This window comes from Halomonas sp. AOP43-A1-21, from assembly GCF_052376775.1.
Classification (GTDB): Bacteria; Pseudomonadota; Gammaproteobacteria; order Pseudomonadales; family Halomonadaceae; genus Vreelandella; species Vreelandella colorata.
Genome location: NZ_JBQSWC010000035.1, coordinates 1 through 56,701 on the forward strand (window position 1 = coordinate 1; position 56,701 = coordinate 56,701).

Below are 56,701 nucleotides of genomic sequence, written 5' to 3' on the forward strand. Positions count from 1 at the left end.
CTTATACCGCAGAAAACCCAGCCATCGGCTGGGTTTTTTGTTTGCGTGGAAGAAAAGGGTGGGGTCTCCCCAGGCGAGAGCACCGGAGCGCCGGCCCCCGGCAGCCCGGCGCGATCATCGTCAGGCACTTATTGTGAAAAATCCCCCGGGGCTCGCGCCTCGGGGGATTTTTTTGCATGCGGGAAAAAGGCGGTAAGGCACTCCTCAGCGTGTCGGATCAGCCGCCCACCCCAGCAGCGCTTTGCGCTGCATCGCCGGCTGAAGCCAGTTCCCACAACGCAGGGACAGGTCAATCCATAATCTACGATGTTATGGAACGCCTTCGTTCTAATGTGGGAGCTGGCTTCAGCCGGCGAAGGCACCGTCAGGTGCCCGGGATGGAAGAGGCCACCGTACCTGCTTGCTCCCACCCCAGCGGGGCGGGGCACCACATCACTGGCTAAAGCCGTCTCCTACAAAAAAGCCCTACCATACGTGTGCGATAGGGCTTTGTAGCTTTATGGCGAGAGGGCTAGCCGCAGAGCACTTCAAGTGCTTCCATCATGCTATCCATCTCATCATCGGTGCCAATAGTGATGCGCAAGAAGTTATTAAGCTCCTGCGTATTAAAGTGGCGCACCAGGATTCCACGTTCCCGCAGTCCAGCGAACAGCTGTGCCCCAGCAATCGTTGCGTGTTGTGTAAGGATGAAGTTGGCACTCGACGGCAGTACTTCAAAGCCGAGCGTTTCAAGGCGTTGGCGGGTGCGCTCGCGCGTGGCAATCACTTTTTCGCGGCATGCATCAAAGTGAGCCTGATCTTCAAGCGCGGCAATACCTACCAGGCTTGCCAAACTATCCACCGGGTAAGAGTTAAAAGAGTCCTTGACCCGCTGCAGGCCATCAATCAGCTCGGCTGAGCCTACGGCATAGCCCAAGCGCAAACCGGCCAGGCTACGCGATTTAGAAAAAGTACCGGTGACCAGCAAATTCGGGTAGCGGTCGATTAACGCAATGGCACTCTCTGCGCCAAAGTCAACATATGCTTCATCGACCAGCACAACGCGGTCCGTCACCCGCTTGAGCAACGCTTCTATGCTTTCTAGTGAGTGGGCATGCCCGGTAGGTGCGTTGGGGTTGGCAAAGATTACGCCACTGCGCTCTGACGCCGCCCCTAACGCTTCTATATCCACTTCCCACTGTGTATTCAGAGGGTGGGCGCGCAGCGCCACGTTATAGAGGTTGGCGTACACCGGGTAAAAACTATAGGTAATAGACGGGGTATCAAGCGGTGTGTCATGGCAAAAAAACGCTTGAAACGCCAGGGCCAGTACTTCATCTGAACCGTTGCCCACGAACACCTGCTGGCTTTCTACGCTAAACGTTTTGGCAAGCGAGGCGCGAAGTGCCGCCGATGTGGGGTCGGGATAGAGACGCAGATGGTCCGTTGCATAGTCGCGCAATGCCCGACCAACGCCCGGTGCCGGGGGGTAAGGATTTTCATTGGTATTGAGCTTGATAACACGCTCACGCGGCTGCTCCCCGGGTATATAAGGGGTTAACGCCTTAACAGCGGGACTCCAGTATTGGCTCATGCGGGTAACCTGATTATCCTAGGTATAATAGGCCATGGTCGCTTGATGCTCGCTCAAGCGCAAGCATTCAACTATGTTATTCAACTGCGTATTCAAATACGCATTCAGGTACGCATTCAACGATGACTAGGGGTGGGCGTCGCACCTTGTAACGGTTATGCTGTCATAATCGCGCGAAAGAAATGTATGACCAACACGATAAGGAGACACCCAATGCAATTCAGGAGTTTGCTAGCCGGTTCGGCTATGTTGGCATTGTTGGCAGGCTGTGCAACCGGCGGGCCTTCGGGCCAAGACGCTGATGCAGGCGTTAGCGCGTCCCAAGAGCAGTACAAGGGAACGCTGCCTTGCCGCAACTGCGATGGTATTGATCTAGACGTTACCATGGTAGGTCAAGAGATGAGTCCGGCTGAAGAGCGTACCTTTACACTGGACGCGACTTACCGTAACCATCCTCAAACACCGCCCCCAGAAAACTATGCCGGTAACTGGGAAGTATTAAACGGTACTCCGTCTGACCCGGACGCGACTGTTTATGAGCTTACCCCGAATGGTGATGGTCAGGTTTACTACTTCCAGCGTATCAATGAGCGCACGTTAGAGTTAATCGACCCAGAGCGTCGTCGCTTTGAAAATGGCGAAATGTTGCAGCTACAGCGTCAATAAGCTAGCAGTAACATCCTGAGGCGGCCATTGGCCGCCTTTTGCATTTTAGGGCCAGACAGCATTAACGATGATCTAACAGTAACGGGAGTATTAGCGCGGTGGCTAAAGCCAAAAGTGCCTTTGTATGTACCGAGTGCGGCGCGGAGTATCGCAAGTGGCAGGGCCAGTGCTCCAGTTGCAATGAATGGAATACGCTTAGTGAAATTCGTCTGGCTAGTGCGCGCCCCGGCAGCGGCAGTGCTGGATCTGGCCGAGCGGGCTACGCAGGTGACCTTTCCAAGGATGTGGTCGACCTAAGCAATGTCGATTTAAGTGAAGTGCCCCGGTTAAGCTCGACCTTCAACGAGTTCGATCGCGTATTAGGCGGCGGCTTGGTGCCCGGTTCAGCCGTGCTCTTGGGGGGTAACCCAGGGGCGGGTAAATCAACGCTGTTACTGCAAACCGCCTGTAAGCTTGCTCAAGAGCGGCGCATTATCTACGTCACGGGGGAAGAGTCACTGTCTCAGGTAGCCATGCGCGCTCACCGCTTGCAGCTGCCTACCAGCGGCTTAAAAATGCTTGCAGAAACCAGTGTAGAAACAATTCTTGCCGTAGCAGAACGTGAGAAGCCCGAAATACTGGTCATTGACTCTATTCAGACCATGCACCTTGAAGATATCAGCTCAGCGCCGGGTGGAGTCGCTCAGGTGCGCGAGTCCGCCGCCGCGCTTACCCGCTTTGCCAAGCAAACCAATACGGTACTGCTATTGGTTGGGCACGTAACCAAAGACGGCACGCTGGCAGGCCCCAAGGTGCTTGAGCACATGATCGATGCCTCGCTGTTATTGGAAGGCGGCGCGGATTCGCGATTCAGAACGCTGCGAGGCCAGAAAAACCGCTTTGGCGCAGTCAATGAACTGGGCGTTTTTGCGATGCTCGAACAAGGCCTGAAAGAGGTTAAAAACCCCAGCGCCATTTTCCTCTCGCGTCAGGAAGAGCAGGCGCCGGGTAGCTTGGTGATGGTGGTGTGGGAAGGCACCCGGCCCATTCTTGTGGAAGTGCAGGCCCTGGTGGATGAATCTGCCTTGGGCAACCCACGCCGTGTGGCAGTCGGGGTGGACCAAAACCGGCTTGCCATGCTGTTGGCCGTATTAAATCGCCATGGCGGTCTGTTTACCGGCGACCAGGATGTGTTTCTCAACGTAGTAGGCGGCGTGAAGGTTCTAGAAACCAGTGCGGATCTGGCGGTGCTGCTGGCCGTGGTCTCTAGCCTGCAAAACAAGGCATTGCCTAAGGAGCTGGTGGTATTTGGCGAAGTGGGGCTTTCCGGCGAGATACGCCCTGTACCCAGCGGGCAGGAGCGCATCGCTGAAGCGGCCAAACATGGCTTTCTGCGCGCTATCGTACCGCGGGCCAACGCACCGAAGCAGTCACCCAAGGGAATGGAAGTCATTGCGGTGGATAAGCTTAGCGACGCGCTAGAGGCGCTTTAAGTAGGCTACGCTATAAAGATTGTTATAAAAACATCGAGTGCCAAGGAGAGACACTATGAGTTCGATTCGCTTAACCCAATACAGTCACGGTGCTGGCTGTGGCTGCAAAATAGCCCCTGATGTACTTGACGGTATTCTCGCCAAGGCGGGGCCTGCGGCAGGGCATAAGCAGCTTATTGTGGGTAACCAGGGGCGAGAAGATGCCGCCGTTTACGATCTGGGCGATGGGCGGGGTATGATTGCCACTACTGACTTCTTTATGCCGATTGTCGATGACCCGTTTGATTTTGGGCGTATCGCCGCCACGAACGCCATCAGTGATATTTACGCCATGGGCGGTACGCCCGTTATGGCACTTAGCATTCTTGGCTGGCCGTTGGATAAGCTAAGCGCCGAAATTGCCGGTGATGTGGTTGCCGGTGCTCAGGGCGTTTGCCGTGAGCTGGGTGTGGCCTTGGCGGGCGGCCATTCGATCGATGCGCCAGAGCCTATCTTTGGCCTCGCGGTTAACGGGTTGATCGATCTGGACAAGCTCAAGCTCAATAGCCGTGCCAAGCCAGGGGACCTGCTGTTTCTGACCAAGCCGCTCGGCATTGGCTTGCTGACCACGGCTGAAAAGCAGGGGCTGCTGGAGGCAGGACATCACGGCTTAGCTCGGGAAACCATGCTTAAATCCAACCGTATCGGCATTAAGCTTGCCGATGTGAAAGGCCTCAACGCCATGACGGATGTCACCGGGTTTGGCTTGGCAGGACATTTGTCGGAAATATGCAGCGCCAGCAATGTCATGGCCCAGATCGACTTTCGCCGCTTGCCTCGCCTGGCCCAGGCAGAAGCCTACCGTCGTCAAGGTGCTGTTCCTGGCGGCACACGGCGCAATCGTGATGCATTGGGTAAAAGCTTACCTCATATGGATGAAGCCCACTGGCAGTGGCTTTGCGACCCTCAGACCTCAGGCGGCTTACTACTGAGTGTCGACCCCGCCTGGCAGGATGATATCGAGCGGATTGGCCGCGAGTTCGGCCTATCGCTTCAGTCGTTTGGCGTTATGAAAGCCCGCGAGGGCGAGGCCCTGATTGAGGTCGTGGGATAGTGCCTAAAATAGCACCTGAAACAGTTCTTAAGACGGTTCTTGAGACAGCGCTCGAAACAATACCTGCTTCACTACGTTTGATCAGCGAAGCGCGGCCTTTGATCGATGTGCGTGCCCCGGTAGAGTTTGCTCAAGGGGCACTGCCGGGCGCGGTAAATCTTCCCTTAATGGTCGATGAAGAGCGCCGCCAGGTGGGCATCGCTTATAAGCAGCAAGGCCAGAGTGCGGCCATTGCCCTGGGCGAGCAGTTGGTCAGTGGCGATATCAAACAGGCGCGTATCGCCGCCTGGCAGGCATATCTGACAGAGCGCCCGGACGCAGTCATTTATTGTTTTCGCGGCGGGCTACGCTCGCAAATTGCCCAGCAGTGGTTGAATGATGCGGGAATTGTCAGGCCGCGAATTGCCGGTGGCTGGAAAGCCATGCGTCAGGCACTTTGCCAGCGCGTAGACGCCGCCGCTGAGCAGCCCATGCTTGTGGTCGCAGGGTTAACCGGGTGTGCTAAAACCACGCTGATTAATCGCCTGGATAACGGCGTTGATCTTGAAGCCTATGCCAATCATAAAGGCTCTGCGTTTGGTCGCCAGCCTGAAGCACCTGCCACGCAGATAGATTTTGAGCATGCGCTCGCCGCACGGCTGTTAGCTCTGCCGGGTAATTTGATCATGGAAGATGAATCTCGCCTAATCGGCAACGCCAACATACCGCTCACCTTTTGGCATGCTATGCAGAAGGCGCCTCGTGTACGCATAGAAATGCCGCTTGATTGGCGCCTTGACCAGCTCCAACACGACTATATTATTCAGCTGGAAAAGGACTATGTCGCGCACTTTGGGCCTGCGCAAGGCTGGGAACTGATGCAGCGTCAGTTGGGCAATGCGTTAATTCGTTTGGGGAAACGCCTAGGCAATGCCCGCCTTCAGCGTTTACAACGCTTACAGGTTATGGCCTTTAAAGCCCATGAAGAAGGCAATCCGCAGGCTCACGAAGCGTGGCTTGCGCCACTGCTCACCGAATACTACGACCCGCTTTATCGCTATCACCTTGAAAAACAGCGTGCGACAGCGGCGCCGGATCTGCATATAGGGGATTGGGACAGCTGTTTGGAGGCCGCTAAGCAGTGGAGCGCCTAGCGGCTACGTTAGGATGTCATTAGAAAGCTTTGAGCCATTGCATCATGACGCGATCAAGCAGTGGTGCCAACTGGTGAAAGCGGGCTGTATCCTCAAGAATTTGGCTGTCTTCCTGGATAAAACGCTGGCCGGCAGGCGTCGTGGTAGTGCCCGATGATTCGCTGTCACCCAGCAGCTGGGTCACGCTGGCAAGCGTGACTTCCAAGTGGCACAGTAAGCCAATAACGCGACCGCTATCCCAGCTGAAACCCTGCAGCGGCGCCGCCGGGCTACCGCCCAACGGCAGGGCGCTTTCAGGCAGGCTAAACACATGGCGATGCCACATGAACGCCTCAAACTGCTCGGGTAAATCAAACGGGCTTTCCGGGGCCAGGGAGACAGTATGCCAGCCTCTTTCGGGATAGGTGCCTGGGGCCACGACCGCATCAAGCGCCTGAGCTACCCAAAGGGCGCCCAGGCCAATGCCCAGAAGCGGTTTCTGGCCATCCAGGTAGCGGTTAATCAGTTTATTCTCGGCTTTAAACCAGGCGGGCGGTTCGTTAAGAAACGCCTCCGGGCCATCTAATATAATCAGCGCATCGCTTTCTGCCGGACGTGGCGTCAGTTCGCCTGCGTAAAGATGAAAAACGCTGTAACTATGCCCCATACTGCTCAACCAGTCGGTTAAGCGGGCGGGGTCATGATCAGCGCTGTGCTGTAGCAGATGTATATGCATGGTAATCTCCTCGCCGACCGTCCACAGTAAAGGCTGTCTGTGTTTATAACAGCGCTGTTGCGACCATAACGTATTGCCCCCATTTCACCAATATCGCGCGTTAGGAAATCAGTATGGAGTCTAAACCCTTAGGTTTTTATCAGCAGTTACAGGTGCTTCCGCTAGCGGCCCAGCAAGCATTTATGGCTGCGCTGTGTGAGCGCTTACTGCCTAACTATGCCCTATATGAACAGACGACCGGTCAGGGCGATGGTCACACGCTGCGTACCGTACTTAACTTGGTGTGGGAGCGGTTGAGCGTACCCAATGCGAGCATTGATTTTGCCCGCCAGGCTGAAAAACTGGCCGAGTGCGAGCCGCCCGCAGAGGATGAAAGTTTTGGCGCCCGCCGTGCGCTGGATGCCGTCGTTTCCATCTCGGCGCTGCTGGACACCTTGCAGGGAGACTCGCCTGAGGCAGTGCTGGATGTCAGCCGTACCTCACGCGCCGGGGTGCGCGCTTTTATTGAGCTGACGGAAGGTGAAGAGGATGCCCAAAAACTTGCGCTGCTGATCCGTGATCATCCGTTAATGGAAGACGAAAACGATTTTCAAGACGCGGTATTGGAAGCGGTAAGTGAGCCGCTCAGCAAAGCCGCGCTTAAAGAGATTCGTCAGTTAGGGCGCAATAACGGCATCAGCAATCTGGGGCTAAGTCTGGACGAAGACGACGAGTAAAGCATGGCCTGCCTAAAAGCGCAGGCCTGCGGTTACCATCATGCCGGCAGTGCCGAATATGATTAAATCGGATTCAAACCGCTCCCACTGCACTCCAATACTCGGCAGCAGCACCGGGGCAGTTTCAAAGTGGTTGAGCGGGATTTTGTCCCGGTACTCGCCTTTGTAGCCATGCAGTAAGCCCCCGGTTAGCTTGGCTCTGATGTTAACCTCTTCCGAGAACTGCCACAGAGGAAATTCACGCCCTGCATACACGTACCAGGTGGGCTGCTCATAGGAGTTCTTAAACCGTCCTATTCCCGTCAGCCAGCGATCGGGATTATGTAGCTCAACGCTGATTAAATTCTGGTGATTGTTATGTTCGGGGTCCGGATTAAAATGGCGGGTATAGAGGCTGGTTTGGACAAGCGTATGGTCAAGCTCAAGGGTAGGCGGCCAGTCGGGTAGGGAGAAGGCTGAGGCAGAAGCGCTCAGCCAAAAACCGATTAGCCCTCCCAGGTATGGGAAGCAACGAGACATTTAAAACTCCTGAGAAGAGGGCTATGCAGTGAAAGCGGCCGCTATAGCCGCATTTCGATGCCGCGTTCCGCCATGTACCGCTTTGCTTCAGGAATCGTGTATTCACCGAAGTGAAAAATACTGGCCGCAAGAACCGCATCCGCGCCGCCTTTAAGCACGCCATCTACCAAGTGGTCCAGATTGCCCACGCCGCCGGAGGCAATGACCGGAACGCTTACCGCTTCTGAAATCGCGTGGGTCACGCCGAGATCAAAACCGATCTTGGTACCGTCGCGGTCCATGCTGGTTAACAGCAGTTCGCCCGCTCCCAGCTCGACCATTTTCTTGGCCCACTCCACCGCATCAAGCCCGGTTGCACGACGGCCGCCATGGGTGAAAATCTCCCAGCGCGGCGGCTCGCCTTCACCGGATACCCGCTTGGCATCAATCGCCACCACAATACACTGGCTGCCAAAGCGCTCCGCTGCTTCACGCACGAACTCAGGGTTAGTAACCGCTGCCGTGTTGATCGAGACTTTATCGGCCCCGGCATTGAGCATGGTGCGAATATCGTCACAGGTACGAATACCGCCACCTACGGTTAACGGAATAAACACTTCGCCGGCAATGCGTTCGACCATTTCCACTGTTGTGTCACGGTCTTCATGGCTTGCGGTAATATCCAGAAAGGTAATCTCATCGGCACCCTGCTGGTTATACCGCTGGGCAATTTCCACCGGGTCGCCTGCATCGCGAATGCCGACAAAGTTGACGCCTTTCACCACCCGCCCAGCGTCTACATCCAGGCAGGGGATAATACGCTTGGATAAACTCACGCGCCGCCTCCTGTTAGCTGATCGCTAAGGCGTTGTGCTTCAGCCACATCCAGGCTGCCTTCATAGATCGCCCGACCGGTAATCGCGCCTAAGATGCCGCTATCCGCAACACCGCACAGCGCTTTAATATCGTCTAGGTTAGTGACGCCGCCAGAGGCAATCACCGGCAGACCGCCTTCACGCGCCAGTTGAGCCGTCGCTTCGACGTTAACCCCTTGCATCATGCCGTCGCGAGCGATATCGGTGTACACGATGCTGGAAACGCCGTCATCGGCAAAGCGCTTGGCCAGATCCACTGCCTTCACGGTAGAGACTTCCGCCCAGCCGTCGGTGGCCACAAAGCCGTCTTTAGCGTCCAGCCCGACAATCACATGGCCGGGGAAGGCGCGGCACATCTCGCCCACAAACGCGGGTTCTTTAACGGCCTTGGTGCCAATGATCACGTAAGACACGCCTGCATTCAGGTAATGCTCGATGGTCTCGGCATTGCGGATGCCGCCGCCAATTTGAATAGGCAGGTTGGGATAGGCACGTGCTATAGCCGTGACGGCATCGCCATTCACCGGCTTGCCTTCAAAAGCGCCGTTCAGGTCGACCAGGTGAAGGCGGCGTGCACCGGCTTCTACCCAGCGGGCGGCCATTGCAACCGGGTCATCGCCGTAAGAGGTCGCATCGTCCATACGCCCTTGTTTCAACCGCACACATTGGCCGTCTTTGAGATCGATCGCAGGAATTACCAACATAAATAAACCTCTTAGGGCGTCCAGGTGACAAAGTTTTCGAGTAAGCGCAGGCCTGCTCGGGAGCTTTTTTCCGGGTGAAACTGTACGGCAAAGGTGGCATCACGGCCAATCGCCACGTGGGCGCCTACCTTGCCATAATGTGTGGTGCCAAATACCTGGGCATCGTCGGCAGCATTCACGTAGTAGCTGTGTACGAAGTAGAAGTGCTCGTTATTATCGATACCGGCCCACAGCGGGTGATCATGGTGCTGCTCAACCAGATTCCAGCCCATGTGGGGTACTTTCAGGCGCTGCTCGTGTTCGTCGCGCATGTCGGTGGGGAACTTATCAACGCTGCCTTTGAAAAAGCCCAGACAATCAACGCCGCCGTTCTCTTCACTGCGCTCCAGGAGCATTTGCTGGCCTACACAAATTCCCAGTAGAGGCTTTGCCTGACGCGTCAGCATATCATCAACCAGGCCTCGCAAATCGGTGCGTTCAAGCTCGCCTACGCAGTCGCGGATGGCGCCCTGGCCTGGCAATACCAAACGCGTGGCGCCTAAAATGCGCCGCGGATCGCGGGTAATAATGACGTTTTCATGGGTAACGTGTTCGAGCGCCTTCGCGACAGAATGTAGGTTTCCCATCCCGTAGTCGATTACAGCAATGGTCATGAAGCGCTCCTTAATCGAGTGAACGAACAGTTGCTTGCACTGTTGCCTATCCTACAGCGCGCCATTATAGGCTCCCTTTGGTGGAAGGCATCTGCCCCGCCATACGTGGGTCTTCGGCGACAGCCATACGCAGAGCACGCCCAAAGGCTTTAAAAATTGTTTCGGCCTGATGGTGAGCATTAAAGCCTTTAACGTTGTCGATATGCAGCGTTACGCGGGCATGGTTGACGAAGCCCTGGAAGAACTCCCAAAACAGCTGGGTATCCATGCGGCCTATCGTATCGCGAGTGAAGTCGACATTCATATAAAGACCGGGCCGACCTGAGAAATCAATCACCACGCGCGAGAGCGCTTCATCAAGCGGTACATATGCATGCCCATAACGATAAATGCCGCGCTTATCGCCAATCGCTTCGTTAAATGCCTGGCCTAATGTAATTCCCAGGTCTTCAACGGTATGGTGGTCATCAATATGCAAGTCGCCCGTCGCCTGGATATCAAGGTCTATCATCCCATGGCGCGCAACTTGATCAAGCATATGATCTAGAAAGGGAACGCCAGTTTCGCAGCGAAGATGGCCTTCGCCATCCAGATTGACGCTGACAGTAATCTGGGTTTCATTCGTATCACGGCTAACCGTGGCAATACGCGCTGCCATGTTGTATCTCCTGCGCTCTAGCGCATTCTGAGGGTAAGGCGATGGGCTACATTGTCTCACCACCGTATAATCAGGACGTAAATCTGTGGCAAAGCGACCATTATAGAGAATCGGTGCACTCATCCGCTACAATGCGCGAAAGGTAGCCGCCGTTTAGGGCATTAAAAACTGCAGCCTGTCTGCTTTGGCGAAGAGGAATTCACCATGCCGGTGACACTAGAGCACGTCGACTTGGCTCGTTGGGACGCCGATGAGCAAGTGCGCCTCGACCTGATACGCATTTATGAAGATGCGCCCAAAGAGCGGGTGCCTGCCCAAGACGTCCTGCCGTTTATTGAGCAGCATCTGAATGCTCACCATTTTTTTGCCTGTGCCCACTTTAATGATCATTTATTGGGGGCGGCGGCTATTCAAGAGGGTCCCGACCGGGCCTGGTGGCTCTCTGAGCTATGCGTTCGCAAAATCACCCGCCGCCGGGGCGTAGGCTCGCGGTTGATGGCACTGCTCGGAGAGCAGGCCAAGCAGGAAGAGCGTAAGCTGCGCATTGAAACCACGCACCTACCGCTGGCCGATCAGGTTCTGCTTTCCAAGCTTGGCTACCGCCCTGGCACCAATGCCGAAGGGCCAACATCAGGCAAGCCGCTAATTAGCAATTTTGTTGAGCTAGACCCACAAGGGAAAGGGTAATGAAACAGTTATTACGTATTTTGCTGGCTGCTGTCGGTATTCTCGGCATTGTGGCAGTGGCGGCGGTGGTCTATGTCACCACCTTTCTGGATCCCGAGGACTTCAAGCCGCGCCTGACATCGGTGGTGGAAGAACACACCGGGCTGCATCTGGCGCCTGAAGGGCCGATCACCTGGTCATTCTACCCGCGTATTGGGGTGAGCGTGGAGCAAGCCCGCGCTTGGCTGCCGGAGCAGTCTGAAGAGGACACCTCGTTTGCTGCCATCAATCGTGCTGAAGTCAGCGTTGCCTTTGCACCTCTGCTGCGCGGGGAAATTGCCATTGATGGCTTAACGCTGGATGGTATGCGCTTGAACCTGGAGCGAGACGCCGAAGGAGAAGGTAACTGGGAGCCCTTGCTTGAGCGTCTGGCTGAAAGCGGCGACGAAACGGCGGAAACGGTCCTGGCCCCGGCTAGTGCCGGGCCGCATGCCGATGCGGGCAGCCTATCGGTGGTGCTGAATATTGCCAGTGTCGAAGTCAGAAACGCCGATATCCGCTTCCGTGATGTCCAAAGCCAAGCGCTGTGGCGCCTTCAGTCGCTTAATGTTTCAGGCAGCAACGTCAATCCGGTAAGTCCTTTCCCGTTAAAGACCATGTTTACCTTAACCAAGCATAACCGCCTGGATGCCGAAGCGCTGGAGCGCCCACCTGAGCTAACCAGTGATATTGATCTTGAAACACGCATGCGTCTCCAGCTTGCTGAAGACCGCGTAGTGCTGGAAAACACCCGGCTAAACACCCAAACGCGTATGGGAGCAGAGGGTGAACCACAGCGGCTTAGCTTAAAAGCCGCTGAAATGATCGCCCGCATGGATGAGAAGCAGCTAAGTATTAGCGAAGGCGTTTTAGAGGCGGGTCTGCAGAATGCAGAAAAATGGCAAGGTAGCCTGGCGCTAGCGCTCGCCTTTGGCCTGGAAAGCAACTGGCAGGCGCAAACGGCGCAGCTGAAAGATTTTCAGCTCACCGGGCCTGACGGACTGCGCATGAGCGGCCACCTTAATGTTGAGCAGATGTTCGATGCGCCCGAGTACCGTGGGCAGATTACGGCCGCGCCCTTTACGCTACGTCCCTGGCTAACGCGTACAGGCATTGAGCTTAATACCACCAGCGAAGCCGCCCTTAGCGATATTGCCATGACCAGCCCCATTGAGGGCAATGCAGAGCAAGTGTCGTTATCCAGCCTGTCGTTGGTTGTCGACGACAGTACCTTTACGGGGCAGGTGTCGGCCGCTCTGGATGGCTCGCAGGTAGCGTTTGACCTGGAAGGTGATCAGCTTGACATCGACCGTTATCTTCCTGGTCCCACGACCGCCCAGCAGGCCAGCTCGGGCTTGCTACGCAAAGCGTTTGCTCAGAGCTCGAATACCTTGCTGCCTCAGGTTTGGTTGAGTGAACTGTCACTTAACGGCGATTTAAGCGTTGAATCCTTTTTAATGGGCGGCCTGACCTTTAACAATACCCGCCTGCAGCTGCGTGGTGAGGACGGTCTTCAAGAGCTAACGGCGTTTGAGTCCCAGTTCTATGGTGGAGAGCTTAATGCCACGGGGCAGCTGGATGCCCGTGAGCGAGTGATGGAGTGGGCGCTTGCCCCCACCGTTAACAACGTACAAATGGCGTCACTCATCGAAGCCATCAGCAACGATGAGGATCCTTCACCGCTAAGAGGGCGCCTGCATTTGGATGGTGAGCTGACCTCACGGGGTAACAGCCGTGAAGCGTTAACCAGCAACCTTAATGGGCAGCTCAATGCCCGCCTTAATGAGGGCGCTATTTTAGATATCAATATTTCTCAGCAGATGTGTGAGCTGGTCGCCCAGTTGGAAGGCGAAGGCACGCTGCGTGATTGGCATACCGACACGCGTTTTGAGCGCTTCGACGCGACGTTCCAGGTACGCAATGGCGTGGTAACCAGTGATAACCTGTTGATTAAGCTTCCGGGAATTGATGTGAACGGTGAGGGCGAGCTCGATTTCAACAGCCTGAACTTCGATACCCGTGCTAACGCGCGCTTGGTGGATACCGCTGACGCCGCATGTAAGGTGAATCCACGTTTGGAGCAGTTGCCGCTACCGGTACGCTGCGAAGGCCATCTTGGCGGTGCCACCAATGAGTGGTGCCGTTTCGACCGCTCTGCCTTTCAAACCGCTGTGGTTGACCTGCTGCGTAATGAAGCCGGTAATCGCGTAGCAGACGAGCTGGAAGAGCGTGTAGAAGGCTCTTTGGACAAAATAGATGAGCGCCTTGGCGAAGGTGCCGGTCAGGAACTTCGTGAAGGCATCCGTCGTCTATTTAACTGAGCATTCATGCAAGACACTCTGCGCCGGCCTCAATGCCGGCGCTTTTTTATTGCCCCATGATTAATTGGCACGCTGCGCCAAGTATTTTACGAACGCTCTATCGAAGGAAACCGCATGGCTGATATGCCCACTCCCAGGCTTACGGCAGAAGAGTTCTATCGTCGCCTGATCGCCTGGTTCGACGAGTATGGCCGTCATGATCTGCCCTGGCAGTCGCCCCGCAGCGCTTACCGCGTGTGGGTGTCAGAAATCATGCTCCAGCAAACCCAGGTAACGACGGTTATCCCTTATTTCGAACGCTTTATGGCGCGCTTCCCTACGCTTGAGTCGCTAGCGCTGGCCCCTCAGGACGAAGTGCTGCACTTATGGACAGGGCTTGGCTATTACGCTCGAGCTCGCAACCTACACAAGGCCGCTCAGTTGGCGCTGGAAGAGCACAGCGGCGAGCTGCCAACTACAAGTGTTGAAGCGCTCACCGCGTTGCCGGGCATTGGCCGCTCAACGGCGGGTGCGATAATTGCCCAAAGTACCGGCCAGCGAGCGGCGATTCTGGACGGCAACGTCAAACGCTCGCTAACGCGACTGCACGCTATCCCTGGCTGGCCTGGTAAGCCAGAGGTAGAGCGTAAGCTATGGACGCTTGCCGAATACTACACGCCGTCTAACCGCCTGGCGGACTTCACTCAGGCGATGATGGATTTTGGCGCCACGCTATGTAAGCGTAGCAAGCCTGACTGCAAGGTCTGCCCGTTTAATGATGTTTGTCTGGCATATGCCCAGGGCGAACCTCAGCGCTACCCGGAGTCCAAGCCTAAAAAAGCCCTGCCTACCCGCAGCACTATCATGCTGCTGCTACAGGATAGCCAAGGGCGGGTCTGGTTAGAGCAGCGCCCGCCTAGCGGATTATGGGGCGGCTTATGGAGCCTGCCGCAATTTGAAAAACACAGCGAGCTCAATGACTGGCTGGAGATGCATGCCGTATCGCCCAAGCGCCAACCCACCATGCCCAGTTTTCACCATACCTTTAGCCATTTTCGCCTTGAAATTACCCCTCAGCCGGTTTCGTGCGATAGGCTGAGCGAGGTACGTGAAAGCGGCGTATGGTATGACGTTGAAAATCCGCGTGAGCTGGGCTTGGCAGCCCCTGTAAAAGCGCTGCTTAGCCAACTAACGCCCTTTACGCTTAACTTAACGCCAGGACGCGTATAGGTGCCTGGGCCTGTAGATCACAACTCGATCAAGACCAATCCAATAAGGAGCATCCATGAGTAACACGGTTTTTTGCCGCAAGTACCAAAAAGAGCTGCCGGCTCTCCCGTTCCCGCCGCTACCCGGCAAGCAGGGCCAGGAGATTCAAGCAACCGTTTCCAAACAGGCCTGGGAAGAATGGCAGGCACTGCAGACTCGGCTGATCAATGAAAAGCATCTTAATATGCTCGACCCGGAAGCCCGTGCGTACCTGATGGAGCAAATGCAGCGCTTTCTGGATAACGAAACAACCGATCAGGCGGAAGGTTATGTGCCGCCTACGCAAGCGTAAACGAACACTCAGGCTGGCAGAAAACGCAGGAATTACGGGCGTTTCAGCCCTGCGCCGTTAGTCGTAAAGTTAGCCTAAGCGACGGTTAGAAAAGAAAGTTTCACAAAGGTGTTGACGAAAAGCTGAATTTTTAGTTTAATACGCACCGTTGGCAAGGGCCAGATAGCTCAGTTGGTAGAGCAGGGGATTGAAAATCCCCGTGTCGGCGGTTCGATTCCGTCTCTGGCCACCAAACGTTGGGGTATCGCCAAGTGGTAAGGCACCGCTTTTTGGTAGCGGTATTCCCAGGTTCGAATCCTGGTACCCCAGCCATTGCCAACAAGATTTCTTGTTGACTGATTAGCTTAACCGCAACCCAGTCATTTTCTCAAGAAAATGTGAAGCGCCGACATAGCTCAGTTGGTAGAGCAACTGACTTGTAATCAGTAGGTCCCGGGTTCGACTCCTGGTGTCGGCACCATCAAAAGATGGTTAAAAGCAACATATTAGAGAATCCGAAAAAGCCGTCCGAAAGGGCGGCTTTTTTGTGCGCGTTTGAAAAGTGCTCATAGCCAATTAAGCTGCCGACTTTTCTATCAGAAGACGAATTGAGTTATATCCTAGGTAATCGCCGTTAGCTTTTTATACGTACTAGAGGATAGCGCTCAACCAACGAAATAGTTGCTAGGTAGTATGCTTCAGGAAGGTTGCTATCGGCTTGTGCTGCTGGCGGTGGATACAACGCTACAAGTGATAGCCCGATAAAATTAACGGATAGATAGGGGCTGTTTGTTAGCCTGGGTAGAAGTGGTGGGGCCCTCCTTGGCCTATCGCGCTTCCTTGATCCTTTCGCATATTGCCTTCCATTGCCCTTCCCTGGGCTAGCGCGACTCAAGTGGGCTACTGCGATTAGTAGCCCTTAGAAGTGTAGCTACTTTGATAGAAAATAATGTAGTCAATCGACGACAATATTTGTAAGCATTTTCTTACATGGAAACAATAATCTTATAAATTTCAAGGATTTTTGCTATGCCACATTAAATTTTCTTACGATTGCCATCGCGACGGTGCCAACACGTTAGGAGGTCGCGATACAGCTAGGATGATCCGAGCCTTTGCAAGGTCAGCACGTGGTGGGTAAAGGCGAGATGTAAAGACAGGTAATACAGAAGGTAAAAACAGCAACGCCTCTATACAACAACGCCCCTATGAAGGGGCGTTTGGTGTACTCATGCCTTCCTGGCATTTGGTCACTCATCCTGAGTGGAAATTCCTTTTCGTTGGTAGCTTCCTGCCGCCGACAACTTTATACTAGACCATGTATAATATGTGCACAATAGATGAGTAAGAAAAAATTATACCAAAATTTATACCATTCCTTTCTAAGCTTAATTTTTCCTTTTCTATACATCACCAGTTTCCAATCTGTGACCGCAAAGCCGCTGCAACACTCTCCGATACGGGTTAGATACATTACCGAATGCCCTGACTGCCAATGCTCTACCCATCAGCCTTTGACCCTTGGCGGGCGAAGCCAGTTTTATCTGTTATCCATGTGCTGGCGATGAGAGGGCAGAGTCAAACAAACAAGCTGCTCCCTTTGGTTTGCTTAAGCAATCGCCACCGGCTGGAAGTCCCTCTTGAAGCGTTTGGTAATAAAGCCTCTATAAATTTAATGTTATTAAACTTTTACAGATGTCTTTATCATTAATTTAAAGTTTCTATTTATTTAAATTAATTGGATTGTTGACATGAAATAAAAGCTTGTTAATTACAAAGATTAAAAAGCTTTCTTATTGACTATATCGCTTGAAACAACTTATGAGTTGGCTACTCTCAAATTACTCGATTAACTAATCGAGTTCCACGGAATGATTTGGTTTTACCGAATGCATGAAAGGAGATGAATCATGGCTAACAATCGCAACGACAATGGAATGAGTCGCGAAGAAGCAGGCAAGAAAGGTGGCGAAGCTACCTCAAAGAATCACGATAAAGAATTTTACGAAGATATCGGCCATAAAGGCGGCCAAAAGAGTGGTGGTAACTTCGCGAATGACCCAGAGCGCGCTTCCGAAGCTGGTAAGAAAGGCGGAGAAAACAGCCAAGGAGGCCGTAATTCCTGATCACAGCCGAATGAGATTGGCCATTAGGTTTTACGCAAACGCTTAAATGGTAACCCTTTATAAAACGTAGTAGTGGCATATATGTGTTACTGATTTTTAAAGGGTTGTTATGCAGAAGATTGAGTTTCTTAACCAGAATTAACTAAGTGTTAGTATTTTTAAGGGGCAAGGAAGCTTTTGTTAAACCTTTATGGAAAAAGGTGGTTGAGTAATTAGATCGTACTGCATAGCGTTTAAGTTTTCTGCCAGGGAGTTTTCTCCCTGGCAGTTACTGTCGGAGAGGTCACCATGTTTCACCATTCAGCAAAACTTCAATATCCGGTTAAAGTCGATAAGCCTAATCCTGAATTTGCCATGCTGCTTCAGCAGGCTATTGGTGGTATCGAAGGAGAAATTCGGGTAGCCATGCAATATTTTTTCCAGGCAATGGGCGCGCGTGGTGATGATCGCATTCGCGACCTGCTGATGTCGACGGCGACCGAAGAACTTGCCCATATTGAAATGCTCGGCCATGCGGTTGCGCTTAATTTGGAAGGGGCGCCGGTCTCTTATCAAGAGGCTACCGCAAAAGATCCCGTCATGAATGCCATTCTTGGCGGTGCAAACCCTCGCCATCTACTGTCATCGGGGCTTTCGGCCATGCCTGTAAATGCTAACGGGGTGCCGTTTGATATGAGCCACATTTATGCCACCGGCAACGTGGCTGCCGATATGTTGGCGAACGTAACGGCTGAGGCCAGTGGTCGGGTGTTGGCCTCGCGCCTTTATAACTGGACTGACGATCACGGCATGAAAGATTTTCTTTCTTTCCTGATTGCTCGAGATACCTACCATCAGCAGCAGTGGTTGGCTGTGATCGAAGAGCTAGGTGGACTGGGCGCAAATCTTCCCATCCCCAACTCAACGCCTGAAGACCACGAAGCCATGCAACACTCGTATTACTACCTCAATACGTTGCTTGATAAAGAAGCACCTAAAGGACGTTGGGGTGAAGGTCCTTCCTTTGATGGCCGTAGCCAGTTCTCGGTTCGCAACCAGCCAGCACCTGAAGGTCAGGAAGCGACGCTTGGTATGGCTAAGGAAAAATCAGGCGCTCAGAAGGACCAGATTGATCCGTCTAAGTAAACAGCTATGAATTGCTCAGTTTCTTAAAGGAGAATGCACGATGGAAACCAAGTATCTAGAGAACTGGTTGCGTGATGCACATGCTATGGAGCAGCAAGCTGAGAAAATGCTGAGATCCCAAGCAGAACGCTTGGAGGATTATCCAGAGCTTAAAGCGCGAATTGAGCAGCATTTAAATGAAACCCGTCACCAGTCTGAGCGATTAGAGCAGGCTATGGCCGGAATAAATATTGATACTTCCGCGCTAAAAGATCTGGGCGGCAAGTTAACCGCGTTCGGTCAGGCGCTCGGCGGCATGATGGCAGGCGACGAAGTCATGAAAGGTAGTATTGCCAGCTACGCCTTTGAGCATTTTGAAATTGCCAACTACAAGGCATTAATCCAGGCGGCTGAAAGTGCAGGCCAGACTGGAGTGGCCCAGGTATGCAGAGAGATCCTCAAAGAAGAAGAGGATATGGCTGCTTGGCTTGCCGATCATATTGAATCTACTACTACCGAGTTTTTGCACCGTGCGGATAATGACGATCTGCGCGCCAAGCGGTAAGTGCTTTCGCCGCATACCCTACTAATTAGGCCCTTTCCTCGGTAATTATTTGCCGAGGTTTTTTTCTGGCTAGCTGTGCCTTATGCGTTAACGTATATCGCTCTACAACAAAGCCGCCCACGCGTTGGGCGGCTTTGTTGATTTTAAGGCGAGCTAACCTCTGTAAGGCGCGGCTTACAGAAGATCCCGGGGAATAGTTGACTCCCAATTTTTTGAGAATACCCGGTACTGCCCTTCATAAGCATCCATCTCGGCATGAATGATAAAATTAGTTTCGGTGCAGGTAAGCACGGTGCGCGTGTAAACCTGCGTATGCCAATCATCGCGCTTGAATGAGCTTTCTGTGACGGTTTCCCCGCGTGCAGAGGTAAAGTCATTACCTACCGTAGTGTAATACTCACGGGCACACCGATGAATTTCGGTACCTATATCGTTAATTCGAAAGCACCCCTGATCGTTAACGACTTCCAGCGTAGAGCTTTTAGTCGCCAAGTCTTGATGCAATAACCAATTATGCTTGCTGGGTGCAAGATTGGTGATCTCAAGAGGAGGGGCAGACTGCGGAGCGTCAAAGTGCGTTAAGCCATCCTCTTCATGACCTGCGCAACGCACGGGTAGCTTGAGCACGCAATGATTAAACGAAATATCTACCTGAGCAGGTTTTGGGGGCAACCAGGCAAGCGGCCAGTAGGAGGTTGATACAGAAACCCGTAATTGATGCCCCGCCGGAAACTGTTGCGCAATACCGTTCATATCAATGGTGACCCGATAAGTCCGGTGCGGCTCAAGCGGCGTTGGTTCCGCATTGCTATCGCGGTGGGTAAGGTTGAGTAAACCGTACGTTACCCGGGTGGCTTTACCATCTGGCGCTACATCAGAAAGACGCACTGCCAGCATTGCCTGTGGCTGATTGCTTGAAACTTCCAGCTCTAATGAAGGCGTACCAAAAATATGTAACGGCTCAGCTAAAGCATCGGTACTAAAAATAAGCGAGCCGCCGTCTTCCTCGCGCTGATCACCGGGTAGATCCGGCGTGGCGGCATATGAGCACCATTTGCCTGCCGCCAAGCCTACGCTTAACGGTGACTGTAGCCCCATGGTGGTAGGCTCAGTGCTGCGTTCAGGTTCGCTAGCCGAAGACAGAGGCGTTAACCGATAAGGGGACAATAAATAGTGTTGCTCCTGAATATTATTGGATGGCCATAAAGGCTCTGCAATCCAGCGGCCAGGTCTGTCTTCGTAGGAGTTATCTGGAGGGACGCTGTCTTGCTCCCAGGCGCGCAGCATGGGTTCATCCATAATGCCGTTGTCTTTGCCTTTCAGCCAGTAGTCCCACCAGCGCAGTGCCTCTTGAAGAAAGCCAATGGCAGGTCCCGGAATACCTTGATGAGGATACTTATGCCCCCAGGGGCCAATAAGCCCTTTGCGTGGGACCTCTAAATGCTCCATTAATCTGAAAACGGTATTGGTAAAGCCATCCGCCCAGCCCCCAACAGCATATACCGGGCAGCGTATAGCGTCGTAGTATTCGCAAACGGAGCTTGCCGACCAATATTCACTGCGCCGCTGATGGCGCAGCCACTTATCAATCCATAGGCCGCTTTCTTCCATGCGTTCGTGCCACATATCTCGCCAGCGGTCGCCGACAATCAGCGGGTCGGGCGGTAAGGCGTTAAAGGCGAGCATGACGGTGGCTTCAGATAAATTATCCCCGAGAAGGCAGCCACCCATATAGTGCATGTTGTCGGCATAAAGATCGTCGCTTGAACATAAGCTGATAATCGCTTTTAGCGCCGGCGGCTGCTTGGCGGCAACTTGTAGGCTGTTAAAACCACCCCACGAAATACCCATCATGCCGACGCTACCGTCACACCAGGCTTGGCGGGCAATCCACTCGATGGCATCCACCGCATCTAACTGCTCTTGCTGGGTATATTCATCAGTGAGCACTCCATCGGAGTCACCGCTGCCACGCATATCCACTCGCACACATACGTAGCCATGGCCCGCCAGATAAGGATGATTGGTAGCATCGCGGCCACGCGTGATATCGCGCTTGCGATAAGGGATATACTCCATAATGGCGGGCAGAGGGGTATCCTGGGTAGCTTCAGGCAACCAAATGCGCGCCGCTAAATGTTGGCCATCGCGCATGGGGATAAAGACGTTTTCTATCTCGCGGACGTTATAAGGAAAGTCGTTGATAACTTCCATTTTACCTCCTTCAAAGATCCACTTTTTCGATTTCAAAATCTAAAAAGTCTAAACAGAATTTATAGCGTTCCTCGATCTCCTCATGGTTGTTACCGGTGATATACAGCGTACCTAACCGATAGCAAAAACTATCCTGATGAAGCAAATCGCTAAGGCGCTGACCTGGGGAAACGTCCAGGCATACGTCGGTATGAGGTAGTTGCTGTTGCAGTGCCTGGATGTTTTCTTGGCTAGGCACCCGCGTAACGATGCCATCTTCATGGGCGTAAGGGATAAAGCATTTTGCCGCCACAGGTGCCACGCCCTGGCGGCTTAATAAAGAAGGGCGCTGACCCAAGGCGATGTCGATCGCCACCTCATGGTTGGACATGCCATCCACCAGAACGAATATCTCGCTATGTGACTGTGAAATACGCGTATTGACTTCTATCAGCCAAAGTTTGTCAGTTGCTTCGTCCCACATGAATTCAGCATTAAAGCAGCCATTATCGTAGCCAATATGGGTAAGAAACGTTTTAGCGGCTTCCACCATTTTATGGTGTACATGCTCGGGTAGATTGCTGGGGTATTCCAGGCGGTCATAAAGGGTTAATGAGTCATCAGCTCTGGGCTGTGAAATAATTCCATGCACATTGAATTCGCCCTGAAAAACCGTGCCCTCAGGAGCCGCCTGTACCCCTTTTATGATCTCTTCAACAATGCAGGAATTACCATCCAGTTCTTTGATCTCTTCCGGTAAGTCGGCGTACTCAAGCGCTTCATTGAACGGGTCGCCAAGCTGGCGAATACCCTGACGAATTTCCTCAATAGCCTGATCAAATTGCGCTTGGTTCTCTACTTTGAAGCCCAAATGAGACGAGAATGCTTTTACCGGCTTTATCCAGAAAGGAAAATCAAGGGTGACCTGATCAATCGGGTTCTCTTTGAAGGGATCTACGCCGCAGAAGTCAGGTACGACGTCAGGAATAACCTTCTGCTGCTCAATACGGCTCCAGAGTTTATGCTCACAGGTTAAAACGCTGGTAATAGACGGCGAAGGGATATCATATTGCTGACAAAGTAAGGGGACTAATACGCTAGTTGGAAAGTCCCACTGAGCGATGATGCCATCGACAGTGCCAGCGAAATTCTCTAATTGAGCCTTCGCCACATTTAAAAGCTGATTAAACGACAGACTTTCAGCCTCAACTGCTGTATTAACACTAAGTAGCTCATGAATATCCAAAGCTTTAGCTTCTCTTAGCGTTTCCATCGCGCGACGCTGTTTATCTTCTAAAGCAATAACAAAGATATTACGTTTCATCATTCTCTCCTTGAATTAGAAAGCCTACTCCTGATGCTTCAGATTAAGTGTAAGATAACTATCCAGTAACATCCTTGATATATGTAATTTTTAAAAGTTCCTTAAGCACTGGCTGAGTTTAATTTTTAACAGGTTTTAAAGTGAGGTTTATGCGGTTTTTAAAGGACATAGCGTTTTCATTGTGTTTATAAATGTAACGCTTTTTATCAGATGCGATACTTCACAAAAAAACCGTCAGGTAAGTAAAGTGAGGTTTTAGAAGGAATCATTTTAAAATTTAATAATTGTTAAAATTCTCCATCGATAACACGTTAGAGCTGTACTCTTAATCAGATTGATGAGGCAAATAGTCCTTGTTTATATTTTCGGCGTTGACTATATTTTTCTCGCCCCTAATCTCTTTTGGTTGTATTACGACTTTACTTTAAGATTATTATGTATAGCTTGTGTCTAACTACAAAGGAGTGTAGAAATGGAACAGGTAATCGCTGGAAACTATAAGCTTATGGATAAGAAAAGCTTTAGTAACTTTTTTAATGACTTCGAAACTAAAGGTTTCGATATAACTTTGGAAAATGTGCTGGGCCTATATGGAGAATTAGGCCAAGAGTCATTAAACAGTTTGTATGAAATACCTAGAAAGATAGTTGAACTAAAGAGAAATCAGAAGATGTTCTCTTTATGTGATGATCGTGCGGACGTATTCGTTGTTAAAGCAGGATGGGCTAGCCTATGTCATTTCAATGATAAACGAGGCCAGGATATATGTAACGTGTTTATGCCTGGTGATATTATTGGGGTTAGAGAAAGTTTCTTTGAAAGCCATGAAATCACCATTTTAGCGCTTACTAATTGCAAGCTAGAAAGAGTGCCGGTTGAAAGTATTCATAAGCTTTTTAAAACAGACATGGATATTAGAAAGGCCGTTATGTCCTATATTATGGTCAACGATAATATCACCATTGAGCGCCTGAGAAGCTGCACACATCACCGTTCTGAGGAGCGTGTCGCCCATTTTTTATTGGAAATTTATACGCGATTTTGTTTTAAAGGATTGCTGCATACAAATATTTACTCATTCCCTGTTACCCAAGATGTGGTGGGTGAACTGTTGGGTATAACCAGTGTTCACGTAAGCCGATGTATGACTGCTTTAGAACAGAAGAAGTTTATTCGTAAGACGCGAAGCAGTATCAAGCTTCTAAAGCCTGATGAGATGGCTAAGATAACAGGCTTTGATAGCGATTTTATTTATGGACATATTCGTCTTGATTGAATTATTTAAATTCATTGTCGATGGTTGTCAAGTGATCGCTAATAGGTTTGTCAGTGAGCTTAATGTTTCGTTGCGTTAATTATTTAAACTGTGAATTTTAATGATTTGAAATGCAATATATATAGTTTTCATGAATTGAAGGATACCTATTTTTACTAATTAAAGTGAGTGATAGGCCTGCTGAATTAAAAGTGTCGAATTATTGATGCCTCTGCCCGATGCGATAGATTTTCGCGTGAGCTGTTTTGTAAAGCTCATGCTTTTTTGCGTACAGTTTTTCTAATATTCTTGTTAAAAGTTAACCTATGTTTGTTTTTTTAAAAATGCTGGGTGATTCGTGGGCTAGTAGATAGTGGTTGGTGCCCCCTAGTGATCTAAGAATTAAGGCTGAAACGTTATAAGACTATTGCCTAGTGTTCAAAGGCTGCCAGGGATTGCCGCTTAAAGCGGCAGGCGGCGTAATGCTTGGCCAGTATTTTGATAAGGTTGCCCAAATAATGAGAGTGGCTTTCTACTCATAAAAAATTAAGACGAATCTCATAACGCACGTTATAAAAGCCGGATAAAAGGTTGCAGTCATGTATAGGTTGGCTACCTTAGTTATGGCATGACATTGATCTGAAATTTAATCATACAAGGAGTGGATTAGATGACAGTCAGCAATCTATCTTTCCATAATGTAATGGCTCATAAGCAATATAGTGAGCTAGCGGATGTACCATCTTCTAATCCTTCAATGGCGCAGGATGTTTATCCTTCGCGCTTGGCCGAGTCGCCCCAGGCATTGTGGCAGCCTCGCCAGGATGCGGTAATAAAAGGGCGGCATCTGTCCGGTCCGCTTAGTAAAGCGCAGTTGGAAGAGTTTGAGCGTAAGGGGTTTCTTTTTATCCCTCATCTTATTAGTGGCGATGAGCTTGATGAGCTATGCGATGAGATGCAGGCGTTAATGAGCACTGATGCATACCGTCATCAGGATTTCAGTATTACCGAGCCTGAAAGTAATGAAATCCGCTCGCTGTTTGCGGTACATAAGTTATCAGAACGCTTAGGTGCCTTGGCAAGCGACGAGCGTGTGGCCGGTGCAGCGCGGCAGATCATCGGTGATGATCCGTACGTGCATCAGTCACGCATAAACTATAAGCCTGGGTTTGCCGGTAAGGGGTTCAACTGGCACTCAGACTTTGAAACTTGGCACGCGGAAGACGGTATGCCGGGTATGCACGCAGTCAGCGCCTCGTTAATTCTGACCGACAATCACGAATTCAATGGTCCGCTGATGCTGATTCCCGGCTCACACAAGAAGTTTGTGCCGTGCCTGGGGGAAACGCCTGAGGATAACCATAAGAGTTCGTTAAAAGCGCAGGAGGTGGGTGTGCCAAGCCCTGAAGCGCTGACTGAGCTGGTGGCCGAGCACGGCATTGAAGCGCCCAAGGGAAAAGCGGGCGGACTGCTGCTGTTTGACTGCAATACGCTGCATGCGTCCAATGCCAACCTGTCGCCAGATCCGCGTAGCAACGTATTCTTTGTATTTAACCGCCCGGATAATCGTTGCCGTGAGCCGTATGCGGCACCCAAGCATCGCCCGGATTTTCTTGCTCATGCGCCTGATGACAGTCAGTCATTAGCTAAGTGATTTTCCGACTAGCGACAATCGCGTATTAGGTTGTGGAACATGCACATAGGTAGGGTAGACTGTTGCGTCTGTCGTTAAGAACGCGGCACGTATAATGAGAAGGAGAATACCCCCCATGCGTCTTGTTCCACAATTTACCGATGGTCAGGCATTTTCCCATGCGTTGGGCAAAGTCGTGTGTGTTGGCCGCAACTACGCTGACCATGCTAAAGAACTCAACAACCCGGTGCCTAGCGAGCCGCTGATATTTATCAAGCCAGCCACCAGCGTTGTTGATATTACGCAGCCGCTTAACCCGCCTTTTTCGCGTGGTGATGTGCATTACGAAGCTGAGCTTGCGCTGCTAGTGGGTGAAACCATTACTCATGCAACGCCTGATGAAGCAGAACGTGCGATTGTGGGGATCGGGCTTGCTCTGGATTTAACCCTGCGTGATGTACAAGCGCAGTTGAAAGAAAAAGGTCATCCTTGGGAAATTGCCAAGGGTTTCGATGGTTCATGTCCGCTATCTCAATTCTTACCGCTTAGCCGTGTGCCCAACTGGAACGCGCTCACCTTTACGCTGGAAATCGATGGCGAAGAGCGCCAGCACGGCGAAGGTTCGGATATGATTTTTGCGATCCCGTCACTGGTCGCAGAAATGAGTCGTCACTTTACCCTAGAGCCTGGCGATGTGATTTTAACCGGTACCCCAGCAGGCGTTGGTGAACTATCTCGCGGTATATCATTACGCTTGACCCTGACTGGTGGCTTGGAAATTAATACGTCGGTAGTTGAGTAAGCTAACGTTTTGCTATTAAAAAACGCCCCAAGGTTGATCCCAAGGGGCGTTTTTTTATGCCGCAGGTATTTACTTCAAGGCGTTACTCTAAAGGCGCTACTCTAAATAGGTATAGCCTTCCAGCCCTTCGCTCAGGCTGGCCGCAAAGCTTTCACGCTCCTGATCGGAAAAACCGCTCTGCGCTATTTGCTCGGTCAGCTTGCGTTTTAACACCTCTGCATCAAAGTTAACGTAAGCCAGTACGTCCGCCACGGTATCACCAGCAAGCGGGTTGGAAAGCACCCATTCGCCGTTTTCGTTCAAGGCGGCATCTACCGAGTCGGTATCGCCGAAAAGGTTATGTAAGTCGCCAAGAATTTCCTGATAAGCGCCGACCAGGAAAAAGCCTAGCCAGCGCTCATCTTCTGAAGGCCACTCAGGCAGCGGCAGCGTGCTTTCCACGCCCTGGCCATCTACGTAGCTGTCAATTCGCCCGTCAGAGTCGCAGGTAATATCCTGAATAACCGCTCGACGAGTCGGTGGCTGGTTTAACCCGCTCAAGGGGAGCACGGGAAAAATCTGCTCAATGCCCCATACGTCAGGCACCGACTGGAAAAGTGAGAAATTAACGAACAGCTTGTCGGCAAGCTTCTCCGCCAGTTCGTCCATGATTTCACGATGGGCACGGTTGCGGGTATCGAGCAGGCTGCGTAGGCGGGCACACGCCGCTAGATAAACCCGCTCGCCTTCAGCACGGGCGTTGATATCGCTTAACCCCAGAACAAAACGATCTTGAAGCTCACTAACTGCTTGTAGCAAATCGTGCCACGCTTCCACCAGCATGCGCGGTTCCTGAGGCGTGGCAAGCTGGTCAAATACGCGCCATAGGGCATCGACCTGTATATCGTCTTGCGGCGATTTTTCAGGGGGCGTATCGTCGATACGCTCCTCGCCAATCACGTTGGTAATCAACACCGCGTGATGCGCAGTTAAGGCCCGCCCTGACTCGCTGATTAAGTGCGGCTGAGGCAGGTCGGCTTCTTCGCACAGCTGGGCGAAGGCACTGACTACATTGCGGGCGTACTCGCGCATGGAGTAGTTGGCCGAACAGTAGCTACGCGAGCGAGTGCCTTCGTAGTCGATGCCCAGGCCACCGCCCACATCGACCGTATCAATGGGCGCGCCAAGAGTGATGAGGTTTTCATAAAAGCGTGCGCACTCACGCAGGCCGCGCTGAATGTCGCGAATATTGGCGATCTGCGAGCCCAGGTGAAAGTGGACCAACTGAAGGCTCGTCAGCGCGTCCTGGGCACGCAGCGTTTCGACTACCTCAAGAATCTGGCTGGCGGTCAGGCCGAACTTGGATTTCTCACCGCCGGTGTTTTGCCACTTGCCCTTGCCTACCGAGGCAAGGCGGGCGCGCAGGCCAATGCGGGGCGTAACATCAAGCTCCCGAGCCTCATCCATGATCAGCTCAAGCTCTGAAAGCTTTTCCACCACCAGATAAACGCGATGGCCGAGTTTTTCGCCCAGCAGGGCAAGGCGTACGTACTCGCGATCTTTATAGCCGTTACACACAATCAGCGAAGAGCCGCCGTCCGACAGGGCAAGAACGGCCAAAAGCTCGGGCTTGCTGCCTGCTTCAAGGCCTACTCGGCCATTGCCACGCTCGGAGGTTGCCAGAATCTCTTCCACCACGCGGCGCTGCTGATTGACCTTGATCGGATAAACCGCGGTATAGCCGCCCTGGTAGTCAATATCGCTCATGGCCGCGTCAAAGGCGCCGCACAGCTGTTCTACCCGGTCATGAAGAATGTCGCTAAAACGCACGAGTACCGGCAAACGCAGACCTGCATCCTGCAATTGGCACACCAGCTCACGCAAGGGTAGAGCAGGGCCTTCAGCATCGGTGCCTAAGGGACGTACCAGCGCTTGGCCGTGGTCGTCGACATCAAAGTAGCCGCTGCCCCACTGATCAATATTCCATGTGCGGCGGGCACTTAGTGCCGATCCGTTCGTCTGCGTTGCACTCATAAATCAGCCTCAGGCAGTGGTAAGGCGCCATACGCAATGCGCGCGTTTAAAATGGTATGAAAACGCTCAGGGTCGTGGGGCGTCAAGTCATGAGCGGGTGGGTCGACATAGACCACCAACAAGCGCGACAGCCAATAGCGTAGCGCGGTCATGCGCAGCATTATCGGCCATACGTCGCGCTCATCCGGTGTTAGCGGGCGACGTGCCTGATAGGCGCTCAACACGGCGTTATAGCGCTCGGCATTGAGCGTGCCGTCTTCGTTAGAGGCCCAGTCGTTGATCACAATGGCCAGGTCAAACAGGAAATCCCCCGTGCAGCCGTTGTAAAAATCGATAATGCCGCCCAGGTGATCACCGTCGAACAGGGTGTTATCGCGAAACAGGTCGCCATGGATCGCGCCTTGGGGCAACTTGTCGTACTGGCTAAAAGCGCTTTCGAAGTCCTCGACTTCGTTTTTCATCAAGGTCTGGTCATCCGGGCTTAAGTAGGCCAGCACCTTGTGGTGCATGGCCTGGAGCCAGTGCAAATCGCGGGGGTTCGGGCGATGACCGGAAAAGTGCTGGGATACCACGTGCATGCGCCCGAGTGTATCGCCCAATGCCTCGCACTGGGTCAGATTGGGGGCATCGGGATGCCGGCCCGGCATGCGCGGAAACAGTAGAGCCGGTTTACCCGCCAGACTATGCAGTGCGATGCCGTCGCGGTCATGAACCGGGCCTGGCACCGGCAGGCGGTGCTCGTCCAGATAATCAAGTAGCTCCACGAAGAACGGAAGCTCCTCGTGTTCACCTTGTTCAAACAGGGTTAGCACCAGTTCGCGGCGTTCAGTAGTAACAAAAAAGGTCGAGTTTTCCGTGCCGCCCGCCACTCCTTGCAGAGAAACAAAGCTGCCAACATCGAATTTGTCTAAAAACGCAGCGACCTGTGCGTCGCTAAGCGGAGTAAATACAGCCATTAAGGTCTCGCCCAGGTTGCTAAGCCCATTATTGTAGCGGCTTGCTGGCTGAGTTGGCAGCGTTGTTAAACGCTTAAGCTGATTTGTCTGGACGGTTTGTTTCAGCCCGCAGCGCTTAGCGCGTATCATGAAGCTATACTTTTTTTGCAATGGATATTGGTTATGGCCCGTGCTCCGATCGTGCTCGTCGATGGTTCCTCGTACTTGTATCGTGCCTTCCACGCGTTGCCGCCGTTAACAAACACCAAAGGGCAGCCGACGGGGGCTGTGAAGGGCGTGCTCAACATGCTCAAGCGGTTGATCAAGGATTATCCGCAAAGCCCCATGGCGGTGGTGTTTGATGCGCCGGGCAAAACCTTTCGCGATGAGCTCTTTGAAGACTACAAGTCGCATCGCCCGCCGATGCCTGACGATTTACGCAGCCAGGTAAGCGCGCTGCATGCCTGCGTAAAAGCCCTAGGCTTGCCGCTTTTATGCATCGAGGGCGTTGAAGCGGATGATGTGATTGGCACACTGGCCCACCACGCGACGCAAGCCGGGCGGGATGCGGTGATCTCGACCGGCGATAAAGATATGGCGCAGCTGGTTAACGCGCATATTACGCTGGTGAATACCATGAAGGATGAAACGCTGGATGAAGCCGGCGTGGAAGGCAAGTTTGGTTTGCCGCCTTCACTGATTATCGATTTCCTCGCCCTGATGGGTGACAAGGTGGATAACATCCCCGGCGTGCCGGGTGTGGGCGAAAAAACCGCGCTTGGTCTGTTGCAGGGAATGGGCGGCGGGCTGGACGCCATTTATAGCGATCTTGACCGGGTTAAGACGCTGTCGTTTCGCGGTGCCAAGACGCTGTCCAAAAAGCTTGAAGAGCATCGTGAACAGGCCTATCTCTCCTATCAGCTAGCCACGATCAAAGTTGACTGTGATTTGCCGGTTGGCCTCGATGATCTGGACATCGCCCATCCGGATCGTGAGCAGCTGGTGGCGCTTTATCAAGAGCTGGAATTCAAGCAGTGGCTGGCCGAACTCCTGGAGGGTAAAGACGAAGGCGTTGATGACGTAAAAGGTGGCGAGCCGGTGCCAGCCAACGCCGAGGAAACCAGCGATGCGATGCCTTCCAGCAGCCAGAGCCGTCAGGACCATGTCATCGTTGAGCAAAGTGATCTTGACGCCTGGCTTAAGCGGCTAAAAAGCGCCCAGCGGTTCTGCTTCGATCTGGAAACGACCAGCCTGAATTACATGGAAGCTGAAATCGTGGGGGTTGGCCTGGCGCTTGAAGCCGGTGAGGCGGCCTATATTCCGCTGGCCCACGATTACCTGGATGCGCCCGCTCAGCTGGATAGAACCAGCGTATTGGCAGCACTCAAGCCGCTGCTCGAAGATCAAAAGATCATCAAGATTGGCCAGAACCTCAAATACGATATTTCCGTACTGGCCAACTACGACATTAGCGTTGCCGGGCCGCTCGCCGATACCATGCTGGCCTCTTACGTGCTGAACTCCACCGCTACGCGCCACGATATGGATTCACTGGCGCTTAAATACCTGGGCGAGAAAACCATCTCGTTTGAAGAGATCGCCGGTAAAGGCGCCAAGCAGCTGACCTTCAACCAGATCGCGCTGGAGCAGGCCGTGCCTTACGCCTGTGAAGACGTAGACATCACCCTGCGCCTGTACGATACGCTGCGCCCGCAGGTAGAAAGCGAAGGGCGTCTTGCAGAGGTGCTGGATCGCCTGGAGCTGCCGCTAATCAAGGTCATCTCGCGCATCGAGCGCAACGGCGTGGCCATCGATGCCGAGCGCCTGCACGAGCAGAGCCAGCAGCTTGATAAACGCATTCGCGAGCTTGAGCAAAACGCATTCGAGCTGGCCGGGCGCGAGTTCAACCTGGGGTCGCCCAAGCAGTTAGGCGAAATTCTGTTCAATGAGCAGAAGATTCCAGTAATCAAGAAAACCCCGAAAGGCGCGCCCTCAACGGCGGAGGCGGTGCTTGAGGAGCTGGCGCTGGATTACCCGCTACCCAAGGTCATCATGGAGCACCGCGGGCTTTCCAAGCTGAAATCCACCTACACCGACAAGCTGCCGCGCCTGATTAACAAGGCAAGTGGCCGGGTACATACCAGCTACCATCAGGCGGTCACGGCGACAGGGCGCTTGTCGTCATCTGACCCCAACCTTCAGAACATCCCCATCCGTACCGAAGAGGGGCGCAAGATCCGTCAGGCATTTATCGCCCGCCCCGGCTACCGAATTGTCGCCGCCGACTATTCGCAGATTGAGCTGCGTATCATGGCCCACCTTTCTGAAGACAAGGGCCTGCTAGAAGCATTTGCCGAGAACCGCGACATTCACACCGCCACGGCGGCGGAAGTCTTCGGCACTGCGCTGGATAAAGTATCAAGCGATCAGCGGCGCAGCGCCAAGGCGATCAACTTCGGGCTGATTTACGGCATGAGCGCCTGGGGTTTGGCGCGCCAGCTGCGTATCGAGCGCAATCAGGCGCAGACCTATATCGAACGCTACTTTGACCGTTACCCGGGCGTGGCCCGCTACATGGACCGAATCCGTAGCCAGGCGGCGGAAGATGGCTTCGTCGAAACCGTGCTGGGGCGCCGTTTGTACCTGCCGGAGATTCACTCGCAGAATCGCAACCGCCGCCAGGGTGCCGAGCGCACCGCGATCAACGCACCCATGCAGGGCACAGCAGCGGATATCATCAAGCAGGCCATGATCGACGTGGATGCCTGGCTTGCAGAGGGCGAATTCGATGCGCTGATGGTCATGCAGGTACATGATGAACTGGTGTTCGAGGTGAAAGAGAGCCAAGTGGAGAAATTTATTGGCGAGGTGCAAAAACGCATGCAGGGAGCGGCCGAGCTTAGAGTGCCGTTAATTGTCGAAGCCGAAAGCGGTGTTAACTGGGATGAAGCGCACTAAAAAGTAAGCAGTGCTTACATGAAAACGGCCCGCCAACTGGCGGGCCGTTTTGTTTGCATGGGGAGGGCTTAGCGCCAGCCCACGCGGTCAAAGATACGAATGGCTTCGGGGTTGTTCTCACCCAGCACATTGATATTCAAATCATCCTTCTTGAAATCACCCCATGATTCCAGAACCGGGTCTTTCTTGATGCCGTCGACGACCGGGAACTCATAGTTACGCTCGGCGAGAATTTCCTGGGCGCCGTCAGACGACAAGAACTCCAGGAACTTGATGCCGTTTTCAGGGTTTTGCGCATTGGCAACCAGGCCCGCGCCGCCAACGTTAACGTGGGTGCCACGATCATCCTGGTTGGGGAAAATGACCCCGACCTTGCGGGCTGCTTCGCGGTCAGATTCGGTGTCGGAATGCAGCATGCGCACGTAGTAGTAGTGGTTGGCAACGGCCAGGTCACACTCACCGCTGGCAACGCCGAGGATCTGGTCGGTATCGCCACCTTCCGGGTTGCGCGCCAGGTTGTTGACTACGCCCTGGGCCCACTCTTCGGCACCTTCTTCACCGTGGTGCTCAATCATTGATGCAAGCAGCGACTGGTTATAGATGTTGTTAGAGGAGCGAATGCAAAGTTTGCCTTCAAACTGCGAATCCGCTAAATCTTCGTAGCTTTCGATCTGGCTGGGGTCGAAGTTTTCACGGTTATAAAAGATCACTCTGGCGCGCTGGCTAAAGCCAAACCACAAGCCGTCAGGCTGGCGCATCGACTCAGGCAAGCGCTCGTTGAGCACCTCAGAATCAACGCTTTGGAACAGGCCATCCTGCTCGGCGCGCCATAAACGGCCCGCATCCACAGTCAGCATGACATCCGCAGGGCTGGCAATGCCCTCACGCTGCATGCGCTCCATCAGCTGGTCGGAGTCGCCTTCCAGAACGTTCACTTCAATACCCGTCTCGTCGGTGAACGCTTTATACAGAATTTCATCCGAATCGTAGTGGCGGGCAGAGTAAATGTTGACCGCATCGGCAAGTGCCGTGCTTGAAACCGCGGCACCCGCAAAAATAGCCGCGATAGACGCTGAAAGGCGTGTTATTTTCATATGGTTAGCATCCTAAATGATTATGATAATAAGTTGCATTAAGGTTGTTGCTATTGAAGCCTTTCGCAATGCCGGGGTCAAGAAAAAGTGCCAGGATCAATAAAAAATAAGAACAAGGCGTTCGTGGTCGCGCAACCCCGCGTGCATATCGGGGCAATGAAAAATACAATGGCAGGATATTCAACGTAGCCTGCCGAGCAGCACGCCAAATGTGCTGGTCAAATAAGACGCTGGTTCAACGAGAGCATGGTGACATTATGGCGGTAACCGTTTCATCCCTCGAAAACACCACTCACATGGCCCTGTCGCTAGACAAAGTCCATCACACGTTTGCGGCAAACCAGGTGGTAAAAGGCGTCTCGTTAGACATTGCCCCGGGCGAAGTCGTTTGCCTGCTGGGGCCATCGGGGTGCGGTAAAACCACGTTGTTACGTATTGCTGCGGGGCTGGAGATTCTTCAGCAAGGAAGCGTTAGCCTGGAAGGGCAGGCCATTGCAGCGCCCGGTCAGCGCCACCTGCCGCCGGAAAAGCGTAACGTCGGGTTGGCGTTTCAGGACTCGGCGCTTTTTCCCCACTTGAGTGTGCTTGAAAACGTCACCTTTGGGCTCAAGCAGATGCCCGCACGCCAGCGCCGTGAACGCGCGGTCGAGCTGTTGGCTCAGTTGGGAATGGCGGACTACATCGATACCTATCCGCATATGCTGTCTGGCGGTCAACAACAGCGCGTTGCCTTGGCCCGGGCGCTGGCGCCAACACCCAAGCTGATGCTGCTCGACGAACCCTTTTCAAGCCTGGATGCTCGCCTGCGTGACCGCATTCGCGACGATACGCTGCACGTGCTGAAGAAGCTTGGGTCAGCCACGTTACTGGTGACCCACGACCCGGAAGAAGCCATGTTCATGGCTGACCGAATTGCTCTTATGCGCGACGGCCGGATTATTCAAACGGGCACGCCGCGTGAGCTTTACTGCACGCCGGTCGACCCGTTTGTAGTGACCTTTTTTGGTGAGGTAAATGAACTCAGCGGTACGGTGAATAATGGCCGTGTGCAGACCCCGGTAGGCGAGATAGATGCCAGCTGGCTGCCCGAAGACAGTAAGGCGCGGATCATGATTCGACCGGAGGCGTTGCGGCTTCAGGAGCGCGACTTGCCCGCGGATGCCCACCGACATAGCCATGTCGTCATGGCAAAGCTACTGGGCCGTTCCAGCCTGATTCACTTGTGCGCCCACGGGGCTGATGGCCAGGAAGCGCATCTACATGCCCGCGTGCCCGGTGTCTTTCTGCCCCAGGAGGGCCAGCCGATTGATATCGACCTGGACCACTCTCAGGTGTTTGTTTTTCAGGATGAAGCTTAGGTAGAACTGCCCAGTAGGTTTACTGAGCATGGCTGCCGGGCCGAGCCCGGCGCATGGCCAGGCTAAGCAGAATCACTGGTAAAATGCCGACCACCACAATGGCCAGCGACGCGGTGGAGGCCTCAGCCAGACGCTCGTCGGACGCCAGGCTATACGCGCGTACCGCCAAGGTATCGAAGTTGAACGGCCGCAAGATAATCGTCGCGGGTAGCTCCTTCATGACATCCACGAACACAAGAATTCCGGCGGCCAACAGGCTGCTGCGCATCAGCGGCGTATGAATACGGCGCAGCGTGCCGCCCGCCGTTTGGCCCAGGGTACGCGAGGCGGCGTCCATATTGGGGGTCACTTTGCCAAGGCTTGCCTCAACTGCATTAAACGACACGGCCAAAAAGCGCACGACGTAGGCGTAGATTAAAATAAACGCTGAGCCGCTAAACACCAGGCCGATAATTTTTCCGTAGTGGGCGTGTAGCCACGTATTCAGCGTGCTATCCAGCCACGCGAAGGGAATCAAGATACCCACCGCCACCACCGAACCGGGAATGGCATAGCCCATGGCGGCGACCCGGGTAAATAGCCGGGCACCGGGTGAGTTATGTAGCCTGACGCCATAGCTCAACAGCACCGCCAGGCCCACGGCAATCAACGCCGCTACCGTGGCGAGGCTTAAGCTGTTGGTAGCAAAGCGGATAAAGCGCGTGCCCAGCAGGGCGTCGCCCTGCTGAATAGCAAGGTTCAGCAAAATACCGCTCGGCAATAAAAAGCCGATCACGATAGGCAGCAAGCAGGCAAGCGTTGCGCCGAGAGCGCGCCAGCCGTGCAGGCGGTACTCAGGCAACTGCTGGTAGCGGTTTGTGGTATGAAAATAGCGCCGCTTACCCCGCGAGAAGCGCTCCAGCAGCACCAGCACAATCACGAACGTCAGCAAACAGGCGGCCAGCTGAGCGGCTGCCACGGGCTCGCCCAGCCCAAACCAGGTGCGATAGATTCCGGTAGTAAAGGTATCCACGCCAAAAAACTGCACCGCGCCAAACTCGTTGAGGGTTTCCATCAATACCAGCGAAACGCCGCCCACCAGGGCCGGGCGCGCCAACGGTAGGGCAACGCTTGCAAACAGGTGCCAGGGCCCACGGCCTAGCGTGCGCCCTACATCAAGCACGCACACCGATTGCTCAAGAAAAGAGGCGCGGGCAAGCAGATAAACGTAGGGATACAGCACAAACGTGATCAGCGTCGCGGCGCCGCCTAGCGAGCGCACGTTGGGGAAGTAGTAATCGCCGTACTGCCAGTCAAACCACCCGCGCAGCGCACTCTGTAGCGGCCCCGCTACCTGCAAAAAATCCGTGTAAGCGTAGGCGATGACATAGGTCGGCACCGCCAAAGGCAATAAAAGCGCCCACTCAAAGATGCGTTTGCCCGGGAAGCGGCACATCACCACCAGCCAGGCGCTACCGGCGCCAATGATTAACGTACCCAGCCCTACCCAGAGCACGAGCCAAAAGGTATTCGACAGATAGCGGCTCAACACGGTGCTCGCCAGGTGCTGCCAGACGCCTTCGGTGGGCACGAATATATAGCTCAAGACGACCAGAATCGGCAGAGCTACCGTCAGCGCAATCAAGAACAGCGCACATGACCACGGTGTGAGCGACAGCCTAAAGCGTGATATAGCGTCTGGAAGTAGCGCCAATCGTGAACGGCGAGCGGGAATTGGCACGTCGTTGTCTCCTGGGACGAGGCTGGCAGCGCTGACTCGTCAATGCGAAAAAGTAACGGCTGCAAATAGTATCACTTGGGCACTTCGGCTGCAGCTAACCCTCTATCTATATAAAAAACCCATATAAAAACCCCCGCCTAAGAGCGGGGGAGTAGCGGTAGAAGGTGAGTGCTGAACGTGTTGGCCGGTTAGTAGCCGATCATCAAGCTGGGCAGGCCCGTGACCAGCCAGGGGAAGAATGACATCAGTACACAGGCCAGCAGTATAAGTGCCACAAACGGTACTACGGCTTTATACAGATCGACGATCTCGACCCCAGGCGGAGCCACACCTTTCAGGTAGAAAAGCGCATAGCCAAACGGCGGGGTGAGAAACGAGGTCTGCAGCACCACGGCTACCATGACCACAAACCATAGCGGGTCGACACCCATCTGCTGGATGATCGGCAGCATGATGGGAAAGCTCAGCAGTACGATGCCGGTCCAGTCGAGGAACATGCCTAGCACAAATACCAATAGCAGCATCATGATAAGTGCACCGGTATTGCCGCCGGGCATGGCCAGCAGCAGGTCTTGAATCACCTGCATACCACCGCCGCGCGAGAATACGCCGGTAAACGCGGTGGCGCCCACGAGCACCAGCATTACCATGGTGGTGGTTTTTCCCGCTTCAAGCAGCGTTCTGAAACAGGTGGAAAGCCGCCTGTCGCCAAAGATCAAAAACAGAATAAAGGCGATGAAAACACCAATAGCAGAGGCTTCTGTTGCAGTGGCAATCCCGGTAAACAGCGCACCCAGCACACCAAGGATCAACGACATGGGCGGCACCACATATTTGCCCAACATGATTAAAAGCTGCTTGGTGCTAACTTCAGCGCGCTCCTCTTTAGGCACGGGCGGGCCGTAAGAGGGTTTAAAGTGGCAGATCAGCAGGACGTAAAGCGCATACATCACGCCTAGCATTAATCCAGGCACCATGGCGCCCGCAAACAGCGCACCCACCGAAACCGGCGAGTAGCTCGCCATCAGGATCAGCATAATGCTCGGCGGAATCAGAATGCCCAGGCAGCCGCTGGCCATGATCACCCCGGCACTGAGTTCCTTGTTATAGCCATACTTGAGCATCGGCACTAACGCGATCATGCCCATCACGGCAATGGAGGCGCCGACAATGCCGGTCGTCGCGGCCAGCAACACCGAGACGATGACCACCGTTAGGGCTAATCCGCCGCGCAGGTTGGCCAGCAGTAGACGCATGGCGTCAAACATTCGCTCGGTAACCCCGGAGTCGTTGAGAAAGCGGGCCATGAGTACAAAAAGCGGTATTGCCACAAGTACGTAGTTATCCATGGCATTGCCATAGATATTATTGATCAGCGTGCCGAGCACTCGCTCTCCTGGGCCCAGGAATGCGCCAATGACCGCTACCCCGCCCAGCACAAACGCAAGCGGGTGGCCCATAAAAAGCCCCACCAGCAGGCCGCCAAACATGACTAATGCGAGCAATTCGGGACTTAGGTTCATGTCGGCGTCTCCTCGCGTAACTGCATTATGGTCCGCAGGACAATGGCGATGGCTTGCAGCAAAAGTAGCGCTGCCGCCAGCGCAATCACGCCCTTAATGGGATAGACCGGAATCGACATCATGCCGTAGGTGGTTTCGCCACGGCTAAACGCTCGCTCGAAAAACAGCCACCCGTACTTGAGCAGCATCCAGATAAACGGCACGAAGAAAACCACATAGCCCACTAGCTCAAGCAGTGCCTGTTTTTTGCGCGATAGCAGACGCTTAAGAACATCCACTTCTACATGAACATGGTGACGTAGCCCGTAGGCCGCCATCAGCATGAAGTGCGCGCCAAACAGCATCTTGGTGATATCAAAGGCCCAGTCGCTTGGGCGGCCGAACACAAAGCGAGAAATAATATCGAACAGCACTATCAGAGTAATGATGGCAATCAGCGGCGCAATCAGGCGTCCAAACGCTTCATTGAGTGCATCAATGGCTTGGGCAACGGCATTCATGGGAGATCTCCGGTCAGCACAACAACCGCCCCGGCAATGCCGGGGCGAAACATGAGCGCCTTACAGGCAAGCTTCGATCTCTTCCAGGGAAGGCAGATTGTTCATGGTGCGGCTCATATTGAAAGGCACTGAAACGTCACGCCACGTCGCGTACTCCTGCAGGTACGTAATCATAGAGTGATAAACCTTAGCGTGATCGGGGTTTTCACAGGCGCCCTGTACGATGACCTGGTTAGTGACGTCTTGAATGCGCGCCAAGTCCTCTTCAGAAAACTGGTTGATCGTTACCCCTGCATCGATAAATTGCTGGGTGGCGGCGTTGGACTCATGCTCAGACCAGGACAGCGACCAAGCCATAGTGGCGTCAGCGGCAATGCGCAGCTTCTCCTGGGTCTCTTCAGAAAGCGCGTTCCAGGCATCCATGTTGATCATGACGCCAAACACGCTGGCCGATTGGTGCCAGCCCGGTGTTGCCCAGTTATCGGCGACTTCGGCAAAGCCTGCCTTGAAATCCACGCCTGGGGTTGAAAACTCACCGGCATCGATCACGCCACGCTCGATTGCCTGATACACCTCACCCCCGGCAAGTGTTACCTGTGAGCCGCCTAGCTGCTCCAGAACACGCCCTTGGTCACGGCCTGAGAGACGTAGACGCTTGCCTTCAAGGTCCGCAATGCTCGCGATTGGCGTGCGTCCCATAAAGCCCGACTCGTTATTAGTAATGCCGTAGGGCAGGTACATCATGTTGTACTGGCCGTAAATCTCTTCGTAGAGTTCACGGCCACCCCACTGCTGAATCCAGTTAAGATAGTCGACGCCGTTAAACAGGCTGGTGGTGGTTGCCAGTGGAGAGAACGCGGGGTTTAAGCCAGCCCAGTAGCCGGGCCAGTCACCGGAGGCTTCGATGCTGCCGGTTTCCGTGGCATCAAACACTTCTGTGCCGGGCATTAACGTACCGCCAGATCGAAAATTGATCTGTACTTCGTCGCCGGCGAGTTTATTAACCAGTTCTACCCAGTGCTGATCAATTTTGATGAGGTCAAGGTTATCCGGCCAGGTAGAGGTCATTGTCCACTGTTCTTGGGCTTGTGCAGTGGTGGCGAGCGCTGCGAACGTGATGCTTGCCGCAAGCGTGGTGAGGCTGAATCGAGTGATCTTTTTCATGTTATTTTTCCTGGTTGGCTTAAGGCATTATTAGTGTTTGTTACCGTAATGCAGGAAAGTGCAATAAAGGAGCTAACGTTTACGTAAAGTAGAGCAAGCGCCGGACTGCACCGCTAAATTAGCACAGTCTTACTGCTGCGGTGCAACCTGAGTAAGATAAGTAAAAATCGAAAATTTTTATTTTTTTGAAATTTTATATTTATCTTAATCAGTTGCTTACGTTTTTTTCGAGATTTTTTAGCCTGCTTGATTAGGATACTTAGCGTTGAAAAACGCCTTTTTGTTCAACCAAAGTTTTAAAAAAGTTTTAAAGAAATAATGGAACTTAGGAGGCTCAATGCCAGCGTTGTCACAAGAAGGATTGACGAAAACGTTAAGTATGCCTGGTCAGTTACCCTTGCGAGCTTTAATGGCCCATGCCAAACGCTTACATAGGCGCCGATGGCGGCAGCTGGTATGGCTTACGGGAGAGCCCGCTGAGTGCCGTGATCAAGCTCTCAAACTATGGCAGAGCGCTTGCTGGCAAGCGCCTTTATGGGTTGCCCATCAGACAGATAGTGCGCCGGTTGAACTTTGGATTACGCCGCGCAAAGCGCGTACGCGTTTGGGCGCCGAGCATCAGCTTGTGGTCATGGATGCCAGCGGCAGCGCAGGCTTTGACCCTGAAGCGCTGGGGGCGCTGGCGGGTACGCTGCTGGCGGGCGGCTTGCTGGTGCTGATAACGCCTTACCCTTGGGGTGAGCGCCCAGACCCTGATTATGCCCGGTTTGCCGATCACCCCTGGCAGTGGGAGCAGTTAACCGCCCACTATTTAGCGCGTCTGGCTCGCCTGCTTGATGAGCGCACAGATATCGTTACCTGGCACGTGCCCGATCGGCCGCAGCTTCCCCGCTTGAGCGCACGCTCAGCGCACCAAGAGAGCGTTAACGACAGCGCATGCGCGACGCTCGATCAGGCCGCTATCGTTACCCAACTGGTGAACTTAAAGCGCCGCCGCCCGCTGGTCATTACCGCGGATCGAGGGCGGGGCAAAAGCGCCGCCCTGGGAATTGCCTGTGCGCGGCTTCTAGCAGGCGGCACGTCGTCTATCATCGTCACGGCTCCACGCTTGAGCGCGGTGGAAAGCCTGTTTATGCGCTTGGAAGCTCTCTGCCCCGAGGGAGCGCGCATCACGCCCAGCCGCTTTCAGCTCGCGAATAAAAGCGAGCTGTGCTTTTTACCCCCCGATGTGCTCACCGAACAGGTGGCGACCAAGAAACTGGGGGGCGATGGCAGTTATTTAATGGTTGATGAAGCGGCGGCGGTTCCGGCTTCCCTGCTCGGCCAGTGGCTTACGGCATTTCCGCGGATTGCGTTTGCGACCACTATTGATGGCTATGAAGGTTCTGGGCGCGGGTTTGCGCTGCGCTTTCGCGATGTGTTGGCGCGGCTTACACCGCAGTGGAAAGCGCTAACGCTGAATACGCCGATTCGCTGGGCTGGGGGAGACCCGCTTGAGGCAACGGTCAACCGGCTGCTGTTGTTAAAAGCGCCTCTACCGGTCTCTGATCAGCGCGATCAAGCGTCAGCCTCTTATACGCTCGAGCGCGCCGAGCTTGCTCAAGACGAAACTGCTCTTGAGGCTATGTTTGGCCTTCTGGTGCAGTCTCATTACCGCACGTCGCCCAGCGATTTGCGTCAGCTGTTGGATGGGCCGGGCACTTCGCTGCGGCTGATAGGCCAGGAAAGCGCACCGCAGGCCGTATTGGTGGCCCGGGAGGAGGGTGGCTTTACGCCTGAGCTTGCCGAGCAGGTGGCGTTGGGGGTGCGGCGGCCTCAGGGCCACCTGATGGCCCAGTCGCTTGCCGCGCATATGGGCAGCCGCGCTGCGCTTACCGCTCGTTGGCGGCGTGTGGTGCGGATTGCCACGCATCCTGAACGCCGCCGGGAAGGGTTGGGCCAACAGCTAATTGCCGAAGATAGTCGCGAGGCCGCGGGCCAAGGAGTAGCGCTGTATGGCGCCACGTTCGGCGCGGAAGCATCTCTGCTACGCTTCTGGCTGGCTCAAGGGTTTCAGCCCGTGCGCTTGGGCATCACGCGTGAAGCGGCCACAGGGGAATTTGCGGTAATGGTGGCCAGGGCGCTGAACGCTGAGGGCGAGAGCGTATTAAGTAGCTTAACGGCAAGTTTTAGCGCGTCACTACCGGGGTTGCTGGCATTCGAATTAACGACGTTACCGCCTGACGTGGTGGCGTTATTGCTAAGGGCGCTGCCTTCAATGCCGCTCACTGCTGAAGAGTGCCAAACCATCAACGATGTAGCGCACGGGCACCGTGACCCGGTATTCGCGCGGGCGGCGCTTCAAGCGCTGGCGCGTGAAACTAGTCGCCTGCAGGATATAAGCGCTGCCACTGCACACCAGCAGTTAGCGGCGTGGGCGTTTCAAAATCGCCCTTTAGCGGCAGCACACGGTGATAGCGTGCGTGCGCTGCGCCAAGTCGTTGAACAATTAGCCTCACAATACATACTTTTCCCGCATCGTTCGGAGGAGTAAAGTGGGGCGATTACTGATAATGAAGAGTTTTTATGAACGCACATTTAGACGCGTTGACGCCGTCCATCGTTTGGCGCCACTTTCGTACGCTGTGTAACACCCCGCGCCCGTCTGGGCACGAAGCCGCGCTAGTCGCGATACTCGAAGCCTGGGCCGATGCTCAGGGGCTTGCCCACGACCGTGATAGCTTTGGCAATTTACGTATTTGTAAGCCGGCCTCGCCCGGCTGTGAGCAGGCACCGGGGGTTATTCTGCAGGGCCATTTGGATATGGTGGCCCAAGCCAATTCCGACAGCACCCATGATTTCTCGCGCGACCCCATCAGTACCTATGTAGCCGATGGTTGGCTGCACGCTGAGGGCACAACCCTTGGGGCCGATAACGGAATGGGCGTAGCGGCGATTCTCGCCGTGCTTGAAGATGCAGAGCTTACCCATGGCCCGCTTGAAGCGCTATTTACCCTTGAAGAAGAAACCTCCATGGGGGGCGCGCTGAACTTGGCCGAAAACTGGCTGAAAGGCTCATTGCTGCTCAATCTGGATAGTGAAGACCGCGGCGAAGTGTATATCGGCTGTGCGGGTGGTGCTGACGTAGTGGTTGATGCGCTCCTGCCGGGTACCGCGCTGCGTGACGATGAACAGCTGATTGATCTTGCCCTAACGGGGTTGAAAGGCGGCCATTCGGGGATTGATATTCATAAGCCGCTGGGCAATGCCAACCGCCTGTTGGTGCGTGCGCTGCGTACCCTAGAAGCGTTTGATGCTCGCCTGGTGAGCTATCAGGGTGGCACGCTACGTAATGCCATCCCCCGCGAAGCGTTTGCTCAGCTTGCCCTGCCCGCTGACGACGTGGATGCCGCTTTTGACGCGCTGAAGACGCTGGAAAATACCCTGCGTGCCGAGCTAAGCACGGGGGATAGCGGTTTGGTATTGAGCGCCACGCGAAGCGTAAATCATGAGTCCGTTGAGCCGCTAACTCTGGATGCCAGCACTATGTTGGTGGCGGCGCTACATGCCGCGCCTTGCGGAGTTGAACGCATGAGTGCCGATGTGCCGGGCGTTGTGGAAACCTCCAACAATCTAGGCGTATTAAGCCTTAAAGCGGGGCGTCTGCACCTGTGTGCGCTAGTACGCTCCCTGCACGATACGGCAACCGCCGCCTTGGCTGACCGCTTTCAGGCGCTGTTTGGGTTAATTGGCGCGCGCGTGCGTGTGGAGAACAGCTACCCCGGTTGGGTGCCTCACCCAGGCAGTGCGTTACTTGCCATCTTTAACCAGCGCCATGCCGTTCTGTTTGAGCAGGAACCTGCGGTTAAGGTCATTCATGCGGGGCTTGAGTGCGGCATTATAGGCAGCAAATACCCGCACCTGGATATGATCTCGTTTGGCCCGCTGATCCGCGGCGCTCACTCACCGGACGAGCGCGTAGAGCTTGCCTCGGTCGATGAGTTCTGGCGCATGCTGCGCGCATTGATGGAAGATTTGGCTCAGAAAGGCTAGCCAACGCTAAACGGCACCGCTTAGGTGCCGTTTGTGTATCTATATCTGCGAGGAGTACTTGTTACTTACCGAGGTAAGCGTTCAGCATCCAGATAGTTTTTTCCTGCTCGCGAATATAGTCACTGGCGAGTGATGCCGTACCTTCGTCATCGGCATCCGAGGCGAATGACAGTACTTCACGCTGCAGTTCAATCAACGTCTGGTAGCCTTTTAGCACGCCATTCACGCACGCCTTGCCGTCGTGAACGTCTTTATCTTCCTGAATGTGGGAAAGCGTGGCGTAGTCGCTATACGCATGTACTGGCTTGTGACCCAGGGTCAGAATACGCTCGGCGACTTCGTCTACCTTGGTCAGCAGGTCGGTATAGAACTCTTCAAATTTGACGTGCAGCTCAAAGAAATCGCTACCCTTAACGTTCCAGTGGTAGCCACGCACGTTCATGTAAAAGATCTGATAGTTGGCCAGCAGGTGATTAAGCTTTTCAGCCAACTGACTGGCGCTGCTTTCATGTAAGCCAATGCTATTGGTATCGGTCATGTCGTACCTCCATGTTGGAGCCGAGTAAAACGGCTATCAAATCGTTTGATTAGCATAAAACGTTGCCAGGGCGCTGCAAACCAGGTTTTGTGTATCGCGCCCATAGCCTTATAGCATTGCGTTTACCGCTATAACGTTTGCGCTCTCACTGAGTAATGCTGGCACGGGCAGGGTTTTTCAAGGGGCGATGTTTTCAAGGGCAATGTTTTCAACGGCAATGTTTTCAAAGGCAATATTTTCAAAGGTCAGGGTTTTCAAAGGGCGAGGGGGTTATCCACACCCGGATAATACTTTCACAGCGCGTCGCCAGCAGTTCAGCGGTTCTGGGCAGCGCCTGTTCCAGGGTCATGGGGCCATCCGCCAAGGCAAACGCTGCTGTTACGCCTTCATCAAGACAAGCCTGCCAGCCGTCACCCAGGCTACCAGCGAGAATGATGACGGGCTTGCCCAGACGCTGGGCCGCGCGGGCAACGCCGATAGGCGTCTTGCCCGACATGCTCTGCCCATCCAGTCGGCCTTCTCCGGTAATCACAAGATCGGCGTTATTGAGCAGGGCGGGCATATCGGCCTGCTGCATAATCATTTCAATGCCGGGCATCAGCGTGGCATCAAGAAAGGCGCGCGCGGCAAACCCCATACCGCCAGCGGCACCGGCACCTGGTAAGTCGCGATAATCCTTGCCTAATACGCGGGCGCTGATATCGGCAAAGCGGCCCAGGGCGTGGTCAAGTTGAGCCACTTGATCAGGCGAGGCGCCTTTTTGCGGGCCGAACACGGCACTTGCCCCGCGCTCGCCTAACAGTGGGTTATCCACATCCACGGCGGCTTCCACGTTCAGTGACGTTAAGCGTGGGTCAAGCCCCGAAAGGTCCAGCGTTTCAAGCGTTGCCAACGCCGCGCCACCTGGGGCAAGCGGTGCGCCACTGGTTGCGGTTAGTTTTGCGCCCAGCGCTTGCAGCATACCGGCGCCGCCATCGTTGGTGGCGCTACCCCCCAGCAGCAGCAAGGCTTTTTCGGCGCCTTGATCCAGCGCCGCCAAGAGCATCTGGCCCACGCCAAAGGTGGAGGTATGCAGCGCGTCACGCTCTTCAGGGGTTAAGTGTTGTAGGCCGCTGGCTTCTGCCAGCTCGATAAACGCGGTACGCTGTTCACCCAGCCAGCCCCAGGCGGCTTTACGGGGACGGCCCAGCGCATCCTGAACATCGACAACGCAGCGCTTGGCGCCGGTCGCGGCAATCAGTGCATCAAGGCTGCCTTCGCCGCCGTCAGCCATCGGGCAGCAGTGCGTTTGCGCTTGGGGCGCGGCTTTAAGGACGCCCTGAGCCATCGCCTTGGCCGCCTGTTCAGCGCTTAAAGCATCTTTAAAACTATCGGGGCAAAGCAGGATATTCATTGCACGACCTCCGCAAATTATTGTCTTTCATCTATCGTGATATCTTTCATCTATTGTGATAGTAGGCGAGCTTAACGCGCCGCTTGGTGACAGACCAGCCGTGATGAACGTTCGAGGATCTAACATGAAGCCGATACCAATTACGCTAACCTGCCTGTTGGCACTGGCAGGCTGTCAAGTGACGCCAGACCGCTTGCCCCAGGCTGAGCCTGCGCCTTCTGCGGCGTGTTATTTCCCGAACCACGTGGCTGGCGGTGAACTCGGCGCGCTGCGCCAAAGTGTCGAGGTGCTGACTGAGTGGGGCTTTGAACTTGATTCCACCGATACAGCATTAGGCCTGGTCAGCGCAAGCCGACAAAAAGCCCTACATGGTTACTACGATCCGTATGATCGCGCCTATGGCTATGGCAGCGGAATGCGCCTTTTCGGTGGGTTGGGTATCGGGCGCGGCAGCGGTGTTGGCGTGGGGCTGGGCTTTGGCGGCGGGCTTCATCAACAGCCCCTGGAGGTCGAGCGGGTGTCGCTGTTAATCAGTGAGGAGTCCGTGCGTATCTCGCGTGATATTCGCCGCTTCGACCACCTGGGCGATATACGTGAATCCTACAGCGCGAGTAACCAGGATTTCTGCCAGCGCTTTGAAAGTGCACTCGGACAAAGCAGCCGGCCGATGAGGAGCGTGCAATGAGGCAACGTTGGCGGGTAATCATGAAATGGGCGAGTGTGAGTGCTTTGCTGGCACTACTGGCAGGCTGTGCCACTACATCACCTTCTGCCCCGCGCGAGCTGGTGTATGCCGCCCCGGTAGACACCACGTTTCGAAGCGCGGTCGAGCTGATGATGGAACAGGGCTACGTAATACGCCATGCCGATTTGGCGCTAGGCCGGGCGGAGGGGGCGCTTGCCCGCTGGCCTGAGTATCGTCTGCAGGTTCAGGTAAGGGATGCTGGTCGCGGCAGTCAGGTGAGTGTTGCGGCCTGGCGAGGTAATCAATCGCTGCCGCCGTATTTGCTGGATCCTTGGCTGGTCAGCTTACAAGCAAAATTGGGATTAGCACCGTGAAGCAATGCAGTCATCAGGTAATTGAAAGCTCCCGTTATACCGCAAAGCGCTGGGCGCTGGCGGCAGGTGCCATCAGCCTTATGCTTAGCCCGCTTGCCGCCGCGCACCCCCATGGCTGGATTGATTTCAGTATCCGGGTCATGACCAATGATGAAGGGGTAGTGCGTGGCTTGCATCAAATCTGGCGAATGGATCCCTTTTACAGTTTGGTGGTGTTTGAAGAGCTCACCCAGGTGGATGGCGTGAGTCTGGACGAAGGGCTTGATCAGCTGGGCCTGGAGATACGCAATAACCTTGCCTCGCAGCACTACTTTACCGAAATCCGCCGAGATGGTGAGCCGCTGGCGCTGGGCGAGGTCAGCGAATATACCGCCATGGAAAAAGATGGTCGGCTTGTCTTTACGTTTATCCTGCCCCTAGAAACACCCCAGCCGTTAGCCGGACACTCCCTCGATTATCAGATATTTGACCCGACGTATTACATTGAAATGGTCCATGAAGCAGAGAACAACCAGCCAACTGATAATGCGTTGGTACTGCACGGTGAGCCGGCCTGTGCGCTAAGCATTCTAGGCGCTGATCCTGACCCTGAATTAGTCATGCAGGCGGCGCTACTGGACGTAGACGAAGAAGGTGAACCAGGGCTGGGGCGCCACTTTGCCGAAACCGGCCATATCGACTGCCGTTAATCGGGTGCGACTTTCATAAAGCGATAAAGCTTTCAATGATCAAAATAGGGTGTGTTATGCAGTCGCTAGTAATGCGTAGGCCTTGGGCTTTGGTCGCTCTTTTGGTGCTTGGCGCGGTGGTGTTGATATGGGGGTTGCAAGGCGGTCTGCAGGGGATGAGCTATCAGCTACTCGCCTGGCAGCGGGAGCTTCACCGCGCGCTTACCCTGGCAATTACCGAACTTGCCCGTGAGCCCTCGCGTGCCACTTGGTGGGTGTTATTAAGCGTAAGCTTTGGCTATGGCGTTTTTCATGCCGCAGGGCCAGGCCATGGCAAAGCGGTGCTGGCAACGTATTTAGCCTCCCATGGTGGTGCCACCCGCCGAGCGCTGGGGCTTTCTTTTGCTGCTTCAATACTGCAAGGCGTTACCGCGATTGCCATGGTCGCCATTCTGGTACATGGGCTGGGGTGGCTGACGCGTCAGGCCATGGGGAGCGTTGTCTGGGTCGAGCAGGCAAGCTTTTTACTGGTAACGCTGCTGGGTGTGTGGCTATGCATTCGGGCTTACAAACAGCTGCGTGCCGCCTATCGTCCGGTGAGTTCGATGACGTTTCATCCTGTAAGCCAGGATCACGACCACAGTCGTCCTCATAACCACAATCATAGCCATCACCATAGTCACCACCACGGGCATCATCACTGCTGCGGTGGCGCGCATCATATTGAGCCGCAGCAGGCACTAGACTGGCGCACTGCCGTGATGACCGTTTTCGCGATCGGTATGCGCCCCTGCAGCGGCGCGGTGTTGCTACTCGGTGCGGCCAGCCTGCTGGGCCAGTTTTATGTTGGCGTGCTATCCGTATTGGCCATGTCGCTGGGTACCGGGATTACCGTATCAGCACTTGCGCTGGCCAGCGTCTTTGCGCGCAGGTGGGCCACGCGGCGTTTAGCCAAGCAGCAGCGCGTATCCCAACACCTTCACAAGGCGGTCGGCTGGGCGGCGCTGGCGGGTGGCTTAGCGATTATCTTGCTCGGTGTGACGCTTTCGATTGCCAGCGTTTCCCAACCCGCCAGTACGCCGCTGCTTGGTGAGCCGCCGGCCAGGCAGGGTAACCCGTTGATGCGTTGAGAGCAGGTCAATCAACCGCCAGGCGATCAATATGAGCGATAAGCTGATCACGCAGGCTGGCAAGCTGGTCAAGCGCATAAGGCTCGGCGCTGCCGTTACCCCATACCGGCGCGGGCCAGGTCGCATCAGCGTGCTTTCGCACCACGACATGAATATGCAACTGCTGCACCACATTGCCCAGCGTTGCAATATTGAGCTTGTCGCCGTCAAAGAGCGTTTTCATCACGCTACCCAGCTGGGTGGCTTCTCGCCATAGCTGGGCCTGATCTACGTCGGATAACTCGAATACTTCGCTTACATTATCCAGGCGGGGGACTAAGATCACCCACGGATAGCGCGCATCGTTCATCAATAGCGCCCGGCAAAGCGGCAAGTCAGCAATTGGAAACGTATCGGCTTCCAGGCGTTGATCAAGAGCAAACGTGTTCAATGGGCGCACTCCGGGCGTGTTGGGGTTGGTAAAAGCAAAAAATAGGTAGGTAAGAAAGCAGAATATAGTAGGTGAAATAAGAAAATGAAGACAGCCGCAGAAACTAAGCCATGGAAAACAGGCGAAATTGCCAAAACGCTGTTACGCTGAAAGTACTCCTCAGAAAGGTAGACATTGCCAGAGGAGATTTCTGTTGTCTGACACGTTAAGGAGAACATCTATGAAAAAGCTTTTAGCGACGACTTTTATCCTATTAATGACGGCAGGCGCGTTAGCCGGTTGCAACACAATTTCTGGTGCTGGCCAAGATGTGCAAGAAGGCGGTCAAGCTGTGCAGGACGCCGCTAGCTAAGGTTAGTGAAACCTTGACGATGTCGAGTGGGCTAGGCGGACGCCTAGCCCGCTTTGTGTATTAGCCACCTATTCTCTATAAAACAATTAATTAACTATAAATCAGGGCAAGCCTATGAAAACGTGGCTATATACCGATGCGGTACGCTCCTCGAAAATTGTATTAAGCGGTGGAATGCTTGTGTTGCTCTCGGCGTGCGCCACCGGGTCAGATGCCGCCAAAACGTCGGCTGCCAATGAAGCCCAGGACGCACCGCCTACATCCATGGATAGCTGCGATACCGAGGCGGTGAGCTATGCCATTGGTGAGACATTTGATGAAGCAAACGTGCCCCAGCTACAAAGCGAGAGCCAGTCGCGCCAGGTGCGGGTACTGCGACCAGGGGACGCGGCCACGATGGACCATCGTCCCGATCGGTTGAATGTACATCTGGACAATAACGATGATATCGAAGAGCTGCGCTGCGGTTAACGTAAAATCAGGATGACACACGCGGCGGTGAGTAGACCCATGATGATATTGAATGCCCTCCAGGCACCGTCACTTTTGATCCAGTGACCGATCGCCATGCCAAAGCCCGCCCAAACGGCCAAGCAGGGCATGGCGACCAGTTCCGCAAATCCGGCCAGTATGAGGGCATTGACTACCGCCGAACCGTTTTCAGGGAGAAAGCCCGCCATCAAGGCAAGCCCCATGATCCAGGCCTTGGGGTTGGCAAACTGAAACGCCGCTGCCTGCCAGAAGGTAAGCGGTATGCTATGTGAGCTGCCCTTAAGGTTAGGCGGCGGAGCGCTGGCGATTTTCCAGGCAAGATAGAGCAGGTAGGCGCTACCCAGCCAGCGAAGCCCCAGCTGTATGGCAGGAAATCGCTCAAACAGCACCCCGAGGCCCAGCGCTATATTCGAAAATAGAATAAAGCAGCCACCTACAATACCTGCCATATGCGGCAGGGTACGCCTAAAACCAAAGTTGGCACCTGACGCAGTGAGCATCACGTTGTTGGGCCCAGGGGTCAGTGTCATCGACATGATATAAAGGGCTACTGGCCCAAGTACTAACCACTGGCTACTCATAACGATCCTTCCAACGTTGACGGTTAACCTGCTCTTTGAGCATTTCCAGAATATCGTACAGCACCAATTCTGTGATCCGATTGCTTTTTTCATCGACCGTCAGCCAGCTGTCGAAGCCGCTTTCCGCCGTTCGCTCGATTAACTGTCTGAATTCCGGCGAATGAATACCCAACGCCAGTTCATCTACCAGCCGCTGAGCAACACCGCTGATGGATGCCTGCATGGCGTTGGCCGCCGTTTGCCCCATGGGCAGGCGGTGCAGGCGCTGGATCTCGGGGCTTTCGCGCAGCGTACGGCTCACCAAGTCATCAATGGCCGTCATCGCCGAGGCGCGATTAAGCTGATACGCCTCGCCAACGGTGCTTTCCAGACGCTGGACGATTTCACTGATCAGCTGCGTTTTGCGCGGCATGATTACCCGGTCAATCACGCGCTCGGTGAGCGAGTCGCTGGACAGAATCTGCTGCTGCACATTGCCCAAAAGCCGTAGAGCAATACGGTCAGAAAGTTCTTCGAGAAGGATATCGTAGTACTTGAAGAAAAACTGATAAATGGACCAGTGCTTAACGTTAATGATGCGTAAGCGGTGCAAGCGGTGGAGTAGCGACACCACGCGCAATACACGCAGTAAGCGAAAGCCGCTTAACGGAATGCAGCCCAGTACGTCATACCAATGTACAAAGGGGTAAAAAAACCAACGATGATAACGGCGCTCGGCGACCGCTACGGTCCAGCCCAGCAGTATGTCGGCAACAAAAAAGCCCACAAAAAATAGATCGATATGGAAAAAACGACTGTGAATCTCACGCTCGTAAAACGCGTGAAAAGCAGGCGTTAGATCAGCGATGGCCTGATTGATCGGCGTGATCAAATACAGAGAATCAAATAGCAAAAGTCCCAGGTTCAGCACTACCGCAATCAGAATCAGTAAATCCCAACCGATATGAGCGTACTCAACAGGCCTGGGGAGTTGTGGGTAGCGCCGCCTAATAGGCATGCAACCTCCTTGTTGATGGAAAAAACCAATACAGCGTACTAGCGCTACACAGCGCCTGCATCTAATCAATTAAGCCTGCGCCTGACAGTTTAAGCCTGTGACTGATAGTGCTGCTGGGTTAATTTCTCTTCCTGTTCGGCCTGCTTGCGGTGTTTTTTGCGCAGAGCCGCTTTTTCAAAGCGCAGCTTTTGAATCGGGGTCGTTAGTATCAACGGAGGCACGCCAGCAGGCTTGCCATCAGCATCGACAGCCACCATGGTTAGATAACAGCTATTGGTATGACGAATCAGCTTGTTACGGATATCTTCGGCAACCACTTTGATACCGATCTCCATAGAGGAGCGGCCCACATGATTGACGCAGGCTAAAAAGGTAACTAATTCGCCCACGTGAATCGGCTGCTTAAACAGTACCTGATCCACGGATAGGGTCACTACATAGTGCCCGGAATAACGGCTAGCGCAGGCATAGGCGACTTCATCCAGCTTTTTAAGAATGGCTCCCCCGTGGACTTTACCGCTGAAGTTGGCCATGTCGGGTGTCATGAGTACGGTCATCGACAGTTCGTGCTGCCCGGGTAAATCCGTTGGCGCTGTATCTGACATAACGTGTCCTTGGTTTGACTCTGCCCGCCTGTGGGCGGGCAGAGGGTTCAAGGGCTTAGAACCAAACTAAGCCCACGGAAATAATAATCCCGGTAATCAACAGCTGAATAAGGCAGAAGCCCATAATATCTTTGGCTTTCAAGCCCGCAATGGCCAGCACCGGCAATGCCCAGAAGGGCTGCAGCAGATTGGTCCAGGCATCGCCCCAGGCAACGGCCATCGCCACGCGCGAAATATCAGCCCCTAGTGCTTGCGCTGCGGGCAGCATAACCGGCGCTTGCACTGCCCACTGGCCTCCACCGGAAGGTACAAACAGGTTAACAATCCCGGCACTAAGAAACGACCAGAACGGCAACGAGGTAGCCGTGGCAAACGAAATTAACCATTCCGACATGCTTTGAGCCAAACCTGACTGCACCATGATCGCCATAATGCCCGCATAAAACGGGAACTGGATCACAATCCCGGCGCCGCCCTTAACCGCTTCATTAAGGCTGGTCAGCAGGTTGCGTGGGGTGCGGTGAAGCACAATGGCTAAAAACAGAAACAGGAAGTTAACGATATTAAGGTTTAAACCACCGTTTCTGAGGATGAAGTGGTCAAGCAAAAACAGCAGCCCAGGCACGCCAACCAGCAGAGAAAGCGCCATGCTGTTTTCAAGTCTTTCGGCGGGGCGGGTAATCCGGCCCTGCGATACTGGCTCGTCTTCCAGCAGCTGGCTATCGATATAAACACTGTCTTTCTCGTCGGGCAGCATTAAGCGATTCACCAGCGGCACCGCGATAAACAGACACACGACTATTGCCAGGTTAAAGAAGGCGAAAATAGTGGAGCTGGTGCTGATAACGCCAATCTGATCTACGGTGAAGTGACCTTCGGTGGCGATCGTCAGGGGGATTGATCCAGCTAAACCGCCGTGCCATACGATAAAGCCGGAGTAGGCGCTGGCAACTAGCAGGCGATAGTCCACCCGCACCAGGCGGGCAAGCTCTTTAGCAAAGAGCGCCCCGACCACCAAACCAAACCCCCAGTTGATCCAGCTGGCGGCAAGCGACACCAGGGTGACCAGAATAATCGCCCCGCCTGCGCTTTTTGCGGTGCCCGCAAGCTTTTGTAGCATGCGCTTTACCGGCGGCGAGCTTGCCAGCATGAAGCCTGTCACCAGCACCAGCAGCATCTGCATGGAAAAGGTTAATAATCCCCAGAAGCCGTCCCCCCACATACGCATCACCGCCAGTGGCGTTTGGCGCTCCACGGCAATGGCGGCAACCGCTGCTACGATGGTCAGGAGTAGCACAAAAATATACGGGTCGGGCAGATAGCGCTCGACCAGCTTGACGGCCGGTTTCGATATCATTTTTAGCATGAGTGGCTCTCTTATTTTTTATAGGAATTGCGTTGCTAATATACGGCGGTGTGGTTCGGCTTTCACGTTTAAAAAAGTCCGCTTTTAGAACGATAAGCCAATGGATAGCACGGCGGCGGATTTATTTAAACGCTTAACACCAACGGGTATGCCGGTAGCGTTGATAGTACCCAATAAGCACCCCGGAACGAACCGTAATAAACAGCGTAAAGGCGAGCCAAAGACCATGATTGCCAAGGCCTTGAGTAAGCCACCAGGCGGGCAGGTAGAAAAGAATGCCGATAAAGATGCTGTTGCGCATTTCACGTACCGCGCTGGTGCCGATAAAAATACCGTCTAGAAGATAGCTCCACACGGCAATTAACGGCATTGCCACCATCCAGGGAAGGTACACGGCAGCGGTTGCCCGCACTTCCTCAAGACCTGTCAGCAGGGCAACCAAGTGATTACCGCCAAATGCAAAGAGCAGCGAGGCGCCGCCTGCCGTCCAGAAAGAAAACAGCGCCACCCGGCGAACGATAGATGCCAGCTCCTGCCAGTCGCGGCGGCCATAGGCGCGGCCGACCAATGATTCCGCCGCGTGGGCGAAGCCATCGAGTGCATAGCTTGTCAGCATAATAAACTGAAGCAGTACGGCGTTGGCGGCCAGAACTGTATCGCCCTGACGCGCACCCTGCGCGGTAAAAAAAGCCATGACGAATAGCAGCCCGAGCGTGCGGACAAACAGATTGGCGTTGATATTGAAAAGGGCCGTATAGGCGGAAAGCGCCAGCAGCCGAGCGCGCAAAAAATGTCCTTCGAGTGTTTTAAGCTGGCGCAGCACCAGATAGCCGCCAAATGCCAGCGCGCTATAGTCGGCAATCACGCTTGCCCAGGCAACGCCATTGCTGGTCATGCCTAGCCCCACCACAAACCAGATATCCAGCACGATATTGATACTGTTGGTCAGCAGCAGGATCATCAAGGTCACGCGAGAGTTCTGTTGACCTAAAAACCAACCTAAAATCGCATAGTTGGCGAGAACAGCGGGGGCCGACCACAGTCTTATCTGAGCATATTCACGGGCCAGGGGCGTCGCTGCGTCACTGCCGTCCAATAGCTTCAGCCCCAATGAGACAAGCGGAGTGGAGAACAGAATTAAGAGTACGCCGATCACTCCAGCGATGATCAGCGATTGGCCCAGCAAATGGCGTACGTCGCTATCGCTTTCCCGGCCCATTGCCTGGGCCACCAGGCCGGTAGTGCCCAGCAGGTCACACTCGTGTAAATTTATGTTGACATGAGCCTGTAAGCATTGAAAAACGCGACTTTATGTTCAAAGCGGCCCATTTCTAATGACAAGTTTATTAATGTAAGAATATTGACAGAATTGCAGTGGTTTCTGCGTAAATTATGTCAACATTATTATTGCGTGTAATAGTTGAGAGGGTAAGGTATCGCGCAGGATAGTTTTGAGCGGGTGCCCACTTATAGTAGCTGCGCTAATAGCTCAGCCAAAGGCTGAGCTTTGTATATCAGTCTAATAGGTTTACCCGCAGCTTCTCCCCCGCTTTGCGCGCTTCACAGTCGACTCTGACACTTCAAAGTGCTTAGCAGTCTTGCTGATGCTTGCCTCGTTCTCTTCCCTCCAGAGCTTTATCTCAACGGCGTCAGACTTCTTGGGACGACCCAGGTGTCGGCCTTCAGCTTTTGCACGTCGTATGCCAGCCATTTGTCTTTCCCGGATGTTAGAGCGTTCGATCTCCGCCATTGCGGCTAGCATCGTAAGCATTGCTTTTCCGATGGGAGTGTTGAGATCAAACCCTTCACGCAGGCTGATGATCGACACTCCTTTGCTTTGCATGAATTGCACCGTATTCAGCACATCGACTGTATCTCGACCTAGACGATCAATCGCATAGACCACTAGCACGTCGCCTTCACGTACATATTCTGCCAGGGCCGAAAAGCCCGCACGCTGCAGAGCAGGCAACACCCCCGAAGTTGCCTCGTCACTCCACCAACGTTCGATATTATGGCGATGCGAAATCTCGCTACGTTGAGAGTGAGTGCTCTGATCACTAGAGCTGACTCGGAGATAGCCGATCATTGCCATTGAGCTGTACCCTCAATTTTGGATCATAAGGTAGGGCTTTCTTTTGAACCTAGGCCATAACCCAAAAAGACACTTATGACCCATATAGATTCAAAGATAATAGAAGTAGGTCAAAAGGTACGCTTTTTGACCCACAAAACCTTACAGAGTCTATATAAGAGACAAAAGATGTTGGCGGTAATATTCCGAGAAGCTTAGCGTTAGCAGGGGAGGCTCAAGAGACAGCATCTCACGCTCATTGATGTTTTCTGCAGATAACGGTGGACCATTATCTGCAGCTGACTCTCCCTTTTGAGTGCTGCTCATTTGATTGGAACCCGCTTGCTCTAATCTTAGGTTCAGCTTTTGGGTTTGAAGCATTGCCTGATCTTCGGGCAAATCGTCAGCAATTCGCTGCGAGTATTTACGCAGTAGCGGCTCGGCGATCACATAGAGCCATGCTGTTACATCTGAGTCGCCCATTTTGCGTAAAATGCGCCCTAAAACCTGCCGGTAATGCAGCTCTGTTCGAATCCTGCTCAGGTACGTACAAACGCATAACCGTTGGATATCAGTTCCTTCGGAAATCATGCTTACCGCGACAATCCAGCGCGTACTGTTATATCGGAATTGGTCAATTAGTTGATGCGCCTTTGGTGTTTGGCTAGTTACCACCACATAACTTTCACCCTTATGAAGCAAAAGCTCAGCGATTTGATGAGCATGTTCAATATCAGTAGCAACGACTAGACCGCCAGCATTAGGCACGCTGTTCCGCTCTTTGTTGAGTCGGTCAATGCCTAGGTCTAGCACCGCATTCAGGATGTCGTCGTGTCGCAACAGGTCTTCGTAGCTGACTGGCGACTCACTAAGTAGCTGTTGAAATGAGGAAAACGCTCTTACCGATGCTGTGCTCTCGTTCTCTTCGGTCAAGCGGATCAGTGGGTTATCGATGAGCGTAATTCGTGGCGAGCGGCATACACCGTCTTGAATGGCGGTTTTAAGGTCGTAACGGTAATCGCAAATAAGTTTGCCTTCTGGATCGCTGTAGCGAGCTAATGCGATAGGTAACTCATCCGAACGCCAGGGCGTTCCTGACAGCGCTAACGTGTAAGTGGCCGCATTTTGGATACGCTGAATTATCTGCTGGCCCCACGTGTTGCTGAGGAGCGGATCATGGCCTGCACAGTGATGTATCTCATCGAAAATGGTCAATGTGCGATGTTCTGTGAATAATGTCCAAAAATCCTCAGGGTGATATTCCATTGATTGGTAGGTATAGGCAGCCCCTACCGACGCAAGCGTATCGCCAAACCGCTGATTCAACACGACGGTAAAGGTACGTTGGATACCAGCCACCACTTCTCTCGTTGGCGCAAAGCAGATAACAAAATCAATATGTCCTTCTTCAAGGAG

50 protein-coding genes, 3 tRNA genes and 1 pseudogene (1 of these 54 cut by a window edge) are annotated in these 56,701 nt (G+C 53.9%); 28 read left to right on the forward strand and 26 right to left on the reverse strand.

Annotated elements, in window-relative coordinates; all coding sequences use genetic code 11:
- Positions 1 to 511: 511 nt before the first annotated feature.
- Positions 512 to 1,573 (reverse strand): histidinol-phosphate transaminase, encoded by a 1,062-nt coding sequence (gene hisC, locus ACT3R7_RS16920; protein WP_192537753.1) that lies wholly within the window; start codon positions 1,571 to 1,573, stop codon positions 512 to 514.
- A 213-nt stretch (positions 1,574 to 1,786) separates the two neighbouring features.
- On the opposite strand from hisC, the gene ACT3R7_RS16925 reads away from it, so the two are divergent.
- The 4 genes from ACT3R7_RS16925 (at position 1,787) to mnmH (ending at position 5,937) form a co-directional block, all read left to right on the forward strand.
- The gene (locus tag ACT3R7_RS16925; protein WP_018918920.1) at positions 1,787 to 2,239 is read left to right on the forward strand and encodes a copper resistance protein NlpE N-terminal domain-containing protein; all 453 of its coding nucleotides are present in this window, start codon (positions 1,787 to 1,789) and stop codon (positions 2,237 to 2,239) included.
- Between the two features lie 98 nt (positions 2,240 to 2,337).
- Positions 2,338 to 3,711: a DNA repair protein RadA gene (gene radA / locus ACT3R7_RS16930; protein ID WP_018918919.1), complete on the forward strand. Its 1,374-nt coding sequence runs from the start codon at positions 2,338 to 2,340 to the stop codon at positions 3,709 to 3,711.
- A 55-nt stretch (positions 3,712 to 3,766) separates the two neighbouring features.
- Positions 3,767 to 4,804, forward strand: a complete 1,038-nt coding sequence (gene selD / locus ACT3R7_RS16935) for a selenide, water dikinase SelD (protein WP_192537752.1) — start codon at positions 3,767 to 3,769, stop codon at positions 4,802 to 4,804.
- 8 nt (positions 4,805 to 4,812) lie between these two features.
- The gene (gene mnmH / locus ACT3R7_RS16940; protein WP_407648094.1) at positions 4,813 to 5,937 is read left to right on the forward strand and encodes a tRNA 2-selenouridine(34) synthase MnmH; all 1,125 of its coding nucleotides are present in this window, start codon (positions 4,813 to 4,815) and stop codon (positions 5,935 to 5,937) included.
- A gap of 19 nt (positions 5,938 to 5,956) precedes the next feature.
- Here the strand turns inward: mnmH and ACT3R7_RS16945 are convergent, their stop codons facing one another.
- Entirely contained in the window at positions 5,957 to 6,652 is a 696-nt protein-coding gene (locus ACT3R7_RS16945) for a type 1 glutamine amidotransferase (RefSeq protein ID WP_192537751.1), read from the reverse strand.
- A 113-nt stretch (positions 6,653 to 6,765) separates the two neighbouring features.
- On the opposite strand from ACT3R7_RS16945, the gene ACT3R7_RS16950 reads away from it, so the two are divergent.
- Entirely contained in the window at positions 6,766 to 7,368 is a 603-nt protein-coding gene (locus ACT3R7_RS16950) for a YjaG family protein (RefSeq protein WP_192537750.1), read from the forward strand.
- Positions 7,369 to 7,380: 12 nt separating this feature from the next.
- Here the strand turns inward: ACT3R7_RS16950 and ACT3R7_RS16955 are convergent, their stop codons facing one another.
- The 5 genes from ACT3R7_RS16955 to hisB form a co-directional block, all read right to left on the reverse strand.
- Positions 7,381 to 7,887 (reverse strand): hypothetical protein, encoded by a 507-nt coding sequence (locus tag ACT3R7_RS16955; RefSeq protein WP_192537749.1) that lies wholly within the window; start codon positions 7,885 to 7,887, stop codon positions 7,381 to 7,383.
- Between the two features lie 41 nt (positions 7,888 to 7,928).
- Entirely contained in the window at positions 7,929 to 8,702 is a 774-nt protein-coding gene (gene hisF / locus ACT3R7_RS16960; protein ID WP_018918913.1) for an imidazole glycerol phosphate synthase subunit HisF, read from the reverse strand.
- Positions 8,699 to 9,445 (reverse strand): 1-(5-phosphoribosyl)-5-[(5-phosphoribosylamino)methylideneamino]imidazole-4-carboxamide isomerase, encoded by a 747-nt coding sequence (gene hisA / locus ACT3R7_RS16965; protein ID WP_192537748.1) that lies wholly within the window; start codon positions 9,443 to 9,445, stop codon positions 8,699 to 8,701. Before hisA ends, hisF begins: the two co-directional genes overlap by 4 nt.
- An 11-nt stretch (positions 9,446 to 9,456) precedes the next feature.
- On the reverse strand, positions 9,457 to 10,098 hold the full coding sequence (gene hisH, locus ACT3R7_RS16970; protein ID WP_192537747.1) for an imidazole glycerol phosphate synthase subunit HisH: 642 nt from the start codon (positions 10,096 to 10,098) through the stop codon (positions 9,457 to 9,459).
- A gap of 64 nt (positions 10,099 to 10,162) precedes the next feature.
- A complete protein-coding gene (gene hisB, locus ACT3R7_RS16975; protein ID WP_192537746.1) occupies positions 10,163 to 10,756 on the reverse strand; it encodes an imidazoleglycerol-phosphate dehydratase HisB in 594 nt (197 codons plus the stop codon).
- Positions 10,757 to 10,960: 204 nt separating this feature from the next.
- On the opposite strand from hisB, the gene ACT3R7_RS16980 reads away from it, so the two are divergent.
- The 10 genes from ACT3R7_RS16980 to ACT3R7_RS17025 all read left to right on the forward strand — a co-directional run bounded on the left by ACT3R7_RS16980 (position 10,961) and on the right by ACT3R7_RS17025 (position 19,096).
- The gene (locus tag ACT3R7_RS16980) at positions 10,961 to 11,443 is read left to right on the forward strand and encodes an acetyl-CoA sensor PanZ family protein (RefSeq protein WP_192537745.1); all 483 of its coding nucleotides are present in this window, start codon (positions 10,961 to 10,963) and stop codon (positions 11,441 to 11,443) included.
- Positions 11,443 to 13,782: an AsmA family protein gene (locus ACT3R7_RS16985; RefSeq protein WP_192537744.1), complete on the forward strand. Its 2,340-nt coding sequence runs from the start codon at positions 11,443 to 11,445 to the stop codon at positions 13,780 to 13,782. Before ACT3R7_RS16980 ends, ACT3R7_RS16985 begins: the two co-directional genes overlap by 1 nt.
- A gap of 114 nt (positions 13,783 to 13,896) precedes the next feature.
- A complete protein-coding gene (gene mutY, locus ACT3R7_RS16990) occupies positions 13,897 to 14,991 on the forward strand; it encodes an A/G-specific adenine glycosylase (RefSeq protein ID WP_192537743.1) in 1,095 nt (364 codons plus the stop codon).
- A gap of 55 nt (positions 14,992 to 15,046) precedes the next feature.
- Positions 15,047 to 15,322 (forward strand): oxidative damage protection protein, encoded by a 276-nt coding sequence (locus ACT3R7_RS16995; protein WP_193092092.1) that lies wholly within the window; start codon positions 15,047 to 15,049, stop codon positions 15,320 to 15,322.
- Between the two features lie 156 nt (positions 15,323 to 15,478).
- Positions 15,479 to 15,554, forward strand: a tRNA-Phe gene (locus ACT3R7_RS17000).
- 5 nt (positions 15,555 to 15,559) lie between these two features.
- A tRNA-Gln gene (locus ACT3R7_RS17005) sits at positions 15,560 to 15,634 on the forward strand.
- Positions 15,635 to 15,706: 72 nt separating this feature from the next.
- Positions 15,707 to 15,782 (forward strand) — tRNA-Thr (locus ACT3R7_RS17010).
- Between the two features lie 1,429 nt (positions 15,783 to 17,211).
- Positions 17,212 to 17,427 carry a con-10 family general stress protein gene (locus tag ACT3R7_RS17015; protein ID WP_192537741.1) on the forward strand — a complete coding sequence of 72 codons (216 nt, stop codon included), beginning with the start codon at positions 17,212 to 17,214 and terminating at the stop codon, positions 17,425 to 17,427.
- Positions 17,428 to 17,715: 288 nt separating this feature from the next.
- Entirely contained in the window at positions 17,716 to 18,552 is an 837-nt protein-coding gene (locus ACT3R7_RS17020; protein ID WP_193091594.1) for a manganese catalase family protein, read from the forward strand.
- 40 nt (positions 18,553 to 18,592) lie between these two features.
- A complete protein-coding gene (locus ACT3R7_RS17025) occupies positions 18,593 to 19,096 on the forward strand; it encodes a ferritin-like domain-containing protein (RefSeq protein ID WP_192537739.1) in 504 nt (167 codons plus the stop codon).
- Between the two features lie 174 nt (positions 19,097 to 19,270).
- Here ACT3R7_RS17025 and ACT3R7_RS17030 read toward each other — a convergent pair whose 3' ends face one another.
- Entirely contained in the window at positions 19,271 to 21,310 is a 2,040-nt protein-coding gene (locus ACT3R7_RS17030) for a CocE/NonD family hydrolase (RefSeq protein WP_193091593.1), read from the reverse strand.
- Positions 21,311 to 21,320: 10 nt separating this feature from the next.
- Complete coding sequence (locus ACT3R7_RS17035) at positions 21,321 to 22,613, reverse strand: ATP-grasp domain-containing protein (protein WP_192537737.1); 1,293 nt, start codon at positions 22,611 to 22,613, stop codon at positions 21,321 to 21,323.
- 472 nt (positions 22,614 to 23,085) lie between these two features.
- Here ACT3R7_RS17035 and ACT3R7_RS17040 point away from each other — a divergent pair, with 472 nt between their 5' ends.
- From ACT3R7_RS17040 to ACT3R7_RS17050, 3 genes are all read left to right on the forward strand, one after another.
- On the forward strand, positions 23,086 to 23,889 hold the full coding sequence (locus ACT3R7_RS17040; protein WP_193091592.1) for a Crp/Fnr family transcriptional regulator: 804 nt from the start codon (positions 23,086 to 23,088) through the stop codon (positions 23,887 to 23,889).
- Positions 23,890 to 24,538: 649 nt separating this feature from the next.
- A complete protein-coding gene (gene thpD, locus ACT3R7_RS17045; RefSeq protein ID WP_192537735.1) occupies positions 24,539 to 25,522 on the forward strand; it encodes an ectoine hydroxylase in 984 nt (327 codons plus the stop codon).
- A 115-nt stretch (positions 25,523 to 25,637) separates the two neighbouring features.
- Complete coding sequence (locus ACT3R7_RS17050; RefSeq protein ID WP_192537734.1) at positions 25,638 to 26,303, forward strand: fumarylacetoacetate hydrolase family protein; 666 nt, start codon at positions 25,638 to 25,640, stop codon at positions 26,301 to 26,303.
- A gap of 96 nt (positions 26,304 to 26,399) precedes the next feature.
- Here ACT3R7_RS17050 and speA read toward each other — a convergent pair whose 3' ends face one another.
- Positions 26,400 to 28,316 (reverse strand): biosynthetic arginine decarboxylase, encoded by a 1,917-nt coding sequence (speA, locus tag ACT3R7_RS17055; RefSeq protein ID WP_193091591.1) that lies wholly within the window; start codon positions 28,314 to 28,316, stop codon positions 26,400 to 26,402.
- Entirely contained in the window at positions 28,313 to 29,272 is a 960-nt protein-coding gene (locus ACT3R7_RS17060) for a homoserine kinase (RefSeq protein ID WP_193091590.1), read from the reverse strand. The genes speA and ACT3R7_RS17060 overlap by 4 nt, the downstream gene beginning before the upstream one ends.
- 162 nt (positions 29,273 to 29,434) lie before the next feature.
- On the opposite strand from ACT3R7_RS17060, the gene polA reads away from it, so the two are divergent.
- On the forward strand, positions 29,435 to 32,209 hold the full coding sequence (gene polA, locus ACT3R7_RS17065) for a DNA polymerase I (protein WP_193091589.1): 2,775 nt from the start codon (positions 29,435 to 29,437) through the stop codon (positions 32,207 to 32,209).
- A 68-nt stretch (positions 32,210 to 32,277) separates the two neighbouring features.
- Here polA and ACT3R7_RS17070 read toward each other — a convergent pair whose 3' ends face one another.
- Positions 32,278 to 33,303 carry a Fe(3+) ABC transporter substrate-binding protein gene (locus ACT3R7_RS17070; RefSeq protein ID WP_192537728.1) on the reverse strand — a complete coding sequence of 342 codons (1,026 nt, stop codon included), beginning with the start codon at positions 33,301 to 33,303 and terminating at the stop codon, positions 32,278 to 32,280.
- Positions 33,304 to 33,560: 257 nt separating this feature from the next.
- Between ACT3R7_RS17070 and ACT3R7_RS17075 the strand changes: the two genes are divergently transcribed.
- Positions 33,561 to 34,661: an ABC transporter ATP-binding protein gene (locus tag ACT3R7_RS17075; protein ID WP_192537727.1), complete on the forward strand. Its 1,101-nt coding sequence runs from the start codon at positions 33,561 to 33,563 to the stop codon at positions 34,659 to 34,661.
- A gap of 19 nt (positions 34,662 to 34,680) precedes the next feature.
- Here the strand turns inward: ACT3R7_RS17075 and ACT3R7_RS17080 are convergent, their stop codons facing one another.
- The 4 genes from ACT3R7_RS17080 to dctP all read right to left on the reverse strand — a co-directional run bounded on the left by ACT3R7_RS17080 (position 34,681) and on the right by dctP (position 39,568).
- Positions 34,681 to 36,381 carry an ABC transporter permease gene (locus ACT3R7_RS17080; RefSeq protein ID WP_193091588.1) on the reverse strand — a complete coding sequence of 567 codons (1,701 nt, stop codon included), beginning with the start codon at positions 36,379 to 36,381 and terminating at the stop codon, positions 34,681 to 34,683.
- A gap of 188 nt (positions 36,382 to 36,569) precedes the next feature.
- Positions 36,570 to 37,904 (reverse strand): TRAP transporter large permease, encoded by a 1,335-nt coding sequence (locus tag ACT3R7_RS17085; RefSeq protein ID WP_192537725.1) that lies wholly within the window; start codon positions 37,902 to 37,904, stop codon positions 36,570 to 36,572.
- Entirely contained in the window at positions 37,901 to 38,404 is a 504-nt protein-coding gene (locus ACT3R7_RS17090) for a TRAP transporter small permease subunit (RefSeq protein WP_192537724.1), read from the reverse strand. Before ACT3R7_RS17090 ends, ACT3R7_RS17085 begins: the two co-directional genes overlap by 4 nt.
- Before the next feature lie 60 nt (positions 38,405 to 38,464).
- Positions 38,465 to 39,568 (reverse strand): TRAP transporter substrate-binding protein DctP, encoded by a 1,104-nt coding sequence (dctP, locus tag ACT3R7_RS17095; RefSeq protein ID WP_192537723.1) that lies wholly within the window; start codon positions 39,566 to 39,568, stop codon positions 38,465 to 38,467.
- 337 nt (positions 39,569 to 39,905) lie between these two features.
- Here dctP and ACT3R7_RS17100 point away from each other — a divergent pair, with 337 nt between their 5' ends.
- On the forward strand, positions 39,906 to 42,101 hold the full coding sequence (locus ACT3R7_RS17100) for a tRNA(Met) cytidine acetyltransferase TmcA (RefSeq protein ID WP_193091587.1): 2,196 nt from the start codon (positions 39,906 to 39,908) through the stop codon (positions 42,099 to 42,101).
- 32 nt (positions 42,102 to 42,133) lie between these two features.
- Entirely contained in the window at positions 42,134 to 43,600 is a 1,467-nt protein-coding gene (locus ACT3R7_RS17105; RefSeq protein ID WP_193091586.1) for an aminoacyl-histidine dipeptidase, read from the forward strand.
- A gap of 61 nt (positions 43,601 to 43,661) precedes the next feature.
- Here the strand turns inward: ACT3R7_RS17105 and ACT3R7_RS17110 are convergent, their stop codons facing one another.
- Positions 43,662 to 44,138 carry a Dps family protein gene (locus tag ACT3R7_RS17110; RefSeq protein WP_018918857.1) on the reverse strand — a complete coding sequence of 159 codons (477 nt, stop codon included), beginning with the start codon at positions 44,136 to 44,138 and terminating at the stop codon, positions 43,662 to 43,664.
- Between the two features lie 238 nt (positions 44,139 to 44,376).
- Positions 44,377 to 45,531 carry a glycerate kinase gene (locus tag ACT3R7_RS17115; RefSeq protein WP_193091585.1) on the reverse strand — a complete coding sequence of 385 codons (1,155 nt, stop codon included), beginning with the start codon at positions 45,529 to 45,531 and terminating at the stop codon, positions 44,377 to 44,379.
- A gap of 124 nt (positions 45,532 to 45,655) precedes the next feature.
- Here ACT3R7_RS17115 and ACT3R7_RS17120 point away from each other — a divergent pair, with 124 nt between their 5' ends.
- From ACT3R7_RS17120 to ACT3R7_RS17135, 4 genes are all read left to right on the forward strand, one after another.
- Complete coding sequence (locus tag ACT3R7_RS17120; protein ID WP_192537719.1) at positions 45,656 to 46,216, forward strand: hypothetical protein; 561 nt, start codon at positions 45,656 to 45,658, stop codon at positions 46,214 to 46,216.
- The gene (locus ACT3R7_RS17125) at positions 46,213 to 46,590 is read left to right on the forward strand and encodes a hypothetical protein (RefSeq protein WP_193091584.1); all 378 of its coding nucleotides are present in this window, start codon (positions 46,213 to 46,215) and stop codon (positions 46,588 to 46,590) included. The genes ACT3R7_RS17120 and ACT3R7_RS17125 overlap by 4 nt, the downstream gene beginning before the upstream one ends.
- Before the next feature lie 56 nt (positions 46,591 to 46,646).
- Positions 46,647 to 47,279, forward strand: a complete 633-nt coding sequence (locus ACT3R7_RS17130) for a DUF1007 family protein (RefSeq protein ID WP_264298933.1) — start codon at positions 46,647 to 46,649, stop codon at positions 47,277 to 47,279.
- A 71-nt stretch (positions 47,280 to 47,350) separates the two neighbouring features.
- Positions 47,351 to 48,388, forward strand: coding sequence for a nickel/cobalt transporter (locus ACT3R7_RS17135; protein WP_193091582.1), 1,038 nt, complete (start codon positions 47,351 to 47,353; stop codon positions 48,386 to 48,388).
- Between the two features lie 7 nt (positions 48,389 to 48,395).
- Here ACT3R7_RS17135 and ACT3R7_RS17140 read toward each other — a convergent pair whose 3' ends face one another.
- Positions 48,396 to 48,818 (reverse strand): HIT domain-containing protein, encoded by a 423-nt coding sequence (locus ACT3R7_RS17140; RefSeq protein WP_192537716.1) that lies wholly within the window; start codon positions 48,816 to 48,818, stop codon positions 48,396 to 48,398.
- A gap of 220 nt (positions 48,819 to 49,038) precedes the next feature.
- Between ACT3R7_RS17140 and ACT3R7_RS17145 the strand changes: the two genes are divergently transcribed.
- The gene (locus ACT3R7_RS17145; protein WP_192537715.1) at positions 49,039 to 49,170 is read left to right on the forward strand and encodes an entericidin A/B family lipoprotein; all 132 of its coding nucleotides are present in this window, start codon (positions 49,039 to 49,041) and stop codon (positions 49,168 to 49,170) included.
- A 114-nt stretch (positions 49,171 to 49,284) separates the two neighbouring features.
- Positions 49,285 to 49,641 carry an I78 family peptidase inhibitor gene (locus ACT3R7_RS17150; protein WP_193091581.1) on the forward strand — a complete coding sequence of 119 codons (357 nt, stop codon included), beginning with the start codon at positions 49,285 to 49,287 and terminating at the stop codon, positions 49,639 to 49,641.
- Here ACT3R7_RS17150 and ACT3R7_RS17155 read toward each other — a convergent pair.
- The 7 genes and pseudogenes from ACT3R7_RS17155 to ACT3R7_RS17185 all read right to left on the reverse strand — a co-directional run.
- On the reverse strand, positions 49,638 to 50,243 hold the full coding sequence (locus tag ACT3R7_RS17155; RefSeq protein WP_193091580.1) for a LysE family translocator: 606 nt from the start codon (positions 50,241 to 50,243) through the stop codon (positions 49,638 to 49,640). The two genes, ACT3R7_RS17150 and ACT3R7_RS17155, sit on opposite strands and share 4 nt — an antisense overlap.
- Positions 50,236 to 51,240 (reverse strand): ion transporter, encoded by a 1,005-nt coding sequence (locus ACT3R7_RS17160; RefSeq protein ID WP_193091579.1) that lies wholly within the window; start codon positions 51,238 to 51,240, stop codon positions 50,236 to 50,238. The genes ACT3R7_RS17155 and ACT3R7_RS17160 overlap by 8 nt, the downstream gene beginning before the upstream one ends.
- Positions 51,241 to 51,329: 89 nt before the next feature.
- A complete protein-coding gene (locus tag ACT3R7_RS17165) occupies positions 51,330 to 51,845 on the reverse strand; it encodes an acyl-CoA thioesterase (RefSeq protein ID WP_193091578.1) in 516 nt (171 codons plus the stop codon).
- Between the two features lie 55 nt (positions 51,846 to 51,900).
- Positions 51,901 to 53,211: a short-chain fatty acid transporter gene (locus ACT3R7_RS17170; protein ID WP_192537710.1), complete on the reverse strand. Its 1,311-nt coding sequence runs from the start codon at positions 53,209 to 53,211 to the stop codon at positions 51,901 to 51,903.
- Positions 53,212 to 53,344: 133 nt separating this feature from the next.
- A pseudogene (locus ACT3R7_RS17175) lies at positions 53,345 to 54,460 on the reverse strand (MATE family efflux transporter); the annotation flags it as partial.
- Positions 54,461 to 54,739: 279 nt separating this feature from the next.
- Complete coding sequence (locus ACT3R7_RS17180) at positions 54,740 to 55,306, reverse strand: recombinase family protein (protein WP_192537709.1); 567 nt, start codon at positions 55,304 to 55,306, stop codon at positions 54,740 to 54,742.
- Positions 55,307 to 55,456: 150 nt separating this feature from the next.
- Positions 55,457 to 56,701, reverse strand: the 3' portion of a protein-coding gene (locus tag ACT3R7_RS17185) for a DEAD/DEAH box helicase (RefSeq protein ID WP_192537708.1). Its footprint extends 138 nt past the window's final position; the window shows 1,245 of its 1,383 coding nt (coding positions 139-1,383); its start codon lies off the right edge, out of view; it ends in the stop codon at positions 55,457 to 55,459.

What these genes read in the sequence shown, in the direction of transcription:
- hisC (WP_192537753.1), bottom strand. Translation starts at nt 1,573, where the DNA reads ATGAGCCAATACTGGAGTCCCGCTGTTAAGGCGTTAACCCCTTATATA.
- ACT3R7_RS16925 (WP_018918920.1), top strand. Translation starts at nt 1,787, where the DNA reads ATGCAATTCAGGAGTTTGCTAGCCGGTTCGGCTATGTTGGCATTGTTG.
- selD (WP_192537752.1), top strand. Translation starts at nt 3,767, where the DNA reads ATGAGTTCGATTCGCTTAACCCAATACAGTCACGGTGCTGGCTGTGGC.
- ACT3R7_RS16945 (WP_192537751.1), bottom strand. Translation starts at nt 6,652, where the DNA reads ATGCATATACATCTGCTACAGCACAGCGCTGATCATGACCCCGCCCGC.
- ACT3R7_RS16950 (WP_192537750.1), top strand. Translation starts at nt 6,766, where the DNA reads ATGGAGTCTAAACCCTTAGGTTTTTATCAGCAGTTACAGGTGCTTCCG.
- ACT3R7_RS16955 (WP_192537749.1), bottom strand. Translation starts at nt 7,887, where the DNA reads ATGTCTCGTTGCTTCCCATACCTGGGAGGGCTAATCGGTTTTTGGCTG.
- hisA (WP_192537748.1), bottom strand. Translation starts at nt 9,445, where the DNA reads ATGTTGGTAATTCCTGCGATCGATCTCAAAGACGGCCAATGTGTGCGG.
- hisH (WP_192537747.1), bottom strand. Translation starts at nt 10,098, where the DNA reads ATGACCATTGCTGTAATCGACTACGGGATGGGAAACCTACATTCTGTC.
- hisB (WP_192537746.1), bottom strand. Translation starts at nt 10,756, where the DNA reads ATGGCAGCGCGTATTGCCACGGTTAGCCGTGATACGAATGAAACCCAG.
- ACT3R7_RS16980 (WP_192537745.1), top strand. Translation starts at nt 10,961, where the DNA reads ATGCCGGTGACACTAGAGCACGTCGACTTGGCTCGTTGGGACGCCGAT.
- ACT3R7_RS16985 (WP_192537744.1), top strand. Translation starts at nt 11,443, where the DNA reads ATGAAACAGTTATTACGTATTTTGCTGGCTGCTGTCGGTATTCTCGGC.
- mutY (WP_192537743.1), top strand. Translation starts at nt 13,897, where the DNA reads ATGGCTGATATGCCCACTCCCAGGCTTACGGCAGAAGAGTTCTATCGT.
- ACT3R7_RS16995 (WP_193092092.1), top strand. Translation starts at nt 15,047, where the DNA reads ATGAGTAACACGGTTTTTTGCCGCAAGTACCAAAAAGAGCTGCCGGCT.
- ACT3R7_RS17015 (WP_192537741.1), top strand. Translation starts at nt 17,212, where the DNA reads ATGGCTAACAATCGCAACGACAATGGAATGAGTCGCGAAGAAGCAGGC.
- ACT3R7_RS17020 (WP_193091594.1), top strand. Translation starts at nt 17,716, where the DNA reads ATGTTTCACCATTCAGCAAAACTTCAATATCCGGTTAAAGTCGATAAG.
- ACT3R7_RS17025 (WP_192537739.1), top strand. Translation starts at nt 18,593, where the DNA reads ATGGAAACCAAGTATCTAGAGAACTGGTTGCGTGATGCACATGCTATG.
- ACT3R7_RS17030 (WP_193091593.1), bottom strand. Translation starts at nt 21,310, where the DNA reads ATGGAAGTTATCAACGACTTTCCTTATAACGTCCGCGAGATAGAAAAC.
- ACT3R7_RS17035 (WP_192537737.1), bottom strand. Translation starts at nt 22,613, where the DNA reads ATGAAACGTAATATCTTTGTTATTGCTTTAGAAGATAAACAGCGTCGC.
- ACT3R7_RS17040 (WP_193091592.1), top strand. Translation starts at nt 23,086, where the DNA reads ATGGAACAGGTAATCGCTGGAAACTATAAGCTTATGGATAAGAAAAGC.
- thpD (WP_192537735.1), top strand. Translation starts at nt 24,539, where the DNA reads ATGACAGTCAGCAATCTATCTTTCCATAATGTAATGGCTCATAAGCAA.
- ACT3R7_RS17050 (WP_192537734.1), top strand. Translation starts at nt 25,638, where the DNA reads ATGCGTCTTGTTCCACAATTTACCGATGGTCAGGCATTTTCCCATGCG.
- speA (WP_193091591.1), bottom strand. Translation starts at nt 28,316, where the DNA reads ATGAGTGCAACGCAGACGAACGGATCGGCACTAAGTGCCCGCCGCACA.
- ACT3R7_RS17060 (WP_193091590.1), bottom strand. Translation starts at nt 29,272, where the DNA reads ATGGCTGTATTTACTCCGCTTAGCGACGCACAGGTCGCTGCGTTTTTA.
- polA (WP_193091589.1), top strand. Translation starts at nt 29,435, where the DNA reads ATGGCCCGTGCTCCGATCGTGCTCGTCGATGGTTCCTCGTACTTGTAT.
- ACT3R7_RS17070 (WP_192537728.1), bottom strand. Translation starts at nt 33,303, where the DNA reads ATGAAAATAACACGCCTTTCAGCGTCTATCGCGGCTATTTTTGCGGGT.
- ACT3R7_RS17075 (WP_192537727.1), top strand. Translation starts at nt 33,561, where the DNA reads ATGGCGGTAACCGTTTCATCCCTCGAAAACACCACTCACATGGCCCTG.
- ACT3R7_RS17085 (WP_192537725.1), bottom strand. Translation starts at nt 37,904, where the DNA reads ATGAACCTAAGTCCCGAATTGCTCGCATTAGTCATGTTTGGCGGCCTG.
- ACT3R7_RS17090 (WP_192537724.1), bottom strand. Translation starts at nt 38,404, where the DNA reads ATGAATGCCGTTGCCCAAGCCATTGATGCACTCAATGAAGCGTTTGGA.
- dctP (WP_192537723.1), bottom strand. Translation starts at nt 39,568, where the DNA reads ATGAAAAAGATCACTCGATTCAGCCTCACCACGCTTGCGGCAAGCATC.
- ACT3R7_RS17100 (WP_193091587.1), top strand. Translation starts at nt 39,906, where the DNA reads ATGCCAGCGTTGTCACAAGAAGGATTGACGAAAACGTTAAGTATGCCT.
- ACT3R7_RS17105 (WP_193091586.1), top strand. Translation starts at nt 42,134, where the DNA reads ATGAACGCACATTTAGACGCGTTGACGCCGTCCATCGTTTGGCGCCAC.
- ACT3R7_RS17110 (WP_018918857.1), bottom strand. Translation starts at nt 44,138, where the DNA reads ATGACCGATACCAATAGCATTGGCTTACATGAAAGCAGCGCCAGTCAG.
- ACT3R7_RS17115 (WP_193091585.1), bottom strand. Translation starts at nt 45,531, where the DNA reads ATGAATATCCTGCTTTGCCCCGATAGTTTTAAAGATGCTTTAAGCGCT.
- ACT3R7_RS17120 (WP_192537719.1), top strand. Translation starts at nt 45,656, where the DNA reads ATGAAGCCGATACCAATTACGCTAACCTGCCTGTTGGCACTGGCAGGC.
- ACT3R7_RS17125 (WP_193091584.1), top strand. Translation starts at nt 46,213, where the DNA reads ATGAGGCAACGTTGGCGGGTAATCATGAAATGGGCGAGTGTGAGTGCT.
- ACT3R7_RS17135 (WP_193091582.1), top strand. Translation starts at nt 47,351, where the DNA reads ATGCGTAGGCCTTGGGCTTTGGTCGCTCTTTTGGTGCTTGGCGCGGTG.
- ACT3R7_RS17145 (WP_192537715.1), top strand. Translation starts at nt 49,039, where the DNA reads ATGAAAAAGCTTTTAGCGACGACTTTTATCCTATTAATGACGGCAGGC.
- ACT3R7_RS17150 (WP_193091581.1), top strand. Translation starts at nt 49,285, where the DNA reads ATGAAAACGTGGCTATATACCGATGCGGTACGCTCCTCGAAAATTGTA.
- ACT3R7_RS17155 (WP_193091580.1), bottom strand. Translation starts at nt 50,243, where the DNA reads ATGAGTAGCCAGTGGTTAGTACTTGGGCCAGTAGCCCTTTATATCATG.
- ACT3R7_RS17160 (WP_193091579.1), bottom strand. Translation starts at nt 51,240, where the DNA reads ATGCCTATTAGGCGGCGCTACCCACAACTCCCCAGGCCTGTTGAGTAC.
- ACT3R7_RS17165 (WP_193091578.1), bottom strand. Translation starts at nt 51,845, where the DNA reads ATGTCAGATACAGCGCCAACGGATTTACCCGGGCAGCACGAACTGTCG.
- ACT3R7_RS17170 (WP_192537710.1), bottom strand. Translation starts at nt 53,211, where the DNA reads ATGCTAAAAATGATATCGAAACCGGCCGTCAAGCTGGTCGAGCGCTAT.
- ACT3R7_RS17180 (WP_192537709.1), bottom strand. Translation starts at nt 55,306, where the DNA reads ATGGCAATGATCGGCTATCTCCGAGTCAGCTCTAGTGATCAGAGCACT.